Here is a 55,081-nt window from a genome sequence, read left to right as displayed (position 1 = left end):
CATGATGGAGATCGCCACGAGGATCGTCGCCACTGCCAGGATGGTGGGCGAGATCTGCTCGCGCAGGCCAGTGAACATCTGCCACGGCAGGGTTTTCTGGCCGGCCGAGCCGACAAACAGCACCACGACGACTTCGTCGAAGGAGGTGATGAAGGCAAACAAGCCGCCGGAGATCACGCCGGGCAGGATCAGCGGCATCTGCACCCGGAAGAAGGTGGTGACCGGGCCTGCCCCCATATTGGCGGCGGCGCGGGTCAGCGAGTTGTCAAAACCCACCAATGTCGCGGTCACCGTGATGATCACAAACGGAATGCCAAGTACGGCGTGCGCCAGGACAACTTTCACATAACCGACAAAGGACTTGTTCAGGCCAAGCGCGCTTTCCAACCAGTTGCCGATGTCGGAGTAGAAGAAGAACATGCCGGTGGCCGAAATGATCAGCGGCACGATCATCGGCGAGATCAGAATAGCCATGATGGCGCGGCGGAACGGCACGTGGCTTTGGCTGAGGCCAATGGCCGCCAGGGTGCCGAGGCTGACCGAGATGACTGTGGCAATCGGCGCGATAATCAGCGAGTTCTTGAAGGAACGCTGCCATTCATTGTTGTTGAAGAAGTCCTGGTAATGCTTCAGCGAGTAGCCTTCCGGGTCCAGCCGCAGCATTTCCGGCGTGAAAGTGAAGAAGTCCTGAGCATTGAAGCTGAGCGGCATCACCACCAGGATCGGAGTGATCAGGAACACGAAGATGGCACCGCAGATCACCCGGAAGCCATAGTGCCATAGCACCTGCCTTGGGGTGAGATAGGGCAGCAGCCGGGCGCGGTAGCGCCCCTCATACAGCCAGTAGATGAACCAGTGATAGAACCAGCCGGCCAGGGCGCCGACAATCGCCAGGGCGATTCCGCCGAGCAGGAAGCCGATCACTGTCATGCCGGCAATTGTGATCCACTTCGCAAGCGGCTCGTTTTTCAGGACGAAGATAAAGAAAGCTGCCAGTCCGGCGACGATTGCCGCCCCCAGCAGCACTCCGAGAGCGCCGGAGCCGTTGGCAGTGCCAATAAAGAGGCCGAAAAAGCCGCCAGCCGCTGCCGTCACGGGCATAACCATCGACATCGGCTTTCGGGAGATAGGAGTCAGTGCCGCCATGATGATTACCCCAGTTTCACGTTGTCGATGCCCACAATCTTGTCATAGGCCCAGTAAAGGATCAGGACGACCGCCAGCAGAATGGTGCCCAGCGCCGCCGCCAGCCCCCAGTTCAGCGAGCTGGAAATGTGGTAGGCAATCCGGTTCGAGATGAAGACACCCTTGGTGCCGCCGACGATTTCCGGCGTGATGTAGTAGCCGATCGCCAGGATGAAGACGAGGATCGAGCCGGCACCGATGCCCGGCACGGACAGCGGGAAGTATATGCGCCAGAAGGCGGTCCAGTCAGTGGCGCCCATGGATTTGGCAGCGCGCACATAGGTCGGCTTGATGGTCTGCATCACTGAATACATCGGCAGGATCATGAACGGCAGCAGGATGTGGGTCATTGCCACAATGGTGCCGAACTGGTTGTTGATCATCACCAGCCGGGCGTCATCGGCGACCAGACCGACCCAGACCAGCACTTCGTTAATCACCCCTTGCTGCTGCAGCATCACCTTCCAGGCCGACGTCCGCACCAGCAGCGATGTCCAGAAGGGCAGCAGCACCAGAATCATCAGGATGTTGGCAGTGCGCGCCGGCAGGTTGGCCAGGATCCAGGCCACCGGATAGCCGAGGATAATGCAGGATGCAGTGATCACCAGCGACATGAACAGGGTGCGCTGGAACAGCGTGATCAGGATTTGCTTGCTTTCGGGCTGCGCTTGTGCCCCCTCCGGGGTGCGCTGCATATCAATGGCATTCAGGAAATACCCGTTGGTGACCCGCACCGAGTGGGTTTTCAGCACCCGCCAGGTTTCCAGCTCGCCGAATTTTCTGTCGATATCAATCAGCGTTTCCTTGAACGGCGCGTCTGCCGCGGGGTCCAAACGCCTGATTTTGCGGCCGGATTTGCGGAACATCGACGACATGCCGGTCTGTTCATAGTTCAGCCGGGTGCCCAGCCTGGTGTGCTGCTTGGCTTTTATCGCCGCCACCATGTCGGTCACAAAGGCCGCATAGACCGGCTCTTCCGGCAGCTGGCCGCTGTCGGCATCCCAGGCCTGCAGCGCCGCAACGGTCAGCGGCAGCGTGTCAGCCACAATGTCATTGTCAACAGAGCGCGACAGCATCGTGCCAATCGGGATGATGAAGGACACCAATACGAAGATCAGCAGCGGCGCAATCAAGGCAAGCGCGCGCATTTTCTGGAGGCGGAGGGCCCGGGCGAGGCTTTTCTTGAGCGGCGTGCCGTCCGCTGCAAGTACTGGCCCGCCGGTGGCGGTGGTATCGGTCATATCTTCCCCGTTGGTCTTATTATTCCGGTCAATTGATCAGGCAAATGCCGGAGGAAGGGGCCGTACGGCCCCTTCCGGTTTTCAGCCGTACAGATTACTTCGCCAGCCACGCCTGGAATTTGGCGTCGATGTCATCGCGGTAATCGGCCCAGAACTCGTAGTTGTAGAGGAAGGTGTTCTGCGCGTTGTTCGGGTCGGTCGGCATGTGCGGCGCCATGTCGATGCCCAGATCCGCGTGCTGGCCAACCAGCGGTGCAGAGGACGCGCGGGCCGGACCATAGGAGATGTATTTGGCCTGGTCCGCCAGACGCTGGGTGTCGGTTGCGAACATGATGTAGTCAAGCGCGCGGGCCTGGCGTTCGGGGCTCAGCCCTGCCGGAATGATCCAGCCGTCCAGATCGAACACCTGCGCGTCCCACAGCATGGCAACCGGCTGGTTCTGTTCTTCGATCACCGAGAACAGGCGGCCGTTGTAGGTGGAGCCCATCACAACTTCGCCGTCCGCCAGCAGCTGCGGGGTGTCAGCACCGGCCGACCACCAGATCACGTTGTCCTTGATGGTGTCGAGCTTTGCCAGCGCCTGGTCCTGGCCTTCAGGCGTTTCCAGAACGTCATAGACGTCTTCCTTGGCAACGCCGTCGCAGAGCAGCGCCCATTCCATATTGTTGATCGGGCGCTTTTCGAGCGACCGCTTGCCAGGATAGGCTTCGGTATCAAAGATTGCGCAGACCGAAGTCGGAGGCGTGTCGCCAACCAAATCTGTACGGTAGCCGAATGTGGTCGAGTAGACGATCTGCGGAATGAAGCATTCGGAGACCAGCAGTTCGCCGAAGTCTTCGGAGGCCGGGGTGCCGTCAGGCGCCGCTGCCAGCATAGTGTCGGCGTCGATTTCCATGGCAAGGCCTTCGTCGCACAGACGCATGGCATCTGCTGCAACCACGTCAACCACATCCCAGGTCACGTTGCCGGCTTCGTTCATTGCGCGCAGCTTGGCCACCGCTTCGGCAGAGCTGTCATCGTTGAGAATGGTAACACCGGTATTGGCCGAATAGGGCTCGTGATAGGCCTTCAGCTGCGACTTGGAATAGGCGCCGCCCCAGGAAACGATGGTCATTTCGTTGGCCATGTCTTCCGCAAAGGCCATCGGCGCGCACAGCGCGGTGGTTGCAGCCAAGGCAGTCAGTTTGGTGAGTTTCATGAACACTCTCTCCTTGTTGAATCGATTGATATTGCAGTCGCCCCCGGTTCTTTTTCCGCCGGGGGTTCGACACGCGCCGGAACTCAGGCGTCCAGTGCGCGGCAATCTTCAGGCAGCCAGCCGATCTCGATCTGCTGGCCGGGTTCCAGACGGTCCACATCAGGCGCGTTGCGGGTCTTGATGATGAACTCATCATTGCCGGCCACCCGCAGCCGGGTGCGGAAGATGTCACCCATATAGATGAACTCCAGCACTTCTGCCTTCAGCGTATGGGCGCCTTCCTGCAGGCGCTCCTTGTTGTATTCCACCCGCTCGGGACGGATCGACACGCGGGTGCGCTCGCCGGGCTGGGAAACGTTGACCGGCTTGCAATCGATCAGCTCGCCGTCGTCCAGCTGAACCAGAGCAATGCCGTTGTTGATTTCCTTGACGGTGCCTTCCAGCGTGTTGTTCTCGCCGATGAACTGGGCAACGAAGCTGTTCTCCGGGCTTTCATAGAGCTGATCCGGCGGCGCGATCTGCTGGATGCGGCCGTCGTCAAACACAGCAACCCGGTCCGACATGGTCAGCGCCTCGGTCTGATCGTGGGTCACATAGACCACGGTGATGCCCAGGCGGTGCGCCAGATGGGTGATCTCAAACTGCATCTTCTCGCGCAGCTGCTTGTCGAGCGCGCCCAGCGGCTCGTCCATCAGCACCAGCTCGGGTTCGAACACCAGGGCGCGGGCCAGTGCGATCCGCTGCTGCTGGCCGCCCGAGAGCTGGGCCGGGCGGCGGCCGCCGAAGGCGCCCATTTCCACCATGTCCAGCGCCCGCTTGACCTTCTCCTCGCGCTGGGACTTGCCCATCTTGCGGACTTCCAGAGGGAAAGAGAGGTTTTCCGCAATCGTCATATGCGGGAACAGCGCGTAGTTCTGGAATACCATGCCAATGCCGCGCTTGTGCGGCGGGATGTTGTTGATCGAAATCCCGTCCAGGCGGATGTCGCCATGGGTTGCGGTCTCGAAACCCGCCAGCATCATCAGGCAGGTGGTCTTGCCCGATCCTGACGGGCCCAGCATGGTCAGGAATTCACCCTTGGGCATGGTGAGGTTGAGATCTTTGACAACGAGATTTTCGCCATCATAGCTCTTTTGGACGCGTTCGAATTCAACGAACGCATCAACGTTTGACGCATCAGCCAAAGCAGGCTCCCCGTAGTTTTGTCAGTCCGGCAGATTTGCTCTGCACTTTTTCGAAGTTAATCATACCAACGCTACCAAGCGCTAGGGATGAAAAAAATATTCTTTCCCTGGAGGTCCGACGAAATTCGTCCCGTGGCCGTCTCCGCATGCGAAAAAGAATATCCTTAGGGAACTGTAGGACTGATTCCGCTTGGTATACCGGACTTTTTGCGACGCAGTCCGGACGTTTTGCGCCGCGACGCGGGGTGAACTGGTTCGAAAACGACTTTTCCTGGACCCGAACCGAAGAAAAAGGCCCGGCAGAGTTGCTGCCGGGCCGGGTTGAGTTGGCGGGGAAATGCGCCTCATTGAGCGGCGCAGGGGAGAAACATCAGGCGCTGTGCAACAGGTCCTGGGATTTCAGTTCGGCGTAGCATTCATCAAGCGACTTGGTTGCGCGCTCGATCAGCACGTCGATCTGCTCCGGCGTGATCACCAGCGGCGGCGAAATGATCATCCGGTCGCCCACATGGCGCATCACCAGGTTGTTGGCAAAGCAGCGCTCGCGGCAGATGTAGCCAACGGTGCCTGCGTCCGAGGCAAAGGCGGCGCGGGCCGCCTTGTCAGGGGTCAGAGCGATGGACCCCATCATGCCGGCAATCTTGGCTTCGCCCACCAGCGGGTGATCGGCCAGCGCTTCCCATTTCTCTTTCAGGTAAGGCGCCGCCACGTCGCGCACATGGCCCAGGATGTTCTCCTCTTCCATGATGCGCAGATTCTCCAGCGCCACGGCGGCCGCCACCGGATGGCCGGAATAGGTGTAGCCGTGGTTGAATTCGTCGCTGGCAATCACCGAGGCGACCTCGTCGCTGACGATCGAGCCGCCGATCGGCGCGTAGCCGGAACTAAGGCCCTTGGCGATGGTCATGATGTCGGGGCGGATATTCAGGGTTTCGCTGCCAAACCAATTGCCGGTGCGCCCGAAACCGCAGATCACCTCGTCGGCGATCAACAGGATCTCGTATTTGTCGCAGATGCGCTGGATTTCCGGCCAGTAGCTGGCCGGCGGCACGATCACACCGCCTGCACCCTGCACCGGCTCGGCGATGAAGGCCGCAACACGGTCTTCGCCCAGTTCCAGGATCGCCTCTTCCAGTTCGCGTGCGCGTTGCAGGCCGAATTCCTCTGCCGGCATGTCGCCGCCCTCGGCCCACCAGTTGGGCTGATTGATGTGGTGAATATCCGGGATCGGCATGCCGCCCTGGGCATGCATGCCGCTCATGCCGCCCAAGCTGCCGCTGCCGACCGAGGAACCGTGATAGGCATTCTTGCGGCTGATGATCACGGACTTCGACGGTTTGCCCTTCAGCGCCCAGTAATGGCGCACCATGCGGATGTTGGTGTCGTTGGCCTCGGAGCCTGAGCCCGCAAAGAACACATTGTTCAGATCACCCGGGGCCAGCTCGGCGATTTTGGCTGCCAGCGCGATGGCCGGCACGTGGGTGGTCTGGAAGAAGGTGTTGTAATAGGGCAGCTCGCGCATTTGGCGGGCGGCAACCTCGGCCAGCTCATCCCGGCCATAGCCGATGTTGACGCACCACAGGCCTGCCATTGCATCAAGGATCTGATGCCCCTCGCTGTCGGTCAGATGCACGCCGTCCGCGCGGGTGATGATGCGCGCGCCCTTCTGCGACAGCTCGCCGTTGGCGGTGAAAGGATGCATGTGGTGGGCGGCGTCCAGCGCCTGCAGCTCGGCCGTCGGCATGTGGTTGGTGATAACGGTCATGGGACTCGCTCCTGAGAATGACTGATTGGCACCAGAATATGATCAAATTTCCAGGAGTCAATCGAATCAGTTAGCGCCTCTCAAGCCCTCGACCACGTGCTCCATCCCCTGGCAGACGTCCCGTTCCATCGCCAAAGCGGCCATTTCCGGGTCCCGCCGCCGCAGCGCATCCAGGATGTCCTTGTGGCGGTCCGGGAAGCTCTGGGTGCCGAGGCGTCCGCTGACCACCCGCAAGGACGGGCCGAAGCGCAGCCACAACCGGTCGGCAATGTCGCTGAGGATGGGCGCATCGGCATGGGCATAAAGGGCGGTGTGGAAGCTGTAGTTCTGCACCAGGTAACCCGCCACATCCCCGGTGACGATGGCCTTGTCGAGCGCGTTGTCGATGGTCACAAGCTCCTCGACATCGGCGGCCCCGATCCGCGGGGTTGCCCGCCGTGCCAATTCACACTCGATTGTTTTTCTGGCAAAAATCAGTTCTTCCAGGTCCTGCGGCCCCAGCAGCGGAACCGACACCCGGCGGTTGCCCTGGAACATCAGCGCCCCATCCGAGATCAGCCGCCGGATCGCCTCGCGCACCGGCGTCATGCCGGCGCCCAGAGTCTCGACCAGGCCTTGGATCGTCACCGCCTGCCCCGGCACCAGTTCGCCGAACAGAATTTGCGCCCTGAGCTTCTGGTAGACGATCTCATGCGCGGGCAGTTTGGCCGGGCTTTCGGGGGCCGCGGCGGGCGGTGAAGTGGTCTCGGTCACCTGGGGTTTTCCTCCTCGATTTTGGCCAGCTTGCACCAGTTTTACCCAAGTGAAAACATAAAGAGTATTGCCGAAAGCGGCAAAACTTGATCAAATCCCACCACAGCCGGACCCTGAAACCGGCACGCACAGGGAGAAATTCATGACACTGAAGACGATGACCATGACCGCCGTCGTTGCCCTTGGCACGGCCGCCGCCGCCTCTGCTGAAGAGGTGCGCGTCTATAACTGGTCCGACTATATCGACGAAAGCCTGCTGGAGAAATTCGAAGCCGAAACCGGCATCGACCTGATCTATGACGTGTTCGACAGCAACGAGGTACTGGAAACCAAGATGCTGGCCGGCGGCTCCGGCTATGACGTGGTGGTGCCGACCGGATCCTTCATGGCACGGCAAATTCAGGCGGGCGCCTTTCAGAAACTGGATCCGTCGAAACTGACCAACGCGGGCAACATGTGGGATGCGATCAAGGAACGCACCGCGCTGTATGATCCCGGCAACGAATATTCAATCAACTACATGTGGGGCACCACCGGCATCGGCGTGAATGTCGCCAAGGTGAAGGAAGCCCTGGGCGAGGATGCCCCGATCAACTCGCTGGAGCTGGTGTTCAACCCGGCCAACATGGAGAAGCTGGCCGGCTGCGGCGTGCATTTCCTGGATGCCCCGGATGAGATGATCCCGGCAGCGCTGAAATACATCGGCGAAGATCCCAACAGCATGGATGCCGATGTGGTTGCCAAGGCCGAGCCTGTGCTTCTGGGTGTGCGCCCCCATATCACCAAGTTCCACAGCTCCGAGTACATCAACGCGCTGGCCAACGGCGATATCTGCGTGGCCTTTGGCTGGTCCGGTGACATTTTGCAGGCCCGCGACCGTGCCGCAGAAGCCGGCAACGGCGTTGAAATCGAATTCAACGCCCCCAAGGAAGGCGCCCTGATGTGGTTCGACCAGATGGCGATCCCGGTTGACGCCCCGAACCCCGAAGGCGCCCATAAGTTCCTGAATTTCATCATGGATGCCAACAACATGGCGGCGGCGTCCAACTATGTCTACTATGCCAACGGCAACAAGGCCTCGCAAGAATTCCTGGAAGAGGACGTGATCGGCGATCCGGCGATCTACCCCGGCGCCGAGACGGTCAAGAACCTGTACATCAAGGAAGGCTACCCGCCGAAAGTGCAGCGCAAGGCCACCCGCATGTGGACCAAGGTCAAATCCGGCACCTGATCAGCCGCACCTGACCAGCGGGGCGCGTTTCGGCGCCCCGCGCCATCTGACGCGCCCGGGGTTTCCGCGCGCGGCCATCCGAGACATTCGCGCGACACTTCGCAGAAGGGGCCCGGCTTGACTACTTGTGCTTTCGAACCCTGGAACGATCCCGAGGCAAAGCCCTTGATCCACTTCCAGAACGTCACCAAACGCTATGGTGAATTCACCGCCATCGACAATCTGACCATCGACATCTACGAGCGGGAATTCTACGCGCTGCTGGGCCCGTCGGGTTGCGGCAAGACCACGCTGATGCGGATGCTGGCCGGATTTGAAACCCCGACCGAGGGCAAGATTTTCCTTGCCGGGCAGGACATTGCCCCGGTGCCGCCGAACAAACGCGCGGTGAACATGATGTTCCAGTCCTATGCGCTGTTCCCGCATCTGTCGATCTGGGAGAACATCGCCTTTGGCCTGAAACGCGAGGGCATGCCCAAACATGACATCAACGACCGGGTCGAAGAGATGCTGCGGCTGACCCGGCTGGAAAAATTCGCCCGCCGCAAGCCGCATCAGATCTCCGGCGGCCAGCGGCAGCGGGTGGCGCTGGCGCGGTCGCTGGCCAAGGCGCCGAAGCTGCTGCTGCTGGACGAACCGCTGGGCGCGCTCGACAAGAAACTGCGCCAGGATACCCAGTTTGAGCTGATGGACATCCAGGAAAAGACCGGCACCACCTTTGTGATCGTGACCCACGATCAGGAAGAAGCGATGACCGTGGCCTCACGCGTGGCGGTGATGGATCACGGCAAGATCATCCAAGTGGCCACGCCTGACCGGATTTACGAGACGCCGAACTCGGTATATGTGGCTGATTTCATTGGCGACGTGAACCTGATCGAGGGCACCGCCAAACCCAATGGCAGCGACGTCTACGCGATGTCCTGGCATGAAGGGCACGCGCCGCTGGCGGTGCAATCGCCGAACGGGTTCTCCGATGGGCAGAAATGCCACCTGGCGATCCGGCCCGAGAAGGTTTCGATCAGCGCCGAAAAACCGGCAGAGGCGGACAACGCGGTTCAGGGAAAGATCCTCGACATTGCGTACCTCGGCAATATCTCCACCTATCACGTGGAGCTGCCAACCGGCGCGGTGATCAAGGCGCAGGCCGCCAACACCCGTCGCATCGCCCGCCGTGCCTACACTTGGGAAGACTCTGTCTGGCTGTCCTGGACCGCCACGGCAGGCGTTCTGCTGGCCGAATGATGCGCCGTTTTGTCCTGATTGCCACCCCCTATGTCTGGCTGCTGGCGCTGTTCCTGGTGCCCTTTGCCATTGTCCTTAAAATTTCGCTGTCGGATGCGGCCATTGCCCGGCCGCCCTATTTCCCGCAGTTCGACTGGGCCGAGGGCATTGCCGCCTTCATCGCCGAGCTGGATTTCGAGAACTTCGTCTGGCTGACTGAGGATGACCTCTACTGGAAAGCCTATCTCAGCTCACTGAAGATCGCAGTCATCTCAACCTTCTTCACCCTGCTGGCGGGCTATCCGATTGCCTATGGCATGGCCCGCGCCCCGGCTGAATGGCGCCCGACGCTGATGATGCTGGTGATCCTGCCGTTCTGGACCTCCTTCCTGATCCGCGTCTACGCGTGGATGGGCATTCTGTCGAACGAGGGTTTCCTCAATCAGTTCCTGATGTGGACCGGTATAATTTCCGAACCGCTGACGATCCTCAATACCAATTCAGCGGTCTATATCGGCATCGTCTACACCTACCTGCCGTTCATGATCCTGCCGGTCTATTCGGCGCTGGAGCGGCTGGACGGTTCGCTGATCGAAGCCGCCGAAGACCTGGGCTGCTCGCGCCTGTCGGCCTTCTGGCTAGTTACGGTGCCACTGTCGAAGAACGGCATCATTGCCGGCAGCTTCCTGGTCTTCATCCCTGTCCTGGGTGAGTTCGTGATCCCCTCGCTTCTGGGCGGCTCGGACACGCTGATGATCGGCAAGGTGCTGTGGGAGGAGTTCTTCTCCAACCGCGATTGGCCGGTGGCATCCGCGGTGGCGGTGGTTCTCTTGCTGCTGCTTGTCATTCCAATCGTGCTGTTCCAGCGCAACCAGCAGAAACAGCAGGAGGCAGAGCAATGAACCGTATGAGCTGGTTTAACGCCGTTTCACTGACCCTCGGCTTTGCCTTCCTCTATATCCCGATGGTGATCCTGGTGATCTTCAGCTTCAACGAAAGCAAACTGGTCACTGTCTGGGCCGGGTTCTCGACCAAATGGTACGGGGAGTTGCTGCAGAACGAGGCGTTCCTGAATGCTGCCTGGGTGACCATCAAAGTGGCGGTGTTTTCCTCAACCATCGCCACTGTTCTGGGCACCATCGCCGCCTATGTGATGGTGCGCGGCGGGCGGTTCATGGGGCGGACCCTGTTTTCCGGGATGATCTATGCGCCGCTGGTGATGCCCGAGGTGATCACCGGCCTGTCGCTGCTGCTCTTGTTCATCGGCATCGGGCTGGACCGCGGCGTGCTGACCATCGTGCTGGCGCACACCACCTTTTCCATGTGCTATGTCTCGGTGGTGGTGTCTTCGCGGCTGGTGAGTTTTGACCGCTCGCTGGAGGAGGCGGCGCTGGATCTGGGTTGCTCGGCCTCCGAGGCCTTCCGTCTGGTCACCCTGCCGATCATTGCCCCTGCGGTGATTTCCGGCTGGCTGCTGGCCTTCACCCTGTCCTTGGACGATCTGGTGATCGCGTCTTTCACCTCCGGTCCTTCAGCCACCACACTGCCGATCAAGATCTTCTCCGCTGTGCGCCTGGGCGTTTCACCTGAGATCAACGCGCTGTCGACGATCATGATCAGCATCGTAACGGTCGGGGTCATCACCGCCTCGCTGGTGACCAAGCATCAGGTGGCAAAGCAGAAGCGAGAGGAGATGGAAGCGGTGCGCAACTGATGCGCCGAATCTTCTCCAGCTACGCCTATGGGTCCGCCCCGCGCAGCAACTGCTGGTGGGACGAGACCATCACAGCACCGGACTGGCCGGTGCTGCAGGGCGGCACGGAGGCCGATGTGGCCATCATCGGCGGCGGTTTCACCGGCATGTCGGCAGCGCTGCATCTGGCGGAGGCCGGCATTTCCGCTGCGCTGCTGGAAGCCGAGACCCCGGGCTGGGGCGCCTCGGGGCGCAATGGCGGATTTTGCTGCCTGGGCGGGTCGAAACTCTCCGGCCGCAGCATGCGCCGGTTCTTTGGCCAAGCGGCTGCCGATACCTATGACGCCAGTGAAGAAGCCGCGGTGCATCTGGTACGGGATCTGCTGGAAAAGCACGGCATTGATGCCGACACCCATTCGCAAGGCGAAACCCAGCTGGCCCACAGCGAAAAGGCAGCCGCGCGCCTGCTGGCCGAGGCAAAGGCGATGCGGCGTGAGGGCGAAGAACCCGATTTCCTGACCCGCGATCAACTGGCAGACAGCGGGTTGAACGGCAGTTTCCATGCGGCGCTGACAACACCTGTGGGATTTGCCCTGAACCCGCGCAAGTATCTGTTCGGCCTTTCCCGCGCGGCGCAGGAGGCCGGCGCAAAGCTGTTTCAGCGCAGCGCTGCACTGAGCCTGAAACAGATCCGCGGCAGCTATGAGATAGAGACTGAACAAGGGTTATTGCGGGCTTCTCAGGTCATCATCGCCACCAACGGTTATTCCTCCGAGGACCTGCCGGACTGGCTCGCCGGGCGTTACATGCCCGCGCAGTCCACGGTCATGGTCACCCGGCCGCTGTCACAGGAAGAGCTGCAAGCCCAGGGCTGGTTCTCGCATCAGATGGCCTATGACACCCGTAACCTGCTGCATTACTTCCGGCTGATGCCGGACAATCGTTTCCTGTTTGGGATGCGCGGCGGGCTGCTGGCCTGTCCCCGCGCCGAAGCCGGAATCCGGCGTAAACTGCGGCAGGATTTCGAAGCGATGTTCCCGGCCTGGCGCACTGTCAAGAGCACCCACTGCTGGTCCGGCATGGTCTGCCTGTCGCGCAACCTGGTGCCCTTCATCGGGCCGGTGCCGGATCGTCACGGCATGTTTGCGGGCCTATGCTACCATGGCAACGGCGTGGCCATGGGCAGCTATGCCGGTCGGCTGCTGAGCGATCTCGTACAGGGGCAAACACCGGATTTGCCCTACTCCGTGGTGGTGCAGAAAATGGCGCGTTTCCCCTTTGGCCGGGCACGGCGGATGCTGATGCCGCCTGCCTATGCGGTGCTGGGCCTGATGGATTGAAGCGCATTGCATTCAAGCTCGAAAGCCTGCCGGTCCTGCGCCCCGCCCTGTTCAGCCCGCCACAGGCAATAAGCTGCCATCCGCCAATGAAACCAAGGCTTTAATGCCAAAACCCGGCCGGCAATTCTGGGATCGGGATAGGCCGCAAGAAAAGCATCCTCTTCCGCTTCGGACAGTGGCGCGCCGCGGTACATCAGCTGCATTGCCGGCGAGAGGAACAGTGCCAGATCCTCCGCCGGGTCGCCGACTTGCGGGCATTGCCAATCGATCAGTGTGAGCGTGCCGTCATGCGCCAGCAGGTTGCCGGGCACCGGGTCGCCGTGAATAAGAACCGGCTGCCCAAAGGGCGGAACACGCCCCAGAGGCCGCAAGGCTGCCAGCCCTGCCGGATCACGGCAATCTGAAAGGATACCCGCAGTTTGCCGCTCCAATTCCACGCTGCCGTTCACACCGGCCGGAAGCCCGGGCGGAGGCGACACATCATGCAACCGGCCCAATAACTGCGCCACGTGGCCGGTGTCCTGCTGCCATGGATTGCCGTTGACATGGGCATAACCCAGCCATTCGCGCCCTTCGAACACACCGGTCTGTACCAACGGCGGCACCATCCCGGTGCCGGAGAGGGCGGTCAGAATTGCAACCTCCCGCGCGGGATCGTTGGCAAACAGCGGGTTCGCCTTGTCCCGGGCATAAAGCTTGATCACCAGCCCGCCGGCCCGCCAGACATGATTGGACCGCCCGCCGGCCAGGCACCGGGGGGCGGGAACATGCAATCCCGTTGCAGCCAAATGCGCAAAGAAACGGGGTTCGAATTGGTCAGGCAGCGGTTTCAGGGCGGTCTCCGGTGTTGTGCCGCCCCGTTCTTAGACAGTTTTTCCGCCTGCGCATACTGCCGGATCAGGCCTCTGGGTCACGCAGCGCGCTGACCGAGGAGGCCAGCACCACCGAACCGCCTTCAGTGATCAGGCCCACTTCACCGCCTTGCATCCGGGTTTCGTTCACCTTGAAGTAAATTTCGGCATACTCCTGCAAGATCACCTCGTCATTCTTGCTGCTTTCAATGACAAAGGCATATTCGCCGGTCTCAAGCGGATTGCCATCGCTGTCCAGGCCATTCCACTCATAGGGGTCGGCTGACACCGGCAGGCTGATGCGCTGCACTTCGGCGTTATTGGCATCTTTCACCACCAGGGTCACGGAATCCGCGGCTGCGGCAGGGTTCGGAGCGATGGTAACGCCGTTGCTGCCATCAAAATAACCCGGCGCAACAGCTCTGGCTTCCATACCAACCCAACCCGACAAGGCAGCCATATTGGCCAGGCCAAGCTGGCTCTGAAGGCCTTCCAGCAAAGTGTTGCTCTTGGTTTGCTGCTCAACCATCGAAAACTGCGCCAGCTGCGCGGCATATTCGGTCGAATCCAGCGGCTCCAGCGGGTCCTGGTTCGTTGCCTGTGCCGTTAGCATTTTGACAAACGTCTCGAAATCCGACGTGAGCCCGGTAGTTTGCTGCGACGCTTGCGGCAGGGGCTGGTTCACAGGTGCGCCCCCGGAAGTGATTGGTGTTGTCATCTGCTCAGACCCTCATATCCACGCCGGCACTGCCATGCCGGAGGTTTTGCTGAATTGCTTCTCTGTCGCCGGCGGTGTCCGCATTGGATGAGTCCCCTGTCCCGGCACTTGCTGCGCTTCCACCCGGATCCTGGCCTGGCTGACCGTTGCCGGCCTCGCCGCCGCTGAATTCGAAAGACACATCCTCATACCCCATGCGGCGGAATTCCTCTGCCAGTTCATGGATATGGCGGCGCATCAGATCGCCGATCTCCGGACGTTCCGTGTGAATGACCATGGTGATTCCCGATTCGCCTGCGATCACCCGCATTTTCACGTGCCCCAGTTCCTGCGGGTTCAAGGAAACTTCGACCTTCTGCTCACCCTTGGCAGCAAATGCCTCTGCCAGCTGAGCCGCAATCATCCGCGGCGCCTCCGGCCGGTGTGCTGCGTTGGTGCCGATCGACGCCTCCGCCAGCAGCTGCGTCAATCCGGGCACCTCGCCAGAAAAGCCGAGAGCTGCGTCCAAGCTGTCCACGGATCCGGCAAGAAGTTCCGAATCCGTCTTGCCACCCGTCACACCGCCCGCCAGCAAGGGCTGCAGGAAAGCCGCAGAGGATTGCAGTATCTGCGGCGAAGATGGCGTTGGCGCCCCCCGGACCACGGCATCCCGAAAGGTTCTGGAAATCCGCCTGTCCAGGCCGGCGGTTTCACTTTCGACAAGAGTGTCCTCAGAAGACCCCGCCAATGAAAGGGAATCACCTTGCTGGCCTGCGCCTTTCCAGCCTGCCTGGCCTGCCAGCAGCGTCTGATTGGCCCCCTGTGCAGCTGGAGAGCCTGCTGCCGCTGACCCATCCGGCGCAAAGGAAGCCTGCTGCAGGACGGGCTGTTGAGCCGCCGCAGACCCCAAGGCCGGATTGGCCTGCGGATCGCCTGTTCTTGAACCTGCCTGAAGGCTGCCGCCAGACACGCCATCGGCGCTTTTTGCTGCGATTGCCCCGGCTTGCTGACGGTCAATCCGGGACCCTTCCCCGGTTCCAGCCGCCAGTGCAACCGCATCGGACACCCTCCGGGCGGTACTGTCACCAGAACCGCCAGCGGCTGAAGCTGAGGCAGCAGTTGCAGCGGTGCTGGCCCCACTCCGGGTTTCCGGTTTCTGCCCGCGGGCCTCCGCGCTGCCAGCTGCCTCAACCACGGAACTGCCTGGCGCCTGCGGAACTGTTTTAGCCGCGTCCGGGGCAGCCGCCGCTGACACAGGCACCTGCCCCGGCACCGATTCCACCGCACGGCCCGGGACTTGACCGGAGGCTCCAGCGGCTGTCTTCGCTTGGGCTTCCCCCGTTTCACCTGTCAGGAGCCGGGGCCCAGTGCCAGTTTCCAGCCCAGAACCGCGCGTCAGGCCAGCGCCATCAGATTTGCCTGCGGTTTTGGAGAGAAACGTTTCCTCTGCAGCGGCGGCTTCGCCGTCAGCTTCAGCAGCATCCGCGTTCACAGCGCCGGAAACCGGGGCGCCGTCCGGCTCATCCCCGGAAAGGCTGCCATCCGCCAGCAAGCCTGTACCGCGGGGGGCGGGTTCCAGTTCCGCATCGCCAGCACGAACGTTTGTCTCCGTGGCGTGCCGTTCCGCCGCTGTTCCGCGTCCATCCTGCTCGGTATCTGCATCAGAAGGCTGCACTTCGGGGCTGCCGCTTGCGGCCCCCTGGCCGGATGCGCTGGCGTCAGCCTGAACGTGGCCGCCCGCAGCGTCCTTGCCCGCTTTCATCTCGGAAGCAACAAATTCGCCGTCACTCGTTTGCGTTTCGGCTGCCGGCTTTCCGCCCTTCGGCTGAGCCGATACGAAATCCGAGAAATTACTGAAATTGGATGGTTTTTTTGATGTTTCCATGGACGCTGACAGCGATTTGCCAACAGCGCCGGCGTCATGCGCAATGATCGTGTTCGGTATCATGATCGTCTTCCGGATATTCTATCTCGACCCGGACAGACTTACCCCAAAGCGGTTACGGCAATTTTAACCGGTTTCGGTGCAGTCTTCGAAAAATCGATGCAATTCGCATTTTCAAACCGGAGAACCGGACATGCCAGATCTTTTGCCGACCCCGATTCAAACTCCGTCTGCAATAACCCCGGTACGGCCTGCTGCCAGCGATCCGCTGCGCGAAGCCGCGATCGAGCTTGAAGCCTCTTTTCTTGCACAGATGCTGAAATCCGCCGGCCTTGGCGAATCCCGCGAAGGGTTTGGCGGCGGCGCCGGCGAGGATCAGTTCTCCAGCTTTCTGGTCCGCGAGCAGGCAACGCAAATCGCCCGCTCCGGCGGCATCGGTTTGGCAGAATCACTTTATCACGCATTGAAGGAGACCCAAGGTGAGTGACCCGAAACCCCAGCAGCTGATTGACGAACTTGATCTGATCCTCGACCGCGAGCGCAAAGCGCTGATGGCGGGGGATTTGGGAAAGCTGGAAGATCTTCTGGCCAAGAAGGAAAAGATCATCGGCAAGCTGAATGCGGTGTCAGAGATCGAACGCGAGTCGCTGTCCCAGGTTCAAACCAAAGTTTCGCGCAACCAGCAGCTTTTGGACAGCGCCATGGACGGCATCCGGGCTGTGGCCGCCCGGATGGCTGAATTGCGCCGCATTCGCAAAGGCTTGGACGTCTATGACCAGGCCGGGCGCCGGACCCGTTTTGGCACCCGCGGCGCTTCCCGGCTGGAAAAAAGAGCCTGATCGCAATTTTGGGAAAATTCTAGAAATACCAGCTTCCGGCATTAGCACTCCTTTAGCAACTGATGCGCCAATGTCGCCTTGCACCTCACAAGGGGTGGCGCGGAAGCCGGACGGCGGAACGCACTGTCAGAAAGACGTCAAACAACGCCCCTAGGGGCACCAAGGATTGGGGCCAAAGCGCCCCCTAGCTAAAGGAAAAAGCTATGACCAGCATTCTGACCAACAACGGCGCCATGGTTGCACTGCAAACTCTGAAGTCGGTGAACAACAACCTGGAAGAAACTCAGAACCAGATCTCGACCGGCAAAGAAGTCGGCATGGCGAAAGACAACTCTGCTGTCTGGGCGATCTCCAAGTCGATGGAATCCGAAATCCAGGCGTTTGAAGCAGTTGCTGACGCTCTGGACTTTGGTGAAGCCACCGTCGCTGTTGCCTCCTCCGGTATGGAGCAGATCGTTGAAACGCTGAAAGACATGCGCGAACTGGCAGTTGCCGGCGTTTCCGAAAACGTTGATCACGCAAAGATCGAGGCTGACCTTGCCAAGAAGAAAGAGCAGATTGAATCGATCATCGACTCTGCCTCCTTCAACGGTGCAAACCTGCTTGATACCGCCACCGCTACACAGCTGCATGTGCTGGGCGGCATCAGCGCAACCGGGGATGTGATCACTGTCAACCACATCGATACGGCTGCGTCGCTGGATACCTCCACTATCACTGCGCTGAACGCAACCAATGCAGCCACCGTTCTGACCCAGATCGAAGGCCTGCTGACCTTTGCGATCGACAGCGCGGCCCAGCTGGGTGCGGACAGCAACCGTCTGAGCAGCCAGAACGAGTTCGTCTCGAAACTGACTGACTCGCTGAAGTCCGGTGTCAGCACCATCAGCGACACCAACATGGAAGAGGCGTCGGCCCGTCTGAAAGCCCTGCAAACCCAGCAGCAGCTGGCCGTGCAGTCGCTCTCGATTGCCAACCAGGCGCCGTCGACCTTGCAGCAGCTGTTCCGTTAACAGCCCTCACCGGGGCGCTGACAGCGCCCCGGTCTTCCCCTCTCAGAGAACCTGAAGAATAATACGTTAGGAAAACACGTGAATGCCCTTCTGAAGGCGAAGAGTGCCTATTCGGCGGCAAAGGCCCCGACCCGGACAGCAAAGAATTTTGAGTATGAAGTGGTCGCCCGCGTCACCCGCCGGCTGATCACGGCGGCGCAAAACGGCCGCGAGGAATTCAATGACCTTGCGCAGGCATTGAACGACAACCGCAAGCTCTGGTCAATTTTCACTGCGGACATCGCTTCAAAAGGCAACCCCCTGCCGGATGACTTGAAGCAAAACCTCTTCGAACTGGCGGAATTCACGAGACAGCACACCAGCAAAGTGCTTCAGCGCAAGGCCAATGTCCGGCCGCTGGTGGAAATCAATACGGCCATCATGCGTGGCCTCCGCAGCGGAGCTTCCTGAATATGAGCGGACTAGTCCTGAAACTTGCCCCCAAGGAGCGTGTCCTTGTGAATGGCGCGGTGATTGAAAACGGCGACCGCCGCAGCCGCCTGTCGATTGTAACCCCGGATGCCAATATCCTGCGCCTGCGCGATGCGATCCATCCGGAAGAGGCCAATACCCCGGTACGCCGGGTATGCTATGCCGCACAGCTGATCCTGTCCGGCGATGCCGACCCTGAAGAAGAGCGCCTGCCGATGCTGCGCCGGATCGAAGAACTGAGCCAGGTCTTTACCGACCCGGACAGCCGGGCCTCCATTGCCGAAGCAACTGACGCCTTGATTGGCAACAACCACTACCGGTGCCTGAAGGCACTGCGAACCTTGTTGCCGCGGGAGGACCGCCTGTTTGCCGTCAGGCCCTCGTGACAACAACATTCCAGCCAATCCGCTGCCCATCGGCAGTCCTGGCTGGAATCGACTTATGACCGCCAAATGGAAGTCTTCGTCACGGAAGCAACGCATCAGCGGGTATCCGGTCACTTCCAGGAAAGCACCTGCAACGATACGTCTGCAGAGGAACTGGTCAGCGAATACCGTTTGCTGACCTGTGCTCCAAACCCTTACGGGTTGGGCAGCGGCATCACCAACAAAGGCTCTTACATCAAATTTTCCAGGTGGGTGAGCTACCCCCTGAATTTCGGACACTGACGTAAGCTACGATTTGTTGTCTGCTGCTCTTCGACGAAGAGGAGATCAGTGGTGTCGAAACGGAAGACCCGTTCGTCTGAGTTCAAGGCCAAAGTTGCGCTTGAGGCATTGAAGGGCGAGCGGATGGTTGCTGAGTTGGCAAGCCAGTTTGGCGTTCCCCCGACGATGATCCACAGCTGGAAGCGGGCGCTGCTTGAAGGCGCGTCTGGCGTGTTCGAGCGTGGCGGCAAGAAAGCCCCTGAGATTGATGAAGAACAGGTCAAAGAGCTCCACGCCAAGATCGGGGAGCTGGCCGTGCCCAACGATTTTTGTCACGAGGGCTCAAACCGTGGATCGGCAAGTGAGGCGGGAAATGATCAAGCCTGCCAAGCCAATCTGCCTATTGGCAAGTAATGCAAGCTGCTGTCGATCTTGCGGTCATCATTCTACTATCAACCCAAGAGCGAGATAACTCTGAATCTGATGTTGATGCGGAGGATCGACGAGCAGTTTCTGGAAACGCCGTTCTTCGGTGTGCGGCGGATGATCTGGCATCTTCGCAACGAAGGCCATCCCCTGCCTGGCAGGGCATTGCGCATCAATGACCCGAGAGGGGGGCAAGGCGGCGAAAGGACACAAGACGTGTCCATATCTGCTGCGTGGTTTGCGGGTGGATCGACCCAATCAGGTCTGGGCCGCAGACATCACCTATCTGCCCATGCGGCGCGGGTTCCTATATCTGGTGGCGGTTATGGACTGGCGCATCTCGAACACGCTGGAGGCCGGCTTTTGCGCCGACGCGCTGAACGAGGCCATCCACTGCTTCGGCCCGCCTGAGATCATGAACACTGACCAGGGCAGCCAGTTCGCATCATTTGTCTGGACAGACCGTCTGCGCCGGTCCGGCGTGCGGATCTCAATGAGTGGCAAGCGCCGGTTCCTTGATAAAATCTGCGTTGAACGGCTCTGGCGGAGCCTGAAATACGAATGCGTCTGCCTGCACGCCTGGGAGACCGGATCAGAGGTAAAAGCGGGCGTCAGAAAATGGATCGGGTTCTACAACCGCAAACGCCCCGTTCCGCACTTGGCGGCAGACCGCCAGCCGTGCTCTATTGGCTGAAAACAACGAAACCCAAACCAGTCAGCAAAGGCAGAGTGAAGCTTAAGTTGCGCCGAATGCTGTCCAACGATTGGGGAGTAGCTCAGGGTAACGAAATGGATGGTGCCTTAGCCAACCGCCTGCGCAGCGACTTCCAGATACGGTCCAGCAATGTGTTTTGAATTGGTCCCGGGCAGCCAGTGATGCCCGGAAACAGCGCAACAATTCAAGTCATTGTGGAGGCATGTGACAGATAGCCCCTTGAAGCCGCCGTTCGGAGCAAGGCGCGCCGTGCGGATAGCTCTGCGCGCACTGGCGGTACCGGCGGCAAGTGGCACCGCGGAGGATGCAAGGCGGTTGGCTCTCAAGGCACGGCCCGCGCTGCGGGACATGCTCGAACTTGCTTGGCACCTGCCATCAAGCCAGGGCCAATCCAGCAGCTTTCTGTGTTCAAGGGCAGCCTCGGCGAGATACTTGAAACCGAAGATGGATCCGGTTCCTGATCAGGAATTTCTTGGAAAGCTCACTAGCAGCCGCCTGGCGGCGTCTGATTTCTCCGCTTTCAAGGCCAGTTCTTCCTCCGGGCGGATCGCACTGGCACTGTTTTGCGGGCCAATCAGCCTCCGCCGCCGACGAGTGAGGGCGCTCCAAAGCCACAAATAAAAGCACCCGTTTATTAAGGGTGCAGGAAGCTTTACCGTCCGGCCTTGGAGCGGCGCAGCAGCAGCAGCAGGCGATTGAAACTGCTGGTAATGCCTTCAGGATCCTCGCGGCCGAAAAACGCGTCCAGTTCCGGCCACAGCTTGACAGCCTGATCCAACACCGCGTCGTTACCCTCGGCATAAAGACCGGCGCGGATCATCACTTCCGACTGCTCATAGGCTCCAAGGAACTTACGGACATCCTGAATTGCGGCATTTTCGTCGGCCGTTGCCGCAGCTGGCAGGCTTCGCGACACCGAGCGGGAAACATCAATTGCCGGAAAGCGCCCGCGTTCGGCGATTTCCCGGTTCAGCACAATATGACCGTCCAGCACACCGCGCAGGATATCGGCAATCGGCTCATCCATATCGGAGCCCGCCACCAGAACGCTGAACACCGCGGTGATATCCCCCTGCCCGTCGCCGCCCGGTCCGGCCCGTTCGCACAGGCCCGTGATCAGCGGTGTCACCGATGGCGGATAGCCCCGCAAAGCCGGAGCCTCACCGGAGGCCGCGGAGATTTCCCGGTGCGCTTCAGCAAACCGGGTGACCGAGTCGGCCAAGAACAAAACGTTCTTACCCTGGTCGCGGAAATGCTCTGCCACAGTCATTGCGGACCAGGCGCAGCGGCGCCGGACCAGAGCCGATTGATCGGAAGTCGCTGCAACAACAACGGCGCGGCTCATACCTTCCGGCCCCAGGACCTGCTCGACAAAGTGATTCACCTCGCGGCCGCGCTCGCCGATCAGCGCCATCACCACCACATCGGCGTCCATGCTTTGCGCCAGCTTTGCCAGCAGCGACGATTTCCCGACCCCTGAGCCTGCAAAAAGGCCTACCCTTTGGCCGCGCACGATCGGGAGAATCGTATTGAGCACCGCCTGACCGGTGGCCAGCCGCTCGCCCATCGCCCTCCGGCCGGCCGCTTTTGGCGGAGCCGCCATCAGATCGCGCGGTTCCGGTCCGGACAGCAGAGGCCGTCCGTCCAGCGGTTCGCCAAAGGGATCAATCACCCGGCCGATCCAATGGTCACTTGGGGAGAATTCCGGCGAAGGGTGCAGCAGAACAGCGTCACCAATGGCGGCACCATCCGGCGCCCGGTCCGGTAACATACTGATATTGCTTCCACTGATCTTCAACACTTCGCCGTGCAGCTCATCCTGCGGGCCGCGGCGCAGAACCAGCCTGTCACCAATTCTTGCCACAGCCGCCAGTCCGCTGACGTCGATCTCCCCGCCGGAAATTCCGGTGACCCTGCCCATCTGCGTGGCCAGGCGTTTGCCGGCAATTTGACGGGTCAGTGCTTGCAGCTCTGCTTTCATCGCAGCGGCCTCCATTGATGTCCTGAAAACAATTTCTAAAGGAATCGGGGTTAAGCCTTGATTGAAATCGATCAAGGGAGAAGCCCTGGTGTTCACAGAATTGAACGTCTTCAAAATTGCCTATTCCATGGCGACCCATGCCGGCAAACGCCAGGCATTGGTGTCCCAGAATATCGCCAATGCCGATACGCCGGGTTACCACGCCAAGGACATCAAACCCTTTACCGAAGTTTTTGCGGCAGGCGCCCGCCCCAGCAGCATGGTTGCCACCCGCGCCAGCCATCTGAACGGCAACGCAGGCAGCGGCATGGACTGGGCGGTTACCTCCAGCGATGCCGGCAGCGACCCCAATGACAACTCGGTCTCTGTCGAGACTGAACTGCTGAAGGGGGTTGAAACCAAACGGCAGCACGACCGTGCCATGTCGATTTACAAGTCCTCCATGAATGTCCTGCGCGCTAGCCTCGGCAAGAATTGAGGAGGGTTGAGACATGAGTGAGTTTTCCAGAGCCCTTTCCGTTACCTCCAGCGGCCTCAAGGCGCAGGCGGCGCGGCTGCGCCACGTGTCCGAGAACATCTCCAACGCTGACACCCCGGGTTACCGCCGCAAGACCGTTCCCTTCGAAGCCGTTCGCGAGCTGCAGACGGATGTGGAACACGTACGCACCGGCCGGGTCACGCTGGACCGCCGCGACCTGGAGGAGATCTACGATCCCTCGCATCCGCTGGCTGATGAGAGCGGGCATTACAAAGGCTCCAATGTCGACCTGATGATCGAGATTGCCGACGCCCGCGAAGCTCAGCGCAGCTATGAGGCCAATTTGAAGATGTTCGAGCAGACCCGCTCGATGTCCACCGCGCTGATGGACCTTTTGAGACGTTAACTATCTAAAAACATTGGAGATCCAGAATGGATATTCGCAGTCTTTCCGCTACCAGCGGCTATGCCGCCGCCCGGCCGGCCACCAAAGCTGACCCCAATCATGCCGCAAATGCAGGTGCAAGCGCGCGCCTCAAGGAGAGCTTTGAGGATTTTGCCGCGACCCTGCAGAAGAGCGAGCAGGTTTCGGTTCAGGCAATGACCTCCCAGGCCGACCCGCATGCGCTGGTGCAGGCGCTGGCACAGACCGAACTGGCGGTGGAAACCGCGGTGACCGTGCGCAACAAGGTCGTCGAAGCCTACCAGGAAATCCTGAGAATGCCGGTCTGAGCCATGATGAGCGAAAGCCTGTTCTATGACACGCTGCGCCAGGCGCTTTGGGCGGCCGTCACCATGGCGACGCCGATTCTGGTTGTCGCCCTGGTGGTTGGCTTGGCCGTCGGCCTGTTTCAGGCCCTGACTTCGGTGCAGGAAATGACGCTGACCTTCGTGCCCAAATTGGCCGCGATTCTGGTCGTGTTCTGGATGACCATGGGCTTCATGACACAAACTCTGGTGGCCTTTTTCAACGGCCACGTTGTCCCGATGATTGCCGGAGGCTCGTAATGGAAACCACAGGCTACGCCACTCTTTCACGCCAGTCCGGCCTGATGCGGGAAATGCGGATTATCGCGAACAATATCGCCAACTCCGCCACCACCGGCTACCGGCAAGAGGGGCTGATCTTCTCGGAATTCGTGCAATCAACGCCGGGCCAGCAGTCGCTGTCGATGTCGCGCGCGAATATCTTCAATACCTCCATGGAGCAGGGCCAGCTGACCAAGACCGGCGGCACTTTCGACTTTGCGATCGAAGGCGATGCCTTCTTCATGGTCGAGACACCGCAGGGCGAACGCCTGACACGCTCCGGTGCGTTCTCCCCGAATGCCGAAGGCGATCTGGTGACCATGGACGGTTTCCGGGTGCTGGATGCCGGCCGGGCCCCGGTGTTTGTGCCGCCGGATGCCGGTAAGATCGAAGTGGGCGCTGACGGCTCGCTGAGCGCAAACGGCCGGCTTCTGGGGCAGCTCGGCCTGTTCAAACCGATGGAGCAGCACACGCTGGTGCGCGAAGACGGGGTGATGTTCCGCGTCGACGGGGAGATTGAGGAGACCTTTGATTCGAAGGTTCTGCAAGGTTTCCTGGAAGGCTCAAACGTGAACGCGATTTCCGAAGTGACCCGGATGATCGAAGTCCAGCGCGCCTATGAAATGGGCCAAAGCTTTTTGCAGGCGGAAGACGAACGCATCCGCAATGCCATTAAAAACCTGATCAAGATCTAGGAGAATCCAGATGCGTGCCCTGAAGATCGCAGCCACCGGTATGAGCGCCCAGCAACTGCGGGTGGAGACCATCTCCAACAACCTCGCCAACATGAACACCACCGCCTACAACGCGCGGCGCGCCGAGTTCGCCGATTTGCACTATCAGCAGATCTCGCGGGCCGGGACCGTCAATGCATCGGACGGCACCGTTCTGCCGACCGGGGTTCAGGTGGGCCTGGGGGTGCGTCCGGCCGCCATTTCGGTGCATCTGGCCCAAGGTGCGCTGCAGCAGACCAACAACGACCTGGATATTGCCATCGACGGTAAAGGCTACTTGGAGGTGACGCTGCCCTCAGGCGAGACCGCCTATACCCGCGACGGCGCCCTGAAACGCTCGGCCGAAGGGCTGATCGTAACTTCGGACGGATTTCCGGTTTCACCGGAAGTCACCATTCCCGATGATGCCACCAGCATCTCGATCAACGCCGAAGGCGAGGTTTACGGCTATTTCGACGGCACCACCGCTGGCCAGTTACTGGGCCAGTTCACCCTGGCGGGTTTCACCAACCCCAAGGGGCTTGAGGCGATCGGCAGCAACCTGTTCACCGAGACAGAGGCCTCGGGTGCAGCCACCGTTTCCACGGCCGGCGAAGACGGTCTCGGCACCTTCCGCCAGGGTTATCTGGAAGGCAGCTCGGTGGATGCGGTGCGCGAGGTCACCGAACTGATCGAAGCCCAGCGCGGCTATGAAATGAATGCCAAGGTCATCTCGGCTGTCGACCAGATGATGGGTGCGACCACACAGGTGCGCTGATGAAACTTGCCCTCGCCTGCCTGACCGCCGCTGCTTTTGCTGCCCCTCCTGTTTGGGCGGATTATCTGATCCCGCTGCGCACGATCCGCGCCAAGGATATCGTGAATGCCGAGGATCTGGCGCTCAAGAAGGGCGAAATTCCCGGTGCGCTGTCAGACCCGGCCGAGGTGATCGGCCTGGAAGCGCGCGTGGCGCTTTACGCCGGACGGCCGCTGCGGGCCGACGATATCGGCCCCCCGGCCATTATTGAACGCAATGACTTGGTTACCCTGTTTTTCCGCCAGGGCGGCCTGACCATCGCCGCCGAAGGCCGCTCCTTGGGACGCGGCGCCGCCGGTGACGCTGTCCGGGTCATGAATCTCTCTTCCCGCACCACCGTTACCGGACGCATCGCGGAAGACGGCTCCGTTGAGGTAAACTGATGACTTTAAAACTCTCCCCCGTGAAACCACTGCTGATGGGTCTGGTCCTGCTGGGGGCCTGCGCCCGGATGGATCACCTGGGCAAGGCACCCTCTTTCACGCCCGCCAATGAATCGCCTGAACATGTCGCGATGCTGTACCAGGGGCTGCCGGCGCAGACCCAGACCCGCCGCACTGTCGACGGCGCCTCGCTGTGGAGCGGCTCGCAGCAATCGCTGCTGGGCGACCGCCGCGCCATGAAACGCGGCGACATCCTGACGGTGGTGATCGAAATCGACGAGGAAGCGCAGATCTCCAACGACACTGCGCGGTCCCGCTCCAGTTCGGAAAGCCTGAACATGCCGCAACTGCTTGGCCTGCCGCAGAGGCTGGACAAAAACCTGCCAGAGGGCGCCACCTCGGCCGATGCGGTGGACCTGGGCAGCTCCAGTGCCTCCGGCGGTTCGGGCAGCGTCAAACGCAGCGAAAAGCTGGAGCTCAGGGTTGCCGCCACCGTGGTCGATGTGCTGCCCAACGGGGTGCTGGCGATCAGCGGCACCCAGGAGTTGCGGGTGAATTTCGAACTGCGCGAGCTGCTGGTCACCGGTTATGTCCGGCCCCAGGACATCAGCCGCCAGAACCAGATCACCTATGACAAGATCGCCCAGGCCCGTGTCTCCTATGGCGGCCGCGGTCAGATCACCGATGTTCAGCAGCCGCGCTACGGCCAGCAGCTGCTTGACGTAATCCTGCCGTTCTGAGGGTCGCCATGCTGTCGAAACTCCTGCCCGTTATCCTGCTGATCATCGGAACCGGAGGCGGTATCGGCGCCGGCATCATGCTGGCGCCTGCGCCCGAGGAACCGGCTGCCGCGAGCAGCGAAGCCGCCAAGCCGGCTGAAGAGGCCGAAGAAGAGATCGCTGAGGAAAGCGAAGAAAACCAGCGCGAGTACATCAAGATCAACAACCAGTTCGTGGTGCCGGTTGTCGAACGTGACGAACTCACCTCTCTTGTGGTCATCTCGCTGAGCCTGGAAGCCAAGAAAGGCACAACTGAAAAAGTGCATATGCTGGAGCCCAAGCTGCGTGATGTCTTTCTGCAGGTCCTGTTCGATCACGCCAATATGGGTGGCTTCCGCGGTGCCTTTACCCGCTCGGATGTTCTGGAGCCACTGCGCACGGCCCTGCGCGAGGCAGCGCAGAAATACATCGGCAAGGGCGTCTACGACGTGCTGATCATGGAGATCTCCCGTCAGGACGTCTGACGGAAACATGCAACCGTTAAAGAAAAGGCCGGTCCCAGCGGACCGGCCTTTTTTGGTGCCGTAGTGCAATCCTGCCTTAGCCTTCCAGCAGCCGGTTCATCAGAGCCTTGGCCTGTTCAGCCTTATGCCGCTTGCGCTCGGCTGCGGCCATGGTTTCAACCGCGTGCTTGCGCCCGAAGGCCTTGCGCAGCTGATCCATCATCCGCAGCTTCTTAGCCGTGGCCTGGGCCAGTTCCAGGTTCAGCTGGCGCCGGGTGCGCGTATGCCAGCCCTGCCACAAGAGATCAGCCCCCAGCGCCTTCATTGCATGGTCTCCGTCCGCCTGTTCACGCGCGGTCTGGACCTGCTCGTTCAGCTTCGCCAGCTGGCCGCGCAGCTGCGCTTCCTGCGCCAGCACCGGCTGCACCTTGGCATGCTCCTGCATGTATTGCGCAGCTGTCACTGCCGCCATCTGATCCAGCATCTTCTGCTTCATGTCACCTTTCCTTTGGCGCGCTTGCGCATCTCTTCGGCAAAGCGGATGGCAGCTGCCACCGGCGCGTAATGCTCTTCGAGAATTTCATCGCCGATCTCGATTGCGGCGTGCAGCGCCCGCGCCGTCGGCGGATCGCTGTGGATCGGAACCCCGTTTTCATTGGCCACCCGGCGGATCGCGGCTGCCACCTCATCCACGCCCTTGGCAACACAGACCGGCGCGCTGCCCGGCTCGCGGGCCCACTGGAGGGCGACCGCATAGTGAGTCGGGTTGACGATCACCACATCTGCCTTCGGCACATCGGCCAGCATCTGGCCCATCGCGATCTGCTGGCCACGCTGACGCCGCTGGTTTTTCATGTGCGGATCACCTTCGGAATCCTTGATCTCGTCCTGGATCTCCTTGCGCGACATCATGTTCTTGCGGCGGTGCTCGGCATGCTGAAACGCCGCATCCACGACACCGATGGCCAGCGCAATGATCAAAGCCAGGAACAGGAACTCCATCGACAGCTGCGCCAGCATAAGAACCACGGACTGCGGGCCAGTCCCCGAAGAGGCGATCATTTCCGGCAACCGGTACGTGAGATAGACACTCAGGCAGACCGAATAGAGCAGCAGCTTCAGGAAGCTTTTGAAAAACTCGAACAATCCGGCCCGGCCGAATTTGTTCTTGGCATTTGAGATTATCGAGATGCGCGACAGTTTCGGCTCCAGCTTGCTGGGAGCAAAAACCAGCGCCCGCTGGCCGACGATAGACAGCAGCACCAGGGCAAACGGCACCAGGAACCACGGCAGAACCGGCCGGAACGCGCTGCCGATGAACCCTCCCGTCGGCGCGGCGGCGGAACCTTCAAAAAACAGCGGCGCCAGCCGGTCGGGCTGATCGAGGAACGCCATCAGCGCCGTTCCGATGCCTTCAACGCTGCTGCTGCCGGCGGTATAAAACGCAATGATCAGGCCAAGATAGGCTGCGGCAACCGACAGGTCGGTGGACTTGGCAACTTCGCCTTTTTCCCGGGCCTTACGGAGTTTCTGTTCCGTCGGCTCAAATGACTTGTCTAAGTCGTCGTCCTGACCGCTCATGGCATGCCGCCTCCAGGGTCTGCAAAAAAGGTCATCAGAGAGCGCGTCCAGACATCCAGAATCATCGGGCTGCCGACCATCAGGATGAACAAGCCAAAGAAGGTGATCACTGGTGCACCGACCATGGCCACCATCAGCTGCGGCATCGCCCGGTTAATCACCCCCAGCGCCAAATTGTAGATCACCGCCGTGACCACAAATGGAGCCGCCAGGGTAAAGGCCAGCGAAAAGCTATGTGAGACCCGGTACACGCCCCATTCGGCCAGCCCCGCTGCGGCCGGAAACTGCCCTGCGGGAAACATCTGGTAGGACCGGATCATCAGCTCGACCACCCGCACATGCAGCCCCATCATGGCAGCAAGGGCGACGCCCGAGATCATCAGGACGGCACCAAGCGCCGGCATCGGCTCGGCCCCGATACCGCCCAGAACCTGCGACAGCGAGGTGCTTTGCGCCGCCATGGTGCCGGCTGTCTGCAGCGTCAGCACAAAGATCCGCACGCCAATGCCCAAGGCCAGGCCGATGATGGCTTCGGTCACTGCAAACCGGGCATACTCCATAGCCCCGTCCGGTTCGGGAAAGGCTGGAAGCGCCGGTGCCACCACAAAGGTGAAGGCAGCGGCAACCGCGAGTTTGACCCGGGTCGGCACATAAAGTTCGCCCATGGCAGGCAGAACCGCGACCATAGCGGAAACCCGCAGGAACACGATGGCGGCGTGCCAGAATCCTGCCCCCAGCAGCGCAACCAGCTCCGGCGGCAGAAAGTTCAGGCTCATGCCTGCACCATTCCAACGAGGGCCGGGCGCGCCTCCAGCCCGATTTCCTCGAACGACAAGACCGGGTTGGAGATCCCGCGCGATTTCAGAATGGTCTTGAGATAGCGGCGGCGGCGGGTGGAGGTCACCACCGCAGCAAAGACACCCTGATCAGTGGTTGCCGACAGTTTGTCGGTCATCCCATCAGCCAGGCGGTTGAACAGATCCGGCGGCAGAGCGATGTCCAGCCCGGCGCCCTGCCCGTCGACTTGGTAGGTGGAAAACTTGTCTTCCCACTCCGGTGCCAGCTGGATCAGCGGGATGGTGCCGTCGTCGCGCTTCATCTCGGCCACCAGCTGGAAGCCGAGACGCTGGCGCACATGCTCGCAGATCAGCTCAGGCTGGTTGGTGTGCAGCCGGGCCTCGGCAATTGATTCCAGGATCAGCGGCATGTTGCGGATCGAGACCCGTTCCTCCAGCAGCAGCCGCAGCACCGCATGCAGCGTATCCATAGGCACTTTCTCCGGCACCAGTGCATCCAGCAGCTTGCGGTTCGCCTCAGAGCGGAAACTGTCCGACAACTGCGTCATCTCATCCAGCAGGCGGCGCAGCGATTTCAGCGTCAGCAGCCGGGCAAAGTTCTGCTTGATGATCTCCAGAAGATGGGTTGCCAGGATTTCCGGCGGGCTGACCACCGTAGCACCGGCCAGGGCCGCCTGTTCCTGTGCCTTGGCTGAAATCCAGCGGGCCGGAGCGCCATAGACCGGCTCCGTCACGTCAGTGCCGGGCGGCAGCGCATCATGATTGTCCGGCATCAGTGCCAGCACCATGTCGGGGTTGAGAATGCCGCGCACCTGTTCAACCCCCTGGACCTTGATGACATATGTGCCCTTTTCCAGCTCATGCTGGTCAGTCAGCCGGATCTCCGGCAGGATCAGGCCGAAGGTGGTCGCGATATGCGACCGCATATTGGCAATCCGGGCATCCAGCCCGGTGCCCGCATCCAGAACCATGCTCACCAGGTCAGGTGCAAACTCCAGATGCAGGTCATCCAGATCCAGGATGTCACCCAGCGGGCGCGAAGCAGCCGGGTCCGAGGCTTCTTCGATCTTCTCTTCGATCTCGGCTTCGGCATCATCTTTCTTTTTCTTGGCCATCCGGTATGCCGTGAACCCGAGCACCCCGCCGCCAATCACAAACGGCAGGAAGGGAAGGCCAGGCACCAGCGCGAACATTATCATCAGTACCGACACGGTGGTCAGAGCTGCCGGATGGCGGCCGAACTGGTCGAAGAGGGCGGTATCGGTGGCGCCGGTGGTGCCGCCGCGTGCCAGCAGAAGCGCTGCCGCGATCGAGATGATCACAGAAGGGATCTGCGAAACCAGGCCGTCGCCAACCGTCAGGATGGCATAGGTCTCAAACGCATTTCCAACCGGCATGCCATGGACCAGCACGCCCATGATCAACCCCATGACAAGGTTCAGGAGCGTGATCAGCAGCCCCGCGATGGCATCGCCTTTGACGAATTTCGAGGCACCATCGAGCGAGCCGAAGAACGTGGTCTCCTGCTGCTCCCGCTCGCGGCGCTCCTTGGCGGTCTGGTGGTCAATAGCACCAGCCGACATGTCGGCGTCGATTGCCAGCTGTTTGCCCGGCATTCCGTCCAGGGCAAAGCGGGCACCCACTTCGGCCATCCGGGCCGCACCCTTGGTGATCACCATGAAGTTGACGATCAGCAGCACCCCAAAGACCACGAGGCCAAGGAACACGCTGCCCCCCATGACAAACTGGGCAAAGCCTTCGATCACATTGCCGGCCGCGTCGGTGCCGGAATGGCCCTGACCGATGATCAGCTTGGTCGAGGACACGTTCAGCGACAGCCGCAGCATCAGCGAGGCCAGCAGAACCGTCGGGAAAGACGAGAAATCCAATGGCCTTTCGATGAACAAGGTGATCGTGAAGATCAGGATGGCCAGCGCAAAGGAGGCCGCAAGGCCCACATCCAGTACCCAGGCCGGCATCGGCAGGATCATCATCACAATGATCGCCATCAGCGCCAGCGCCAGAAGGACGGTCGGGCTGAAGAGTTGTTCCGTCGTCAGCTTAGGCACAGTTCAGGCCCCATGTATTGCAAGAATTTGAATAGGAATCCGTAGCCAGACACGGCGGAGCAAAGCACTTTCCGACGCTCGCGGAACGGGCTGCCGCTGCCGCCCTCTGCTGGATCAGGCAGCCAGGTTCAGGCGGGCCTCCGGCCGACGCATGAGACCTGTTGGCGATTGAAAGAAGGAGTTTCAGAACCACGGCGGCCCGCGCCACGGCTCCATGTTCCGCGCCTGAAGCGCGCAGAATCAGCCCTTGCAGGCATAGTATTGAATAGTTTTCCGGCATTCTGCCCGTTCCAAATCAGGATTCACCCGGTCTTCACGTTACCGGCAGCCGGTTGACAAAGTGTTATCAGCATATGCAAAGGCCGCCCCGGACAGGGCGGCCAGAACACAGAAACGCCGATGTCAGATCACTGATTTTCTTCAGAATTGCTCAAGCCCGTGCCGACCTGGTTCAGCAGATCAGTGATGCCGCCTCTGGTTCCCTCGCTGCTTTCAACCAGCGCCCGTGCATGGGCCAGCGGTGTCAGGCCTTCCGGATCCCGGGCGGTCTCGCCGATTTGCGTAGTGACTGAGGCAACGGCTCCGAATTGAGCGTCTTCGCCGTCATCCATGGCCTCGATGGCGCCGAGGTTTTCGGAATGCCAGAACCCGCGGGCGGCCGCGTTTGCCTCGTCCTCTGCCAGAAGATACTCGCCCGCTCGGTCAAATTCGCCGTTGCGCCACAGCGCCTCGGCCCGCAGGCGGTTGGCTTCAGAGTTGTCCAGCCCCATAAGCTCCACCAGCGCCCGGTGCGGTTTGTCCATCAGCAGGGCAGCCTCGGCCATCATCAGGCGGCGGGTCTCGTTTTCCGGTTCAAGCGAGAGCTTGTTGAGCAACTCCTCAGCCTGCTCCGCAAACCCAAGATCCAGCAGCCGCCGGGCGACCGGCACTGCGACCGGTGCGGCCTCGGCCGACGTCGCCTGTCCGGAAAACACCAGAGAATACTGCAGGAAGGTCACATCATCTGCCCGTTCGGACAAAAGCAGCATCAGCGGCTCCATTGCTACGGTGCGCGCCTTCGGCCCGTCCTGCTCGGACAGGTCCTTCAGTTCCTCAAAGGCATCATGGAACTGCCCCATCAGCGCCAGCGAGGAGACCTGCGCCTGGCGCAATTGCTCACCCAGTTCCGTTTCACGGTTTTCCAGTTCGTAGGAGGCGATCAGGTCCGGCACATCCGGCGACAGCGCCTTGCGTTCCTTGACGCTGAGGGCAACCAGATCAATCAGAGCAGCAGGCGCATTTCCGGTGCGTTCGGCGACCTCGCTGGTCAGCTCTTCCGCGACCTTCTCGCTGTCGCCAGCCAGCTCGGCGATCGCTGCTTCGGCCAAGTTGATTTCCGGTACGTCCTCAACGCCGGTCCGGTCCACCGCCCGCAAAACGGCCTCAGCCGCGTGGTGATCTCCGGATTCGGCAAACATCTTGCTGACCCGCGGCCCCAAATGCACCCGCAGATGCTTCGGCATCTTGGCAAAGGCCTGCTGAATGGCGTCTGCATTGGCGCTCTTCTTAACCGAGCCATCCGCCAAGGCCCCCCAGAACGCGCTGTGGCCTTCACAGCCTTGCTGGCCGGAAAACGGATGGTTGACCGGCAGCGCCGCACCATCCATCAACATCGCCATTGCCTCTAGCAAGGCCACTTCCGGTTTGACTTTTTCTTCGGGCGGCAGGATCGTCAGGATCAAGCGGGCCTCGGCACCAAATCCGAAGAACAAATAACTCCGTGCAAGCGCATAGACGCTGGCCGGGTTCACGTCGTCAAATTCCCGGACCAGAGCGCCGCGCAGCGGGCCCAGCTGATCTGCAAAGGGGCTTTCATTACCCCAATTGTGAATCGCCACATCCCTGTCGGGCAGGCAATGCGCAGGTTTGTCACCGCCATCCGTCAGGGCGGCCATCAGCCCGGTCTCGCGGTCGATGGCGGAGGTAACGGCAATATGGTCGAGCGGGTTGAGCGGACGGTCCGACCGGCCCAGCGGGTCCAGCCCGGGGGCCTCTTCCGCGCCGGGAATCCCGTTTGCCGCTACGCTCAGCAACCCCTGGTTTGCGGCGCGGCCAATCTGTTGCAGCAGCCGCTGCTCCGATTCTTTCACCACCGCCGCCCGTTCGGTCTCTTCCATGTTCAGCAGCATGCCGGTTTCAGGAATCCCTTGCGCCGCGTCCCTGGCAGCGGTTTCCGCCTCCGTCGGGAAGCTGCTGCCATCCAAAGGCAGCGACAGGTCTTCTTCCGGCTGCTCGTCCTCTGGTGCGGGACCGGATTCGGTTCCCGGCACGGCATTGCTGTCCTGCGGCAGAAGGGTTTGCGCTGGGGCCGCCTGCCCGGCGACAGCAGCGGCCAGTTCCAGCGCCATCCGGGCATCCGCCGCGGCTGACTGAGAGAAGCTGAAGCGGTATCCGGTACGCTCCGCCGGCGGAGTCAGCGGCAGAACGCTGCCAGCTGCCGAAAATTGCGGCTGCGGTTCCGGCAGCCCGCCATCGCGGATATCCACCACCAGATAGCCATCCTCCTGCACATAGGAGGTGACCGTGCATTCGCAGCCCAGCTGCAGCCGCAACGGCTGGCCCGGCCCGTTCTGTGCAAGGGATTGCAACCGTGTGCGGGGAATGAGATTGAAAACCCGGGAGGTATCGAACACCACCTCCGGCGCGTCGATATTGACCGTTGCCGACTTGCCGCTTTGGGTCATTGACCAGTCCGCGCCGCCGGGCAGGCGCATAACCAGGCGGGTAAAGCCGCTGTGCTCGCCCGAGCGGGTTACGACCGTCTGCGCCGAAGCGGCGCCTGCCGTCACAAGGGCAGCGGCAATGGCAAGTGCGCGCCAAATCATGCTGCGTCCTGTTTCACCGATTTGAGGGCCTCTTCCAGCTCCGAGAAGCCGGGACGGAAATGGGACGGGGTATTCTGGCGGCCGACTTCGATGCAGATCGCCGCCGCGTGGTTATGCAGGTTGGCCACCAGGACCTCGCGGATCAGCTGGTAGAAATGCGCGTCCTCTTCGATCACCGCTTTCACCTTGCCGGCGAAGGGGGCGACCAGGCCATAGGCCAGGAACACGCCGAGAAAAGTCCCAACCAAGGCGCCGCCGATCATCTTGCCCAGCACTTCCGGCGGCTGGTCGATCGAGGCCATGGTCTTGATCACACCAAGCACCGCCGCAACAATTCCAAGCGCCGGAAGGCCGTCCGCCATGGTCTGCAGCGCGTGGCTGGAATGCAGCGCGTGATGCAGGTTGGCCTCCATCCGCTTCTCCAGAACTTCCTCCACCTGATGCGGGTCGTCATAGTTCATCGATGCTGAACGCATGGTGTCGCAGATCAGATTCACGGCTTCCTTGTCCCCCAGAATCTTGGGGTACTTGTTGAAAACAGAGGAATTTTCCGGGTCTTCAATATGCTGTTCCACCTCGACCGGGTTGGCCCGGGCGATCCGGATCAGCGCAAACAGCAGGCACAGAAGATCGCGGTAGTCATCCGGCTTCCATTTCGGGCCTTTGAAGACCTTGCCGACGTCCTTGACCGTGTGTTTGACACCGCCCATGTCGTTGCCAAGCAAGAAGGCCCCGACTGCGGCACCGCCAATCATCATCATCTCAAACGGCAGCGACTTTAGAATGATCCCCATCTTGCCGCCGGCCAGAAGATATCCGCCGAACACCATGGCAAAGATCACCGCGATGCCTACAATCCCGATCATAGGTCCACTCCGAATTCCATTGGTTTTTATAAGATTAGGCGAGTCTTCCTAAGGAAAGACTAAGCCCGCGCGCCCAAGTCATTCCTTGGGCACGGATCCGTTGCGGCCGGCCAGGACAACGCTGATGGTATAGGCGGCTTCCGGGCTCAGCCCCGCCATGATTCCCGCGGCGGCCTCCGGCTGCATCCGGGCCAGGAACCCTGCGGCAAAGCCGGGGTCCATTTCCTCGAACAACGCGGCGGCTTCCTTGGGCTTCATCTGCTCATAGACCGTTGTCAGCCTGGTCACATCCGCCTCTGTTGCGCCATCCGCCAAGGCCAGGGTCGCCCGCAGCTTCTCCTCGGCCTCCCGCAGAGCCGCAAGTTTCTTGTCGATCGCCTGATCCGCAATCTCCAGCGCCTTCATCCTGTCCTGGATTTCCGCCTCACGTGCCGCCAGCGCCTGTTCCCGCTCCTGGAAGGCAGCCAGCATCGTCTGCAGCTCGGCAGAAGACGGCATGGCATTCTTTGGCGCCTCGCCCTTGTGCGCCATCGCGTCGCCGCCCGGCTCCTGCAGGCTTGCCACTTCGCGGGCAATTGCCGGACCCGCTTCAAGCCCCAGCCGCACGGCCGCAGAGCCCATCAGCAGGACGGCCAGCATCATCAAAGTGCCGCCGCGCCGCAACCGCTTGGATTTCTTTTCTTTCTTAGCCATTACGCAACCCGGTTGTGACTGCGGTTATGGCGCACGAACATCAGGCCGGACGGTTTGGCGTCCTCCGCCTCTTCCGCGGCCGGGTGCGATTCGGCTTCATAAGCCGCCGCCATCGCCTCATCTTCACCATCAGGCTTGACCGCCGCGGCCGCACTCCCGGCCTCCGGGATGTCATGCATGGAGGCCATCATCAGCTCCAGCCTCTGCGCCACCGATTCGGCGCGTCCAGTCAGCTGCTGCAGCGCTTTGCTGGAACCGTCAGACACCTGTTGCGCCGACTGCAGCGACTTGTTGAGGTCATCCACCTGGGCGGACAGAACGGCAACCGCACCGCCCACCCCCTTTTCCAGGTCATTGAACCGCTTCAGCCGGCGCGACAGCACCAGGCAATAGAATCCGGCGCCCAGCGCTCCGGCTGCAAGCAGGATATCAGCAATAATGTCCATCCTGTCCTCCTAGTTCAGTACGAAATCCATGATCAGCAGATCGCGCACCCGGCCTTGGCCGGTAGCAATATTGATCCGCCGCAGCATCTGCGCTCTCAGTTTCGGCAGCGCCATCGGATCGGTCAGATCCTCAAGCTCCAGTGCTCTCAGATAGCTGTTCAGGACATCGATAACCCGCGGGAGGATTTTCTCGACCTCTGCCTGATGGGCAAGATCGACCTCAAGTTGCGCGCGGAACCGCAAGTGCTTGATACCGCTGGCTTTGCGCAGGGTAATCACAATCGGGTCCATTTCGATAAAGGCAAGATTGGCGATATCCTCCGCCGTCTCACCATTGTCCACGCCTTCTGGCGCCGCTTCGGCCGCTGGCGCCATTTCCGGCGCCGCTTTCTGACCAAAGGGAAGAAGGCCTGACTGAACGGCAAAGAATCCGCCGCCGCCGCCTGCCAATGCCAGCACCACCCCGATAATCAAGGGCAGTTTGCTTTTCTTGGCCGGGGCTTCTGCTTCTGTATCTACTGCAGCGTCTGTCATGGCTATCCCTAAAACGTCGTGCTCCTCTTCATAACCTGTGAGGGACTAACCGAATGTTAAGGCCGATCCGTCAAAAAGGTTGCACGCCGGACAGAACGCCGGTGCGACGGAGGTTAATGTGCAGCAGATCAAGAATGTCTGGGCAGAAATGGACATGCGGAAGCGACTGATTGCCGTGGGCGCCACGGTAATCATGATTCTCAGCGTCATCGCGATGTCCCATGTGGCAAGCAAGCCAACAATGACTCTGCTTTATGCCGGGCTGGAAAGCGGCTCGGCCGGAGATGTGGTGCGGGCGCTGGAACAGCGCGGCACACAATATGAAGTGCGCGGCGGCTCGATTTACGTGCCGTCAGTGCAGCGGGATGAACTTCGGATGACTTTGGCCAGCGAGGGCCTGCCTGCCAATGGCGGCAAGGGCTATGAGCTGCTCGATTCGCTGAGCGGCTTCGGCACGACATCACAGATGTTCGATGCCGCCTACTGGCGGGCAAAAGAGGGCGAACTGGCCCGCACCATCGTCGCCAGCCCGCATGTCAGCCAGGCCCGGGTGCATATCGCCAACACCGGCTCGAATCCCTTCCAGCGCACGGTTGAGCCCACCGCATCGGTCTCGATTGTGCCGATGGGATCGCCGATTACACCCGCACAAGCCAACGCGATTCGTTTCCTGGTCTCATCCGCCGTGACAGCCCTGGCGGTGGAGAATGTCGCCGTGATCGATGCCAATGGCGCGCTGATCGGCTCGTCCGATGCCACTGCCGCAGCCGGCGCCGGAACCGACGACCGTTCCCAGATGATCCGCGAACGGGTGATGCGTCTGGTCGAAGCGCGGGTCGGCCAGGGCAATGCCGTGGTCGAGGTGAGCGTCGAAACCGTCACCGACACCGAATCGATCCGGGAAAAACGGGTCGACCCGAAAAGCCGCGTCGCCGTCAGCACCGATGTCGAAGAACGCGCCGACTCCTCAAGCAACCAGTCGGGCGAAGTCACTGTTGCCTCCAACATCCCTGATGGCGATGCCGCCTCAGGCCAGGGCTCAAAGGCCAACACCAGCGCAACCCGGGAACGGATCAACTATGAGATTTCTGAGACCGAAAAGGAAATCGTCCGCGGTCCCGGCGCCATCAAACGCCTGACTGTCGCGGTTCTGGTCAACGGCTCCGCTGTTACCAACGACGCCGGTGAGACTGTGTTCGAACCGCGCCCCGAAGAAGAACTCGCCGCAATGCGGGAGCTGATTTCCGCCGCCGTCGGCTTTGACGCGGACCGCGGCGATGTCATTACCCTCAAGTCGATGGAGCTTCCGGCGATCGAACCGCAGGGGTCTGTGGCCACCTCGTCGTTCCTCGACAACCTCTACTTTGACGCGATGTCGCTGATCCAGATTGCGGCGCTGGCCATTGTCAGCCTGATCCTGGGCCTGTTTGTGGTGCGCCCGATCCTGTCGAACCAGGCGGCTCCGGTGGCCGCACTGCCCAGTCCGGATGAAGGCGGACTGCCTGGCCTTCCAGGCGTCGGCGGAGATGGCTTCATGACCGCGCCGGATCTGGGTGCAGGTCTCGCGCTTGATGGCGAAATCGATAATGGGTCCGGCCAATTCGAGCCGATGGGCGGTCTGCCAACCATGGATGCCGGCGACATGATGGGCGCCGCGGGCCTGTCGGCACTTGGCGGCAGCATGGATGACCCGGTGGACCGCCTGCGCAGCCTGATCGGCGAGCGGCAGGAGGAAACCGTCCAGATCCTGCGCGGCTGGCTGGAAGAGAACAAGGAGCAGGCCTGATGACAATTGCGCATTTGCTGGAAGACTTCGGCTTCAACATCCCGGCAGCACCGCCGGTGCCCGAAGTGTCCGAGGAGGTCATGGAAGAACAGCGCCTGGCATCCTTTGAAAAGGGCTACAGCGCCGGCTGGGATGACGCGGTGACCGCCAAGGACCAGGAAACCATCCGGATTTCCACCGAACTGGCCAACTCACTGGAAGATCTCAGCTTCACTTACCACGAAGCGCAAAGCCAGCTGCTCGATTCGCTGGATCCGATGTTCAAGGTTCTGACCAGCGCCATTCTGCCCGATGCGATGGCTGCCTCCTTCGGGCACCACATCGTCGATCAGCTCGCCGGGATGGCCAAGGGGCAGACCGATCAGCCGATGCAGATCGTGGTTGCCCCGGGCGAAGGCACGGCGGTGCGGAGCCTGCTGCCAGAGAATTTCTCGGTGCCGGTCACGGTTCAGGAAGACAGCACTCTGACCTCCGGCCAGGCCTATCTGCGCATCGGCAGTTCCGAGTGCGAAATCAACTGCGACGCCCTGCTCGAATCGATCCAGGACTCGATTGAAGCCTTTACCTATCACGCCAAAGAGGACAGCCAGTATGGATGATGCTGCCGATCTGAACATGAAATCCGCCGACGCAGGCAACCCCTTCGTCTCGGTTCCCGTCGAAGTGGTCGTCTCGGTTGGCAAGGCCCGGCCGCTGATCCGCGATCTGGTCAGCCTTGGCGAGAATGCGATCCTGACCCTGGACAAGCGGGTCGAAGACCCGGTGGACCTTTATGTCGGCGACCGGCTGGTTGCCCGCGGCCAGCTGGAAGAGCTGGAGGGAGAACAGGCCGGCCAGCTGGCGGTGCGGCTGACGGAAATTGCCGATCTGCAAAGCGGTTTGGGATGACACATAAGACCTTTGTGCGGGCGGCTTTGGTTTCAGCCCTGCTGCTGGCCCTGCCGCACACCGCCCTGGCTCAAGAATTGAGCCTGTCACTGGCAGACGGCGAATCGATTTCGGCCCGTTCGATCCAGCTGATCCTTTTGATTACCGTACTCAGCCTGGCTCCCGGCCTGCTGATCATGATCACCTGCTTTCCTTTCCTGGTGACGGTTCTGTCGATCCTGCGGCAAGGTATCGGTCTGCAGCAGGCACCGCCCAACATGCTGATCATCAGCCTGGCGCTGTTCCTGACTTATTTCGTGATGGAGCCTGTTTTCTCCGAAGCCTGGGCAACCGGAATCAACCCGTTGCTGGAAGAGCAGCTGGAGCCAGGTGAAGCGATTTCGCGCAGCCTGCAACCGTTCCGCACCTTCATGGCCAACCGGCTCGATCCGGATACCTTTTATGCAATCGCCGATCTCAGGCCGGAAACCCAAGGGATGGATCCGGTGCCCGAAGCACCGCTCTCAGCACTGGTGCCCAGCTTTCTGCTGTCGGAAATCTCCCGCGCTTTCCAGATCGGCTTCCTGATCTTCCTGCCCTTCCTGGTGATCGACCTTGTGGTCGCAGCCATCCTGATGTCGATGGGTATGATGATGGTCCCGCCGGCCATTGTGTCGCTGCCGTTCAAGCTGGCGTTTTTCGTTGTCGCCGATGGCTGGAGCCTGATCGCAACCGCCTTGGTGCGCAGCTACTACCCCTGAAAACCCGCACCACCGCAAAATGCCTGGGCCCTTTGTCTTGGCGCATTCCGGAATTTGGGACATAGAGTCCGGGTAACAGCTTGTTTCCCGGACTCCATCATTCGAGGCATGTTTTTTTCCGGCCAGCCGTCCGCAACCTTCGGCAGCTGCCAGTTCGGCAATATCCTCACCAGAACGGGCTATGATCGCGGAACGATAGAGATTATCCTCCACCTTGAGCTCTTTCCAAATGCTGCGCCAAGCGCGGACGGCAGCCAAGCGCAAAAGGAAATGCAGCAGCGGGTCTCGAAGCGGCCGTTGGCTGTTTGCGCAGAGTGATGTCGTAATCTGCTTTGACAGGCTGCCATCAAATCAACTTGTTTGATTGCCGGCTTCCCTTCTGCGTTGCTGAAGGAATTCAAGAAACTGTGGGGCCTTGGTGAAAGGTCACTTCAAATCCGCACGATTGTACGCTCGTTAACTCTGGCTTTTGCGTCTTCCCTCGGCCTGTCGCAGAACGACACCCCCATCCTTTTTCACCAAAGTTAACGTCTTTGACGGCGTCAATGAAATGCTGACCGAAAACGCCAATGTGGTGGTGAACGGCAATTCGATTACCGAAATTTCCACTGAACTGCTTTCGGAGCTGGCGAACATGTCCTCGATGGCGGCGGACGCACCATGATCACTGGCCTGATCGACGCGCATTGGCAAACTTCCTATTGCTGCACCGCTCAAAGCACGGTGGTCCTTGGCAATACTCTGGAAGTGATCATCCGCGGCGCACTCGGTTCTGAGGCAACGTTGAGGAAAGGCTTCACAACCGTGCACGACGATGACAGCAACCCGTTCACAACGTGGAAAATGTTTGATGCGGGCGAAATTTCCGGCCCACGGATATTGCCATCCGGGCCGCCGGTTGGCCAAACCGCCGGGCATTTCGACGACCGCCCCTATCAGTCAGTTCTAACGAACCCGGCAGTTTCTCAGTCGTACTGGTACAGTGTCAGTTTGATGGCAATAGCAGATGGCGTGGATGAGGTCGTCAAGCGCACCCGGGAAGCCATGCGGACGGGTGCCACACAGGTCAAGATTTCTGGCGGGGGCGGGATTCCTCAGTCTATGATCCGCCCGATGGGCACCAGTACACCATGGGAGAGATGAAAGCCTTTGTCGAAGTGGCGGACACATACAACACCAATGCCGCATCGCATATTTTCACTGACAAGGCTACTCAGCTGGTCATCAAAGCCGGTGTCACGTTCATGGAACACGGTTTCCTGACGACCTAAGAAACCCGTCAGATGATGAATGAGCACAAAGTCTGGCTCAGCATTTAGCCGCTGCTGGACGGCGAGGAAGGATTTTTCTTCGGCGATCCGGGCAGCCTGCAGGAATGGATCACCGTGACTGACGGCACGGACGCGATCTACACCAAGGCCATGGAGCCAGTGGAAAGATTGCATCCGGCACCGACATTCTGATTGATTCAGCACTGGCTGAACGGCATGGACCCTTCTGGCAAAACGACAGCCCTGGCTCACACCTTTTGAGGTGATGAAGTTGGCTACCTCGGTCAACGCTGAGCTGCTTAAGCGTTCCAGCCCCCGGCACCGCTATCAAGCTGGCGCGCTTGGGGTGATTAAAAAAGTCGCCTATACAGACCTGATCATGAAGGTCGGCAAGATTTTCAAGAACAGCATGGAGTGACAGGCTTTTCTAAATTTTCGCTGACGAGTTAAAATCTGACGCCAAAGCGACCCTTCCCAGGCCACAACAGGACGGGTCGTTTTCGCATCAGGATACTTTGTGCAGATATCTTCAAATGAACTGGAAGGCGTCATTTTCTGCGACGGCGAGAATGTCCGCAACCACACCGTACCACCGGCATTTAGGTAATGGCGCCGCGGTGTTTCGGAGCCTATTGCATCGACCGGTCCTCGAACTTCCTCCATATTGGCGTGCCGTGGCAGTGTCAGGGCCAGTAGGGAATGGGCCTCGGGTCGGGCGCCTTCCGTGGCAGTCAGTTCGGCTTTTCGGCATCTCACCCAAGACGCGCCGCGGGCGTGAACATCACTGGTGCCGCCACCACGAATTAAGGAACTTCGAATATATCCTTTCTACCTGGAATTCAGATCGCAGAAATCCCTGCAGGAACGGGAGGTTAACCGCCAACGGTTGCTCCGGGCCTTTGTTATTGCCACGCCTCGAACTCGTTTCAATAAACTCGGAGAATGTTGAAAAACGCCATCAGGACGGCTGGCTTGAAGACCGCCCCGTTGATGTACGCTGGACCGTTCCGCACTCTCTTACAACCCGACCGTTTCGTTGGGCTCGTCCGCTGCCGCAAGGAGCTCATGGAGGCCGATACCGGCAGCACCGTGGCACTCAATGCCCGCCTTGCCGGCGCAGCACGCAAATCACGTTCTTGAACCTCCTGATCTCAGGAGAGCTTCTTGAGAGGTTCGCTATACTTCTTCCGAAGGAAGAGAAAAGCCGGCGGCCTTCTGCGTCTTGCCAAAGTGCTGGGCCGGGGATCCAATCCAGATCTGCGGTAACTGGCGGGACCGAAAGTTCGCAATCGAATAGGGGGTTCTCACCCCGTTTCACGCTTCCAAGAATGCCGTTGTCATACATTCGGCACAGAACAGCTCCAGGAAGTCGCGATCCGAGGTTTCGTTGCCGAGCGACGCGCGGACGTTCTCTCTGTAATCCTCCAGCAACGCCCTGAACCGGGCCATACACTCATTGCTTTTCGGCGCGGAGACCTCCTCGTCGAAAGACTTAACAAAACACTCATGCATGTTGTCCTTGATCATGTCCCTGAATACGTGAAGCACAACGCTGAGAACGGCGGTGAGAAAGTCGACCACGGTAGCGGCGGGATGCCCCTGCTGCGGGCGGCGTAAAAGTCGTCCACCTTTGCCCTTCTTTTAACGGAGGGAGGGCGGGAGGATCTTCACCGTGGATTTATATCGCAAGGTTCGTCTGGCGTCCGCACTCTTCCGTAAGCCATCGGAATACGCTCGGAGAACACCCGCCAGTGCCCTGCCGCGCTGGCGAAGAGCATGGCCTCATCCAACCACGCACCCAGGCGCTGGAAATGCTATTTGGGGCTATGTAGGTGATGCCGGATTTCTAGGTATGGCGCTACCGCAGATTCTCCGGTTCGCCGGTGTTGTCCAGATAGCGCACCTCGGCGAACTCTACGGGGTCGGCATCCGGGTCGAAGTTCGCATCGATCTGAGAAACATACCCGCTCCGAATGTCGGCAGAGACTGAAAACTGAAAGGGCGTGGCCCCATACCGTATCAACCTTGGAATGTACCGGGCGCGTGGAGCTTAACCGCCCCGGAGCCCGGCCTTGCATAGAAAAACCCAGCCTTGCACGCAAAGCCGGGTAGATGTTCAGGATCAGCCGTGGCGGTCAGCGGACAACGAACTCCGCATGCAGAGCTCCGGCGGCCTTCAGGCTTTTCAGGATGTCGATCATGTCCCGCGGCGACACACCCAGAGCATTCAGGCCTGCCACGACCTCGGAAAGAGAGGTCGTCTCCGGAACTTCAGCCAGCTGGATCCCCTCCTCTTCCTCGATGGCGGCACCGGTGCGCGGGACCGCAACCGTCTGACCGTTGGCAAACGGGTTCGGCTGCACCACCAGCGGCGTCTCTTCGATCCGCAGGGTCAGGTTGCCCTGGGCCACTGCCACGCGGGAAATTCGCACATCACTGCCCATCACAATGGTGCCGGAACGCTGATCTACCACAACCCGCGCTTTGCGCTGGGGTTCGACCAGAATGTTCTCGATCCGGCCGACCGCATGCGCTGTGGAGCGGGTCCGCGTACGGCCGATATCGACTTCCACAGTTCCGGAGTCCCGCATCAGGGCGACATTGCGGCCGAATTCATCGTTGATCGCCCTCTCAATCCGGCCGGCTGTTGTGAAATCCGGCTCGCGCAGCGCCAGCCGCATCGAAGTCAGCGAGGCCAGATCGAAATCGATCTCCCGCTCGACACGGGCGCCCGAGGGAATCACCCCCGCGGTTGGCACACCCTGGGTAACCTGGGCAGCCTCGCCCTCGGCCACGGCGCCGCCTGCAAGGATCGTGCCCTGCGCAACCGCATAGATCTGGCCGTCAGCAGCATTGAGCGGCGTCATGATCAGCGTGCCGCCCAACAGGCTCTTGGAGTCCCCGATGGCCGATACTGTCACGTCAATAGTGCTGCCAACCCGGGCAAACGGCGGCAGCGTCGCAGTCACAAAGACCGCGGCAACGTTTTTGGGCCGGAACTGCTCACCAGTCACGTTGACACCAAGCCGCTCCAGGATGTTGGACATGATTTCTTCGGTAAACGGTGAATTGCGCAGACCGTCACCGGTCCCGTCCAGGCCGACAACCAGGCCATAGCCGACCAGGTCATTGCCACGGACACCGTCGAATTCAACCAGGTCCTTGAGACGGATGGCGTTCGCCTGCGCCACCGCGGGCAGCAGGAACAGGCAAGTGAGGAGAAGGCGGAAAAATACCAGCATCAGAGGTAATTCATCAGTGAAAGACGCGAGCTGCGCGACGTGATCGTATACAGGCCTTCCAGCTGGGTCTGCGCTTCCTCCAACCGGGTGTAGGTCTCATAAGGATCGGCGGAGACCAGGTTGTTCCTGACAATACTCAGGCTGGTTTTCGAGGCCTCGTTGCGGGTATTGATCGCTTCCAGCTGCCCCTCGGTGAACCCGATATCCGCCTGCAGATCAATCAGCCTGCTTTCGCTCTCCGAAAGCTCGCTGCTGGCCTTGATCACTAGATCAACCTGCACGTCTTCGGTCAAACCCAGGCTCGGCTCGTCCGCGAGCGCTGTGATGACATAGCTTTGCAGTGTATGCTTGAGATTATCGTCATCAGCACGGACCCCAAGCGAAATCTGCTCGCCTTCGCCAACCGTGACCGGCTGCAGAGAGGTTGCCGACCCCTGGTACATGACGGTGTCGTAACCAGTTGGATCATCGAACCAGTCCTTGACCGCCTGAATGATGTCATCAGCTGTTGTCAGGCCGCCCACTTCGGCAAGAATGGCCGTCATCAGCGTATTGGCATCATTGAGCGGCTTGGTATCGGTTGCCGTGCCGGCAAATACCGTCCGGCCTCCAACAGAAGTGTTAAACAGGCTGATCGCGCTGGAAATCCTCTGATTGGCCTGGCTGCCGAATTGCTCGGCGCTGGCCTCATCCATGGCCGGCGAAATGGTCAGAATGTCATTGCGCATCGCCTGAACCTGGCTTTGCACCTTCTCCAGGCTGCCCTGCGTGGCGGTGGCAAACAGCTGCAGCTCACCGTTGGCAACCATGTAGCTGTCCAGGCGTTTCAGAGTGCTTTCAAGGTCTGCAAGATAGGTAAAATCACCGCCCAGCCGCTCGGTCAGATCAGCCGTTTTACCTGTGGCAAATTCTTCCGAGAGCGTGGTGATATTCTGTTGCAGCTCGGTATTGCGGCTGCGGAGGAAGAGGTGCTGCGCCATATCGCCGTAAGAATTGATTATCATGCGTCAGATCCTCAGAAGTGTGTCCATAAGTTCATCAATGACCGTAATCATCCGTGCATTGGCGGCATAAAACTTCTCCACCAGCATCAGGTTCTGCAGCTCGGCATCAGTATCGACGCCCAGCGCCAGTTCCGCCTGGCTCAGCTCGTTGAAACTGGTGGCGGCAAAGGTTGAGGCGCGCGATGCGGTCTCATTGTCCTGGGCAAAGCGCGACAACAGGTTTGCGCTGAGCGTTGACGCTGTCATATCCGCAGTGCCAAGCCCGACAGACGAGATCGTCCGGGTGGTGTTCAATGCGTCGGAATAGGCCTGGATCAGGCTGGAATTGCCCGGATCGCCCGGTGCCGCAGCGTAAAGCCCGTCACGGAACCGCCAAGTCTCTCCGGCGCCGTTCAAATCCACCAGGTCGTTCAGCTCAATCCGGTTGGAGATACCGGTGAAGTTTGCCGGATCATAAAACCCGCCATCATCGGTGAAAATGCCGGCATCCGTGACACCGATCGTGGCATCCAGCGCAGGGTCCTGGAAGCGCTCGATCAAGTCGGCAGCCATCGTGTCCAGATCTTCCTGGGCTTCAACCGTGGTGACATCGCGCACTTCGAATTGAGCAGTTAGCGTACCGCCGCGCAGCGGGCCGTCAGCGCTTGTGTCAATTGCCTTGCCATTGACCTCCAGCCCGGACAGCAAGCCGTTGCCCAGCGTCATATGCGGCATGATATCCCGGGCCGGCGTAAAGCTCAGCTCCGATGCCGTGTGGTCCAGCAGCATCACTCCGCCAGCGGAGTACAATGTTACCTGCCCGTTATCGCGGCGGATAACATTGACGGGGATAATTTCGTTCACCTGGTCGATCAACTGATCCCGCTGATCCTGCATCGAGACAGCATCCATACCGCCTGCTTCCACAACCATGATGCGGGCATTGAGTTTTTCGATCTCCTGAAGCGCCTGGTTGACAGTGTCGACCTGAGCGCCAATCGCATTGTCGGCAATGACTCTCAGATCGCGCAACCCTTCAGCAGTCCGGGAAATCGAGTCCGCCAGGGAACCCGCCTTTACCGCCAGATCATTCAGCCTCGGCTGTGAATCCGGCCGCGAAACCGCCTCGATCAGCGTTGATTCGAAATCCGACAGCTGCGAGGCCAGCGACATCTCGTCATCAACCGTGCCCACCAGATCGGACATCCGGTCAAAGAAATCGGATTGCACCTTGGCTGCCCCGTAATCCGCCTCGGCGACCCGGCGGTTGGAAATCAGCACCGGATCATTGAGGCGCTGAACAGACCCGACTTGGACGCCGGAGACACCGGCGCCTGGAGAGTTCAGGTCCAGAACCCGGCGCGTGTAGCCCGGGGTCAGCGCATTTGCGAGGTTCTCGGAGACCACCTGCGAGGAGCGGCTGGCCGCGGACAGCCCGCTCATTGCGCTGTTCAGCGCGGAATAGATAGACATGTTCAGCCTGCTTTCGTGAAGCCAATGTCAGAGGGCATCAAGCGCGTTAGCGCTTGATGTTGGTGGTTTCCTGCAGCATTTCGTCCACGGTCTGAATGACCTTGGCGTTGGACGAATAGGCACGCTGGGTCTGGATCATGTCCGTCAGCTCGGTCGCGACATCCACGGCCGATTCTTCCTGGGCATACCCCAGGATCTCCCCTGTCGGCCCGTCACCGGCATCCCACAGATAGAAATCGCCGGATTCGTCGGTCGGCATATAGGTTTGCGAATTGAGGGCCCGCATGCCGTTGATGTTGGACACATCCGCCAGCGGCACCTTGTAGATCACCTTGCTGTCGCCGGAGTTGTATTCGGCGATGACTTCGCCGGCTTCGTTGATCTCAACCGAGACAAAGGAACCGACCGCATTGCCGTCTTTCACCGTTGTGCCAGGCACAAACTCGTCGCCAAGCTGGCTCAGGCCGGTGTTGCCGCCGATCGTGCCGATGTTGATTTCGACCGGGCCTCCGGCGACGTTGATGGTCACAGAACCAGCCGTCGCGTCATAGGCCCCGCCGGTAACGGTGGCCACGCTGGCCAGGGATCCGCCTGTGGTGCTGCTGTCATCAAAGGTCAGCGTATACTCGCCAATGACGGCCGCACCTGTCGCGGAATCCACGATCTCCACAGTCCATTCATTGTCCGCGGCACCGGTCGGAGTATAGGTGATGGTCAGCTCTTCCGACCGGCCCATGTTATCAAAATACTGAACCACCTGCTCCTCTGCGGCGCCGGGTGCGGCAGCCAATGCGCTATCGGCGGGGAGGTTTGCTGCAAGGCTGATTTCGGTTGTCGGCTCGGCAGACAGGCGGTTGAGGTCGATGTGGATGGGCTCCAGGGCATCGTCAGTGTCGCGCGCCGCATCCGGCACGGTACCGTCCGCCAGTGCCGGCCAGCCCATCAGCACCAGGCCGGATTCCGTCGTCAGATACCCATTGGAATCGGTCCGGAAGGATCCAGTGGTGGTCAGCATCATCGTCGGATCGCCGCCGGACTCCACTTCAGTGATCGAAGCCACGGGCAGCATGCCGCGGCCGCGAACCGCAAGGTCGGTTGCATTGTTGGTTGAGACCAGCGGGCCGCGCTCGTCAATCAGGCGCACATTGGTCGCGCGCACACCGCCCGCAGAATAAGTGCCGCCAGAACCCGATAGCACCATGGAATGGAAATCGGTTTGCACCCGCTTGTACCCGCGGGTCGAGGAGTTGGCGATGTTGTCGGAAATGGAAGCCAACCGGCTGGCGTTGGCGCTCAATCCTGAAACGCCCGCGTTCAGCGACGAAGAAATGGTCATAGCACGCCTTTCTGCTGCATCTAATCATTCTGGATGCAACAGCTAGCGCAGGAGCGATTAACGGGCGGCTAACAGATAAAAATCAACCTATCTGCCAGCCGCCTCCGTCAGTGATTTCAGCGGGTTATTCGCGCAAGAGAATGATTTCGATCCGGTTGTTGCGGGCTGCCATCGGATTTGCGACCGCCAGCTTGCGGTCCGCATGGCCGGTCACCCGGTGAATCCGCTGCGCCCCCAGACCACCCGATTCGAGCAGAGTGCGGGTCTTGTCCGCCCGTGCGTGGGACAATTCCCAGACCGGGTTGTTGGCAAGCACAACCGGATGCGAGCGGATATGGCCGCCTATCGCGACGTTGCTGCCAACCCCTTCGGAGACGCGGGCAATCATTCTCACCAGATCCCGGAACAACGCGGTCGGTTCCGCCTGGCCGTCTTCGAACAGCGGCCCGTCGTCGGTGGCGAACAGCTCAATGATCAGCCCCTCGTCCGTAACCCGGGTCACGATGTGACGGGCCATCGCAGTGGAGACCATGCTTTCGCCGCCGCGTCCAGAGAGCTGCTCCGCGATCGCGCGAAGCTCGGCATCTTCCTTTTCGCGCTTTTCATCAGCCTCAACCCCGGTATCGCCCTGCGCCTGCTGCGCATCCACCGGGTTGATATCGGTTGCCCCGGTGCCGGACTGCGGCTTGATTTCCTCGGTGAACATGCTGTCCCCCTGGAAGGCGCCGTTGCCGCCGCCGGAGACCCGGCTCAGCGGAATGGACGGCGAAAAGTAATCCGCCAGGCCCTTGCGTTGTTTTTCCGTTGTCGCGTTCAGCAGCCACATCAGCAAAAAGAAAGCCATCATCGCGGTCACAAAGTCGGCATAGGCCACTTTCCACGCGCCACCGTGGTGGCCATCGCCACCGCTGACTTTTTTCTTTTTGATGATAATGGGCGCCACATTGCCTTGTGCGCTCATGTTCACCACCACTATTTCACCCATCCCCGGCATAGCAGGCGGCGCGTTAAATGGGCCTTAACAATTAAACTTGCCGGCAGTTCACCTCGGCGGCTGCCCGGGTTTCAGCGGCAGAAGCAATCCCGGCACCATGTAAACACGCCGGGGGTTGAACTTGTGCAAATGGGAACTGGAACACAATTCAGGCGGTTTGCCGGCCTCAATTGCGGAGGCGCAGAGCAAGCGGTGTGCGCACGCGCCCGCAGAGGCCCGGCCCCGGTTGTTGTCTGCCGGTGCCAATGTCCGATTATAGCGCCGTGCTGGGTCAGTGCCGCCGCCGCTGCGCGTTAGCGCAGCGCCCGGCCCAACCGCGGCGGTGCATTCCATGAATGCACCCAAGCGGGCGGGAGCCTCCGGTCTGTCAGGAGGCCCGGCTGTAGCGGACCCCTTCCGGCATATGCGCGTCAAAACCGCTTGCAATGATCCGGGTCAGCGGCCTGCCGCCGGGCAGGATCTCCAGTGCCTCATCCGTCAGGCGGACAAGCGCACCGAACCGGTCTGCAATCCGGCTCAGATCCGCCTCAAGCACATCGGTCAAGGTGCCGAAGCGCTGCTGCAGTTCTTCCCGGCCGATCCGGAATTCGCACATCAGCATCTCGATGGCGCGGCCGCGCAGCAAATCCTCTTCACTCATCACATGGCCCCGCGCCCCGCCCAGCCGGCCCGCCTCGATACGCTGCACATAGGCAGGTGTTGCCGCAGCATTCTGGACAAACCCGCCAGCGAAGCGGGAAATCGAAGAGGCGCCAAATCCGATCAGCGTAGGGCAGGTGTCATCCGTATATCCCTGGAAATTGCGCCGCAGATGGCCGCTGCCGGCCGCCGCTTCCAAACCATCGCCGGGTTTGGCGAAGTGGTCGATTCCGATCGGCGCATAGCCTGCCGCAGCAAATGCTGCCGACGCCTGCTCTGCCAGGTGGAACCGCGCGAAATCATCCGGCAGCGTCTCTTCCTTGATCAACTGCTGCCGCTTGGCGACCCAAGGCACGTGGGCATAGCCAAACAGCGCCAGCCGGTCGGGATCAAGGCTCAGGACCTTCTCCACCGTGTCCGCCATCCGTGCCGGCGTCTGGTGCGGCAGCCCATAAACCAGGTCCGCGTTGAGCGACCGGATCCCTGCCGCACGCAGCTCCTCCACACAATCCCGGGTCACGTCATAAGGCTGCTGCCGCCCAATCGCCTGCTGCACCAGCGGATCAAAATCCTGAATGCCGATACTTGCCCGGTTCATTCCTTCCGCCGCCAGCGCGGCGATCTTTTCTGCATCCACCAGCGCCGGGTCGATCTCAACCGAAAACTCCCATTCCTCCGTTTGCGGGAACACGGCCTTTACGGCCCGCGCCAGGCGGTGGATCAAGGCGGGCGGCAAAATGGTCGGAGTGCCGCCGCCCCAATGCATCCGCCCCATCCGCACGCCCTCAGGCAGCAGCGGCGCCACCAGTTTCAACTCCTGTTCCAGCGTGCCGATGTAGCTTTCCACCGGGCTCAGCGACTGGGTGCCTTGGGTGCGGCAGGCGCAGAACCAGCACAGGCGCTCGCAAAATGGAATGTGAAGATAGACCGAGACCGGCACTTCAGGATCCAGATTTTGCAGTTCGCGAACCTGATCCGCGGCACCTACGGCAGCAGAAAAGACCGGCGCGGTCGGATAAGAGGTATAGCGGGGCACCCGGCTGTCAAACAGCCCGAGGGCTTGGAGGCGGTCAATCTGTTTCATGACTGTCCTATGCCTCTTTTTCGAATCCCGCACTTTGCGCAGGATCAAACCGCGCACCGGTACGAAGTTTCTCCCTGCGGTCAGGCCGGCCGCGTCAAACCTCTGCAGACGTTCGGAAAATTCCTGCCCTCAAAGGAAATTGGAAAAAATCCCAGCACTGCGTTTTTCCGTTTGACCTCCTGTCCGACTCCACTTATACGCCCTGCTCACGACACCGGCCCAGGTGGCGGAATTGGTAGACGCGCTAGCTTCAGGTGCTAGTGTCCGTATGGACGTGGAGGTTCGAGTCCTCTCCTGGGCACCATTTTCCCGCAGCATTCACCCCTTTCGGCTCGCAACCGGAATTCCGGGCTATCGCGCCGCCTCCCGCACCAGCTGGATGAACGATTTCACCACCAGGTTCGGCTCCTCGCCGCGCTTTCGCACCAGTTTGATTTCGGACTTAAGGTCGAACATTCCGTCGCCGACTGACCGCACCCGGCCTTCACGCACCCAGATATCGGCAAAGCTCTCCGGCAAGTAGCCGATGTAGCGGCCGGTCAGCACCATCATCGCGATACCTTCGATCTGATGCGCGCTGGCGTTGGATGGCAGCCCCCGGGAGACCGGCGCCACCAGGTCCTCATTCAGATAGGCACGCTTGCAGAAATTCGCCTGCGGCAGCAGCTCCTCCACCCTTTCCGGCGTGTCTGCCGTGAACAGGGGATGGCCGCGGCTGCAATAAAGGCCGATCCGCTCGAATCCCAATGTCTCATAGATCAGCCCCGGTTTGTGCTTGTGAAACACTCCGACCCCTAGCGCGATCTGTGCATCCTGCACCGCCATCTCAATGTCATCCGGCGCCAGAGAATGCATTTCGACCTCGACCTGAGGCGCAATCCGGGTGAATTCGGCCAAGGCGCCCATGATCGGCGCCTCGTTGTTGAACACCCAGTTGTCAATCGCCGCCACCGAAAGCCGCCCCACCAGCTTGCCGCGGGTGCCGTCCACCGTCTCACCGAACTGATCCAGCGCCGCAAACAGCTTGTGCGAGGCAGCATAGACGATTTCGCCCTTGTCGGTCAGCCGGAACCCCTTGCGGCCGCGCTGGCACAGGCGCATGCCCAGCCGGGTCTCCAGATCGGCAATCTGCCGCGATATGGTGGACGCCGAGACGTTCAAAGTGATCTGCGCCGCCGAAAACCCGCGCGCCTCCACCACCGTGCAGAACACGTAGAGCAGGTGCAAATCGGCTTTGGACAGGGCGGGGGGCAGCATGGTCTCACCATACTTGTATAAGTGTAAAAGTTAAGTCTCTTAGTTTGTAATTTAATAAAAGAGAAACCCAGTCAATCCTGTCTCCCAAGCATGTAAATACTGGGAGATTGAGCAGCATGGATGCGAGCACGACAACAGCCAAACGCTGGGGGATCAACAACGACTATGCCAAGCTGACGGATGTTCTGCTGGGCAGGCCGGAGTATTTTAAATGGGTCGAAGCTGGCCCGCTGATCGGCCGTACCCTGGCCAATGCGCATAAGACAGGCGTGCAATTCGACTTGCAGCTGGCAATGAAACAGCACTCCGAAATGGTCTCGATCTACGAGGAGGCCGGCGTCACCTGCCACTATCTGGACAGCGACGAAGTTTTACACCGCAATTTCTTTGCCCGCGACAGCTCGGCGATGACCCCCTGGGGCGCGCTGATCTGCCATATGCAGCTTAAATGCCGCCGTGCCGATTACGCTACCGCGATCAAGTTCTATCAGGAAAACGATATTCCGATCTGGAAGTTCGCCACTGCGGGCCACTTCGAAGGCGGCGACTTCAACATTATCGAGCCTGGCCGGGTGCTGATTGGCTATTGCGGCGAGCGGTCCGAGAAAGAAGGCTCCGAACAGGTCGCCGAATTTGTCCGCGCCGAAGGATGGGAGGCCGTGGTGGCCCCGATCAGCCGCGAGTTTGTGCATATGGACGGGCTTATCGTGCCGCTGGCCGAGAAGCTGGCGGTGGCCTGCATCGACGCGATGGAGCCCTGGCTGGTGGATATCGTCAAAGGCTGGGGCATTGAGATCGTCGATGTTTCCTATGCCGAAGCCAAGAACCTCGGCGTGAACCTGGTGGCGCTGGGGGACGGCAAGGTACTGTCGATGGCCGGCGCCAAGGACCTCAACGCTAAAATGCGCGCCCTGGGGTTCGAGGTCTATGACCCCGACATGTCGATGTTCACCCTCGGCGGCGGCGGTGTGCATTGCCTGAGCCAGGCGCTCTGCCGCGAGGACGCATGAGCAGCAACCACCGCATAAACGGCGCCCGGCTGTGGCAGAGCATCATGGAGATGGCCAAGATTGATGCCTTGCCGGGCGGCGGCTGCGGGCGGCTCACGCTCACCGATGGCGACCTTGAAGCCCGCGAATTGTTCACCCGCTGGTGCGAGGATGCGGGGTGCACGGTTACCTTTGACCGGCTGGGTAACATGTTTGCCCGCCGCGAGGGCCGCGATCCCGACGCGCTGCCGATTGCCATCGGCAGCCACCTGGACACCCAGCCGAACGGCGGCAAGTTCGATGGTGTCTATGGCGTGCTTGCGGGCCTCGAGGTGGTGCGCACACTGAACGATCTGGGGCTGGAAACCGATGCCCCGATCGAGGTGGTCAACTGGACCAACGAGGAAGGCGCGCGCTTTGCCCCGGCGATGCTGTGCTCCGGCGTCTATGCCGGGCTGTTCGATCTGGAGTTTGCCCTCAGCCGCGAAGATGCCGACGGCCTGCGGTTCAGCGATGAGCTGGAACGTATCGCCTACGCCGGATCGGAACCCTGTGGCGCGCACCAGTTCGGCGCCTTTTTGGAAGCCCATATCGAGCAGGGTCCGGTGCTGGAGGCCAATAACGAGGTGATCGGCGTGGTCACCGGCGGCCAGGGCCAGCGCTGGTATGATGTCACAGTGTCCGGGCGCGACGCCCATTCCGGCTCCACCCCGATGCCCGGGCGCAGCGACGCGCTGGTGGCCGTGGCCAGGCTCATCCAAGAGGTGCAGCGGATCGCCCTGGCCTATGGCCCCGACGGCGTTGGCACCGTCGGCGAGCTGCATGTCAGCCCGAATTCCCGCAACACCATCCCCGGCGAGGTCCGCTTTACCATCGACTTCCGCCACCCCGACGACGCGGTGCTGAGCGGCATGGACAACGCAATCCGCCGCGCCGCCGCCGAGGAGCAGGAGGCAGACGTCGCGCTGGACATGATCTGGCACAATCCACCGGTGAAGTTCGATGCCGCTTGCATCACTGCCATCGAATCCGCGGCCAAGAACAGCGGTTTGCCCTGGCGCAGGATGGTGTCGGGCGCAGGCCACGACGCCTGCCAGGTGGCGCGCAAAGTGCCCACCGCGATGGTCTTTGTGCCCTGCCGCGGCGGCCTCAGCCACAACGAGGCCGAATGGGCCGAACCGGACCACCTGGAGGCCGGGTGCAATGTTCTGCTGCAGGCCGCCCTCACACTCTCAAAACAAATGGCCCCGGCAACGTGATCACGCGCCGGGTGCTCAAACAAAAACAAAGTGATCATCCAACAAGGGAGAAGAAACATGAAAACAGCAAAGACACCGGTCAAGACACTGGCCGCCGCCGCATTGGCGGCCGCCCTCGGCAGCACCGCTATGGCGCAGGACGTGGTGATCGGGGTGCCGAACTGGGCCTCTGTCCGCGGCACCGCGCATATCCTGAAAGTGGCGCTGGAAGATAACCTCGGCCTGTCAGTCGAGCTGCAGAACGGCACCAACCCGATCATCTTCGAGGCGATGGATTCCGGCGCCATGCATGTCCACCCGGAGGTCTGG

At 60.7% G+C, this 55,081-nt stretch carries 59 protein-coding genes, 1 tRNA gene and 1 pseudogene (2 of these 61 only partly in view); 34 read left to right on the top strand and 27 right to left on the bottom strand.

The window, feature by feature from the left end; genetic code table 11:
* The 6 genes from ACXAEH_RS15510 to ACXAEH_RS15485 form a co-directional block, all read right to left on the bottom strand.
* Window positions 1-1,146, bottom strand: the 5' portion of a protein-coding gene (locus ACXAEH_RS15510; RefSeq protein ID WP_475034023.1) for an ABC transporter permease. It extends 66 nt beyond the left edge of the window; only the first 1,146 of its 1,212 coding nucleotides appear in the window; its start codon is at window positions 1,144-1,146; the stop codon falls past the left edge of the window.
* A gap of 5 nt (window positions 1,147-1,151) precedes the next feature.
* Window positions 1,152-2,426: an ABC transporter permease gene (locus ACXAEH_RS15505; protein ID WP_475034022.1), complete on the bottom strand. Its 1,275-nt coding sequence runs from the start codon at window positions 2,424-2,426 to the stop codon at window positions 1,152-1,154.
* Window positions 2,427-2,520: 94 nt separating this feature from the next.
* On the bottom strand, window positions 2,521-3,624 hold the full coding sequence (locus ACXAEH_RS15500; protein ID WP_475034020.1) for an extracellular solute-binding protein: 1,104 nt from the start codon (window positions 3,622-3,624) through the stop codon (window positions 2,521-2,523).
* Between the two features lie 83 nt (window positions 3,625-3,707).
* Complete coding sequence (locus ACXAEH_RS15495) at window positions 3,708-4,808, bottom strand: ABC transporter ATP-binding protein (RefSeq protein WP_475034018.1); 1,101 nt, start codon at window positions 4,806-4,808, stop codon at window positions 3,708-3,710.
* Between the two features lie 370 nt (window positions 4,809-5,178).
* Window positions 5,179-6,573: an aspartate aminotransferase family protein gene (locus ACXAEH_RS15490; RefSeq protein WP_475034016.1), complete on the bottom strand. Its 1,395-nt coding sequence runs from the start codon at window positions 6,571-6,573 to the stop codon at window positions 5,179-5,181.
* A gap of 66 nt (window positions 6,574-6,639) precedes the next feature.
* The gene (locus ACXAEH_RS15485) at window positions 6,640-7,326 is read right to left on the bottom strand and encodes a GntR family transcriptional regulator (protein WP_475034014.1); all 687 of its coding nucleotides are present in this window, start codon (window positions 7,324-7,326) and stop codon (window positions 6,640-6,642) included.
* 142 nt (window positions 7,327-7,468) lie between these two features.
* On the opposite strand from ACXAEH_RS15485, the gene ACXAEH_RS15480 reads away from it, so the two are divergent.
* From ACXAEH_RS15480 to ACXAEH_RS15460, 5 genes are all read left to right on the top strand, one after another.
* Window positions 7,469-8,557, top strand: coding sequence for a polyamine ABC transporter substrate-binding protein (locus tag ACXAEH_RS15480; protein WP_475034012.1), 1,089 nt, complete (start codon window positions 7,469-7,471; stop codon window positions 8,555-8,557).
* Between the two features lie 117 nt (window positions 8,558-8,674).
* Entirely contained in the window at window positions 8,675-9,802 is a 1,128-nt protein-coding gene (locus ACXAEH_RS15475; RefSeq protein ID WP_475034010.1) for an ABC transporter ATP-binding protein, read from the top strand.
* Complete coding sequence (locus ACXAEH_RS15470) at window positions 9,802-10,683, top strand: ABC transporter permease subunit (protein ID WP_475034009.1); 882 nt, start codon at window positions 9,802-9,804, stop codon at window positions 10,681-10,683. Before ACXAEH_RS15475 ends, ACXAEH_RS15470 begins: the two co-directional genes overlap by 1 nt.
* Window positions 10,680-11,495 carry an ABC transporter permease gene (locus tag ACXAEH_RS15465; RefSeq protein ID WP_475034007.1) on the top strand — a complete coding sequence of 272 codons (816 nt, stop codon included), beginning with the start codon at window positions 10,680-10,682 and terminating at the stop codon, window positions 11,493-11,495. Before ACXAEH_RS15470 ends, ACXAEH_RS15465 begins: the two co-directional genes overlap by 4 nt.
* A complete protein-coding gene (locus ACXAEH_RS15460; protein ID WP_475034005.1) occupies window positions 11,495-12,814 on the top strand; it encodes an NAD(P)/FAD-dependent oxidoreductase in 1,320 nt (439 codons plus the stop codon). Before ACXAEH_RS15465 ends, ACXAEH_RS15460 begins: the two co-directional genes overlap by 1 nt.
* Here ACXAEH_RS15460 and ACXAEH_RS15455 read toward each other — a convergent pair.
* The 3 genes from ACXAEH_RS15455 to fliK form a co-directional block, all read right to left on the bottom strand.
* Window positions 12,787-13,563: a phosphotransferase family protein gene (locus tag ACXAEH_RS15455; RefSeq protein ID WP_475035595.1), complete on the bottom strand. Its 777-nt coding sequence runs from the start codon at window positions 13,561-13,563 to the stop codon at window positions 12,787-12,789. The two genes, ACXAEH_RS15460 and ACXAEH_RS15455, sit on opposite strands and share 28 nt — an antisense overlap.
* Before the next feature lie 148 nt (window positions 13,564-13,711).
* Window positions 13,712-14,383, bottom strand: a complete 672-nt coding sequence (locus tag ACXAEH_RS15450; RefSeq protein ID WP_475034004.1) for a flagellar hook capping FlgD N-terminal domain-containing protein — start codon at window positions 14,381-14,383, stop codon at window positions 13,712-13,714.
* A 4-nt stretch (window positions 14,384-14,387) separates the two neighbouring features.
* Window positions 14,388-14,900 carry a flagellar hook-length control protein FliK gene (fliK, locus tag ACXAEH_RS15445; protein ID WP_475034002.1) on the bottom strand — a complete coding sequence of 171 codons (513 nt, stop codon included), beginning with the start codon at window positions 14,898-14,900 and terminating at the stop codon, window positions 14,388-14,390.
* Between the two features lie 789 nt (window positions 14,901-15,689).
* Here fliK and ACXAEH_RS15440 point away from each other — a divergent pair.
* The 8 genes and pseudogenes from ACXAEH_RS15440 to ACXAEH_RS15405 all read left to right on the top strand — a co-directional run.
* Window positions 15,690-16,238 (top strand): hypothetical protein, encoded by a 549-nt coding sequence (locus ACXAEH_RS15440; RefSeq protein WP_475034001.1) that lies wholly within the window; start codon window positions 15,690-15,692, stop codon window positions 16,236-16,238.
* A gap of 202 nt (window positions 16,239-16,440) precedes the next feature.
* Window positions 16,441-16,734 carry a rod-binding protein gene (locus ACXAEH_RS15435; RefSeq protein ID WP_475033999.1) on the top strand — a complete coding sequence of 98 codons (294 nt, stop codon included), beginning with the start codon at window positions 16,441-16,443 and terminating at the stop codon, window positions 16,732-16,734.
* A complete protein-coding gene (locus ACXAEH_RS15430) occupies window positions 16,727-17,086 on the top strand; it encodes a flagellar biosynthesis protein FlgN (RefSeq protein WP_475033998.1) in 360 nt (119 codons plus the stop codon). The genes ACXAEH_RS15435 and ACXAEH_RS15430 overlap by 8 nt, the downstream gene beginning before the upstream one ends.
* A 203-nt stretch (window positions 17,087-17,289) precedes the next feature.
* Window positions 17,290-18,099 (top strand): flagellin N-terminal helical domain-containing protein, encoded by an 810-nt coding sequence (locus tag ACXAEH_RS15425; RefSeq protein WP_475033997.1) that lies wholly within the window; start codon window positions 17,290-17,292, stop codon window positions 18,097-18,099.
* Window positions 18,100-18,177: 78 nt separating this feature from the next.
* Entirely contained in the window at window positions 18,178-18,549 is a 372-nt protein-coding gene (flaF, locus tag ACXAEH_RS15420) for a flagellar biosynthesis regulator FlaF (RefSeq protein ID WP_475033995.1), read from the top strand.
* 2 nt (window positions 18,550-18,551) lie between these two features.
* Window positions 18,552-18,956 carry a flagellar biosynthesis repressor FlbT gene (flbT, locus tag ACXAEH_RS15415; RefSeq protein ID WP_039126788.1) on the top strand — a complete coding sequence of 135 codons (405 nt, stop codon included), beginning with the start codon at window positions 18,552-18,554 and terminating at the stop codon, window positions 18,954-18,956.
* 66 nt (window positions 18,957-19,022) lie between these two features.
* Entirely contained in the window at window positions 19,023-19,238 is a 216-nt protein-coding gene (locus ACXAEH_RS15410; protein ID WP_475033994.1) for a hypothetical protein, read from the top strand.
* A 48-nt stretch (window positions 19,239-19,286) separates the two neighbouring features.
* Window positions 19,287-20,330 (top strand): annotated as a pseudogene (locus tag ACXAEH_RS15405) (IS3 family transposase); the annotation flags it as partial.
* A 680-nt stretch (window positions 20,331-21,010) separates the two neighbouring features.
* Here the strand turns inward: ACXAEH_RS15405 and ACXAEH_RS15400 are convergent.
* Window positions 21,011-22,339, bottom strand: coding sequence for a FliI/YscN family ATPase (locus ACXAEH_RS15400; RefSeq protein ID WP_475033993.1), 1,329 nt, complete (start codon window positions 22,337-22,339; stop codon window positions 21,011-21,013).
* Window positions 22,340-22,427: 88 nt separating this feature from the next.
* On the opposite strand from ACXAEH_RS15400, the gene ACXAEH_RS15395 reads away from it, so the two are divergent.
* The 9 genes from ACXAEH_RS15395 to ACXAEH_RS15355 are packed head-to-tail and all read left to right on the top strand — an operon-like array spanning window position 22,428 to window position 27,002.
* Complete coding sequence (locus ACXAEH_RS15395; RefSeq protein ID WP_475033992.1) at window positions 22,428-22,817, top strand: FlgB family protein; 390 nt, start codon at window positions 22,428-22,430, stop codon at window positions 22,815-22,817.
* A 13-nt stretch (window positions 22,818-22,830) separates the two neighbouring features.
* Complete coding sequence (gene flgC, locus ACXAEH_RS15390; RefSeq protein ID WP_039126780.1) at window positions 22,831-23,223, top strand: flagellar basal body rod protein FlgC; 393 nt, start codon at window positions 22,831-22,833, stop codon at window positions 23,221-23,223.
* Window positions 23,224-23,249: 26 nt separating this feature from the next.
* Window positions 23,250-23,549: a flagellar hook-basal body complex protein FliE gene (gene fliE, locus ACXAEH_RS15385; RefSeq protein ID WP_475033990.1), complete on the top strand. Its 300-nt coding sequence runs from the start codon at window positions 23,250-23,252 to the stop codon at window positions 23,547-23,549.
* Window positions 23,550-23,552: 3 nt separating this feature from the next.
* Window positions 23,553-23,825, top strand: a complete 273-nt coding sequence (locus ACXAEH_RS15380) for a flagellar biosynthetic protein FliQ (protein WP_475033989.1) — start codon at window positions 23,553-23,555, stop codon at window positions 23,823-23,825.
* Window positions 23,825-24,541, top strand: a complete 717-nt coding sequence (locus ACXAEH_RS15375) for a flagellar hook-basal body complex protein (protein ID WP_475033988.1) — start codon at window positions 23,825-23,827, stop codon at window positions 24,539-24,541. The genes ACXAEH_RS15380 and ACXAEH_RS15375 overlap by 1 nt, the downstream gene beginning before the upstream one ends.
* 10 nt (window positions 24,542-24,551) lie before the next feature.
* A complete protein-coding gene (gene flgG / locus ACXAEH_RS15370; protein WP_475033986.1) occupies window positions 24,552-25,337 on the top strand; it encodes a flagellar basal-body rod protein FlgG in 786 nt (261 codons plus the stop codon).
* Window positions 25,337-25,759 (top strand): flagellar basal body P-ring formation chaperone FlgA, encoded by a 423-nt coding sequence (gene flgA / locus ACXAEH_RS15365; protein WP_475033985.1) that lies wholly within the window; start codon window positions 25,337-25,339, stop codon window positions 25,757-25,759. The genes flgG and flgA overlap by 1 nt, the downstream gene beginning before the upstream one ends.
* Window positions 25,759-26,499: a flagellar basal body L-ring protein FlgH gene (flgH, locus tag ACXAEH_RS15360; RefSeq protein WP_475033984.1), complete on the top strand. Its 741-nt coding sequence runs from the start codon at window positions 25,759-25,761 to the stop codon at window positions 26,497-26,499. Before flgA ends, flgH begins: the two co-directional genes overlap by 1 nt.
* 8 nt (window positions 26,500-26,507) lie before the next feature.
* Entirely contained in the window at window positions 26,508-27,002 is a 495-nt protein-coding gene (locus tag ACXAEH_RS15355) for a flagellar basal body-associated FliL family protein (RefSeq protein ID WP_475033983.1), read from the top strand.
* Window positions 27,003-27,078: 76 nt separating this feature from the next.
* On the opposite strand, the gene ACXAEH_RS15350 is transcribed toward ACXAEH_RS15355, so the two are convergent.
* From ACXAEH_RS15350 to ACXAEH_RS15310, 9 genes are all read right to left on the bottom strand, one after another.
* The gene (locus tag ACXAEH_RS15350; protein WP_475033981.1) at window positions 27,079-27,477 is read right to left on the bottom strand and encodes a hypothetical protein; all 399 of its coding nucleotides are present in this window, start codon (window positions 27,475-27,477) and stop codon (window positions 27,079-27,081) included.
* Window positions 27,474-28,562, bottom strand: coding sequence for a flagellar type III secretion system protein FlhB (gene flhB / locus ACXAEH_RS15345; RefSeq protein ID WP_475033980.1), 1,089 nt, complete (start codon window positions 28,560-28,562; stop codon window positions 27,474-27,476). The genes ACXAEH_RS15350 and flhB overlap by 4 nt, the downstream gene beginning before the upstream one ends.
* Window positions 28,559-29,338: a flagellar biosynthetic protein FliR gene (locus ACXAEH_RS15340; RefSeq protein WP_475033979.1), complete on the bottom strand. Its 780-nt coding sequence runs from the start codon at window positions 29,336-29,338 to the stop codon at window positions 28,559-28,561. The genes flhB and ACXAEH_RS15340 overlap by 4 nt, the downstream gene beginning before the upstream one ends.
* A complete protein-coding gene (flhA, locus tag ACXAEH_RS15335) occupies window positions 29,335-31,428 on the bottom strand; it encodes a flagellar biosynthesis protein FlhA (protein WP_475033977.1) in 2,094 nt (697 codons plus the stop codon). Before flhA ends, ACXAEH_RS15340 begins: the two co-directional genes overlap by 4 nt.
* Before the next feature lie 407 nt (window positions 31,429-31,835).
* Window positions 31,836-34,292 carry a hypothetical protein gene (locus ACXAEH_RS15330; protein WP_475033976.1) on the bottom strand — a complete coding sequence of 819 codons (2,457 nt, stop codon included), beginning with the start codon at window positions 34,290-34,292 and terminating at the stop codon, window positions 31,836-31,838.
* A complete protein-coding gene (motA, locus tag ACXAEH_RS15325) occupies window positions 34,289-35,158 on the bottom strand; it encodes a flagellar motor stator protein MotA (protein ID WP_475033974.1) in 870 nt (289 codons plus the stop codon). Before motA ends, ACXAEH_RS15330 begins: the two co-directional genes overlap by 4 nt.
* A 78-nt stretch (window positions 35,159-35,236) precedes the next feature.
* Entirely contained in the window at window positions 35,237-35,851 is a 615-nt protein-coding gene (locus tag ACXAEH_RS15320; RefSeq protein WP_475033973.1) for a MotE family protein, read from the bottom strand.
* Window positions 35,851-36,297, bottom strand: a complete 447-nt coding sequence (locus ACXAEH_RS15315) for a hypothetical protein (protein WP_475033972.1) — start codon at window positions 36,295-36,297, stop codon at window positions 35,851-35,853. The genes ACXAEH_RS15320 and ACXAEH_RS15315 overlap by 1 nt, the downstream gene beginning before the upstream one ends.
* Before the next feature lie 9 nt (window positions 36,298-36,306).
* Window positions 36,307-36,831, bottom strand: coding sequence for a flagellar basal body-associated FliL family protein (locus tag ACXAEH_RS15310; protein ID WP_475033971.1), 525 nt, complete (start codon window positions 36,829-36,831; stop codon window positions 36,307-36,309).
* A 118-nt stretch (window positions 36,832-36,949) separates the two neighbouring features.
* Between ACXAEH_RS15310 and fliF the strand changes: the two genes are divergently transcribed.
* The 8 genes from fliF to ACXAEH_RS15270 all read left to right on the top strand — a co-directional run bounded on the left by fliF (window position 36,950) and on the right by ACXAEH_RS15270 (window position 41,934).
* On the top strand, window positions 36,950-38,617 hold the full coding sequence (fliF, locus tag ACXAEH_RS15305) for a flagellar basal-body MS-ring/collar protein FliF (RefSeq protein WP_475033969.1): 1,668 nt from the start codon (window positions 36,950-36,952) through the stop codon (window positions 38,615-38,617).
* Complete coding sequence (locus ACXAEH_RS15300) at window positions 38,617-39,216, top strand: FliH/SctL family protein (protein WP_475033968.1); 600 nt, start codon at window positions 38,617-38,619, stop codon at window positions 39,214-39,216. Before fliF ends, ACXAEH_RS15300 begins: the two co-directional genes overlap by 1 nt.
* Entirely contained in the window at window positions 39,209-39,505 is a 297-nt protein-coding gene (locus ACXAEH_RS15295; protein WP_475033966.1) for a FliM/FliN family flagellar motor switch protein, read from the top strand. Before ACXAEH_RS15300 ends, ACXAEH_RS15295 begins: the two co-directional genes overlap by 8 nt.
* The gene (fliP, locus tag ACXAEH_RS15290) at window positions 39,502-40,245 is read left to right on the top strand and encodes a flagellar type III secretion system pore protein FliP (RefSeq protein ID WP_475033964.1); all 744 of its coding nucleotides are present in this window, start codon (window positions 39,502-39,504) and stop codon (window positions 40,243-40,245) included. The genes ACXAEH_RS15295 and fliP overlap by 4 nt, the downstream gene beginning before the upstream one ends.
* Before the next feature lie 108 nt (window positions 40,246-40,353).
* A complete protein-coding gene (locus tag ACXAEH_RS15285; RefSeq protein WP_475033963.1) occupies window positions 40,354-40,563 on the top strand; it encodes a hypothetical protein in 210 nt (69 codons plus the stop codon).
* Window positions 40,564-40,905: 342 nt separating this feature from the next.
* The gene (locus ACXAEH_RS15280) at window positions 40,906-41,388 is read left to right on the top strand and encodes an amidohydrolase family protein (protein ID WP_475033961.1); all 483 of its coding nucleotides are present in this window, start codon (window positions 40,906-40,908) and stop codon (window positions 41,386-41,388) included.
* Window positions 41,376-41,516, top strand: a complete 141-nt coding sequence (locus tag ACXAEH_RS15275) for a hypothetical protein (RefSeq protein ID WP_475033959.1) — start codon at window positions 41,376-41,378, stop codon at window positions 41,514-41,516. The genes ACXAEH_RS15280 and ACXAEH_RS15275 overlap by 13 nt, the downstream gene beginning before the upstream one ends.
* Window positions 41,517-41,778: 262 nt before the next feature.
* Window positions 41,779-41,934: a hypothetical protein gene (locus ACXAEH_RS15270; protein WP_475033958.1), complete on the top strand. Its 156-nt coding sequence runs from the start codon at window positions 41,779-41,781 to the stop codon at window positions 41,932-41,934.
* 896 nt (window positions 41,935-42,830) lie between these two features.
* Here ACXAEH_RS15270 and ACXAEH_RS15265 read toward each other — a convergent pair.
* From ACXAEH_RS15265 to hemN, 7 genes are all read right to left on the bottom strand, one after another.
* On the bottom strand, window positions 42,831-43,043 hold the full coding sequence (locus ACXAEH_RS15265) for a hypothetical protein (RefSeq protein ID WP_475033957.1): 213 nt from the start codon (window positions 43,041-43,043) through the stop codon (window positions 42,831-42,833).
* Window positions 43,044-43,651: 608 nt separating this feature from the next.
* Window positions 43,652-44,758 carry a flagellar basal body P-ring protein FlgI gene (locus tag ACXAEH_RS15260; RefSeq protein WP_475033955.1) on the bottom strand — a complete coding sequence of 369 codons (1,107 nt, stop codon included), beginning with the start codon at window positions 44,756-44,758 and terminating at the stop codon, window positions 43,652-43,654.
* A complete protein-coding gene (locus tag ACXAEH_RS15255) occupies window positions 44,758-45,762 on the bottom strand; it encodes a flagellin (protein ID WP_475033954.1) in 1,005 nt (334 codons plus the stop codon). Before ACXAEH_RS15255 ends, ACXAEH_RS15260 begins: the two co-directional genes overlap by 1 nt.
* A gap of 3 nt (window positions 45,763-45,765) precedes the next feature.
* Entirely contained in the window at window positions 45,766-47,214 is a 1,449-nt protein-coding gene (gene flgK / locus ACXAEH_RS15250; protein ID WP_475033952.1) for a flagellar hook-associated protein FlgK, read from the bottom strand.
* 46 nt (window positions 47,215-47,260) lie between these two features.
* Window positions 47,261-48,550 carry a flagellar hook protein FlgE gene (locus ACXAEH_RS15245; RefSeq protein WP_475033951.1) on the bottom strand — a complete coding sequence of 430 codons (1,290 nt, stop codon included), beginning with the start codon at window positions 48,548-48,550 and terminating at the stop codon, window positions 47,261-47,263.
* Window positions 48,551-48,674: 124 nt separating this feature from the next.
* Entirely contained in the window at window positions 48,675-49,511 is an 837-nt protein-coding gene (locus tag ACXAEH_RS15240; protein ID WP_475035593.1) for a flagellar motor protein MotB, read from the bottom strand.
* A gap of 400 nt (window positions 49,512-49,911) precedes the next feature.
* Window positions 49,912-51,267, bottom strand: coding sequence for an oxygen-independent coproporphyrinogen III oxidase (gene hemN / locus ACXAEH_RS15235; RefSeq protein ID WP_475033949.1), 1,356 nt, complete (start codon window positions 51,265-51,267; stop codon window positions 49,912-49,914).
* Window positions 51,268-51,484: 217 nt separating this feature from the next.
* Between hemN and ACXAEH_RS15230 the strand changes: the two genes are divergently transcribed.
* A tRNA-Leu gene (locus tag ACXAEH_RS15230) sits at window positions 51,485-51,571 on the top strand.
* A 47-nt stretch (window positions 51,572-51,618) separates the two neighbouring features.
* Here ACXAEH_RS15230 and ACXAEH_RS15225 read toward each other — a convergent pair.
* Window positions 51,619-52,524: a LysR family transcriptional regulator gene (locus ACXAEH_RS15225; RefSeq protein ID WP_475033947.1), complete on the bottom strand. Its 906-nt coding sequence runs from the start codon at window positions 52,522-52,524 to the stop codon at window positions 51,619-51,621.
* 116 nt (window positions 52,525-52,640) lie between these two features.
* Here ACXAEH_RS15225 and ACXAEH_RS15220 point away from each other — a divergent pair, with 116 nt between their 5' ends.
* The 3 genes from ACXAEH_RS15220 to ACXAEH_RS15210 form a co-directional block, all read left to right on the top strand.
* A complete protein-coding gene (locus ACXAEH_RS15220) occupies window positions 52,641-53,534 on the top strand; it encodes a dimethylarginine dimethylaminohydrolase family protein (protein ID WP_475033945.1) in 894 nt (297 codons plus the stop codon).
* Window positions 53,531-54,772 carry a Zn-dependent hydrolase gene (locus ACXAEH_RS15215; protein WP_475033944.1) on the top strand — a complete coding sequence of 414 codons (1,242 nt, stop codon included), beginning with the start codon at window positions 53,531-53,533 and terminating at the stop codon, window positions 54,770-54,772. The genes ACXAEH_RS15220 and ACXAEH_RS15215 overlap by 4 nt, the downstream gene beginning before the upstream one ends.
* A gap of 129 nt (window positions 54,773-54,901) precedes the next feature.
* Window positions 54,902-55,081: the 5' portion of an ABC transporter substrate-binding protein gene (locus tag ACXAEH_RS15210; RefSeq protein ID WP_475035591.1), read on the top strand. Its footprint extends 711 nt past the window's final position; only the first 180 of its 891 coding nucleotides appear in the window; it begins with the start codon at window positions 54,902-54,904; its stop codon lies beyond the right edge, outside the window.

It is taken from the genome of Leisingera sp. ABM4_060, assembly GCF_056158765.1.
Note: the sequence above shows the minus strand (reverse complement) of the source record. Positions and strands in the feature narration are given on the sequence as shown.

What these genes read in the sequence shown, in the direction of transcription:
- ACXAEH_RS15505 (WP_475034022.1), bottom strand. Translation starts at nt 2,426, where the DNA reads ATGACCGATACCACCGCCACCGGCGGGCCAGTACTTGCAGCGGACGGC.
- ACXAEH_RS15500 (WP_475034020.1), bottom strand. Translation starts at nt 3,624, where the DNA reads ATGAAACTCACCAAACTGACTGCCTTGGCTGCAACCACCGCGCTGTGC.
- ACXAEH_RS15490 (WP_475034016.1), bottom strand. Translation starts at nt 6,573, where the DNA reads ATGACCGTTATCACCAACCACATGCCGACGGCCGAGCTGCAGGCGCTG.
- ACXAEH_RS15480 (WP_475034012.1), top strand. Translation starts at nt 7,469, where the DNA reads ATGACACTGAAGACGATGACCATGACCGCCGTCGTTGCCCTTGGCACG.
- ACXAEH_RS15470 (WP_475034009.1), top strand. Translation starts at nt 9,802, where the DNA reads ATGCGCCGTTTTGTCCTGATTGCCACCCCCTATGTCTGGCTGCTGGCG.
- ACXAEH_RS15465 (WP_475034007.1), top strand. Translation starts at nt 10,680, where the DNA reads ATGAACCGTATGAGCTGGTTTAACGCCGTTTCACTGACCCTCGGCTTT.
- ACXAEH_RS15460 (WP_475034005.1), top strand. Translation starts at nt 11,495, where the DNA reads ATGCGCCGAATCTTCTCCAGCTACGCCTATGGGTCCGCCCCGCGCAGC.
- ACXAEH_RS15450 (WP_475034004.1), bottom strand. Translation starts at nt 14,383, where the DNA reads ATGACAACACCAATCACTTCCGGGGGCGCACCTGTGAACCAGCCCCTG.
- ACXAEH_RS15435 (WP_475033999.1), top strand. Translation starts at nt 16,441, where the DNA reads ATGCCAGATCTTTTGCCGACCCCGATTCAAACTCCGTCTGCAATAACC.
- ACXAEH_RS15425 (WP_475033997.1), top strand. Translation starts at nt 17,290, where the DNA reads ATGACCAGCATTCTGACCAACAACGGCGCCATGGTTGCACTGCAAACT.
- flbT (WP_039126788.1), top strand. Translation starts at nt 18,552, where the DNA reads ATGAGCGGACTAGTCCTGAAACTTGCCCCCAAGGAGCGTGTCCTTGTG.
- ACXAEH_RS15410 (WP_475033994.1), top strand. Translation starts at nt 19,023, where the DNA reads ATGGAAGTCTTCGTCACGGAAGCAACGCATCAGCGGGTATCCGGTCAC.
- ACXAEH_RS15400 (WP_475033993.1), bottom strand. Translation starts at nt 22,339, where the DNA reads ATGAAAGCAGAGCTGCAAGCACTGACCCGTCAAATTGCCGGCAAACGC.
- flgC (WP_039126780.1), top strand. Translation starts at nt 22,831, where the DNA reads ATGAGTGAGTTTTCCAGAGCCCTTTCCGTTACCTCCAGCGGCCTCAAG.
- fliE (WP_475033990.1), top strand. Translation starts at nt 23,250, where the DNA reads ATGGATATTCGCAGTCTTTCCGCTACCAGCGGCTATGCCGCCGCCCGG.
- ACXAEH_RS15380 (WP_475033989.1), top strand. Translation starts at nt 23,553, where the DNA reads ATGATGAGCGAAAGCCTGTTCTATGACACGCTGCGCCAGGCGCTTTGG.
- ACXAEH_RS15375 (WP_475033988.1), top strand. Translation starts at nt 23,825, where the DNA reads ATGGAAACCACAGGCTACGCCACTCTTTCACGCCAGTCCGGCCTGATG.
- flgG (WP_475033986.1), top strand. Translation starts at nt 24,552, where the DNA reads ATGCGTGCCCTGAAGATCGCAGCCACCGGTATGAGCGCCCAGCAACTG.
- flgA (WP_475033985.1), top strand. Translation starts at nt 25,337, where the DNA reads ATGAAACTTGCCCTCGCCTGCCTGACCGCCGCTGCTTTTGCTGCCCCT.
- flgH (WP_475033984.1), top strand. Translation starts at nt 25,759, where the DNA reads ATGACTTTAAAACTCTCCCCCGTGAAACCACTGCTGATGGGTCTGGTC.
- ACXAEH_RS15355 (WP_475033983.1), top strand. Translation starts at nt 26,508, where the DNA reads ATGCTGTCGAAACTCCTGCCCGTTATCCTGCTGATCATCGGAACCGGA.
- ACXAEH_RS15350 (WP_475033981.1), bottom strand. Translation starts at nt 27,477, where the DNA reads ATGAAGCAGAAGATGCTGGATCAGATGGCGGCAGTGACAGCTGCGCAA.
- flhB (WP_475033980.1), bottom strand. Translation starts at nt 28,562, where the DNA reads ATGAGCGGTCAGGACGACGACTTAGACAAGTCATTTGAGCCGACGGAA.
- ACXAEH_RS15340 (WP_475033979.1), bottom strand. Translation starts at nt 29,338, where the DNA reads ATGAGCCTGAACTTTCTGCCGCCGGAGCTGGTTGCGCTGCTGGGGGCA.
- ACXAEH_RS15330 (WP_475033976.1), bottom strand. Translation starts at nt 34,292, where the DNA reads ATGATTTGGCGCGCACTTGCCATTGCCGCTGCCCTTGTGACGGCAGGC.
- motA (WP_475033974.1), bottom strand. Translation starts at nt 35,158, where the DNA reads ATGATCGGGATTGTAGGCATCGCGGTGATCTTTGCCATGGTGTTCGGC.
- ACXAEH_RS15320 (WP_475033973.1), bottom strand. Translation starts at nt 35,851, where the DNA reads ATGGCTAAGAAAGAAAAGAAATCCAAGCGGTTGCGGCGCGGCGGCACT.
- ACXAEH_RS15315 (WP_475033972.1), bottom strand. Translation starts at nt 36,297, where the DNA reads ATGGACATTATTGCTGATATCCTGCTTGCAGCCGGAGCGCTGGGCGCC.
- ACXAEH_RS15310 (WP_475033971.1), bottom strand. Translation starts at nt 36,831, where the DNA reads ATGACAGACGCTGCAGTAGATACAGAAGCAGAAGCCCCGGCCAAGAAA.
- ACXAEH_RS15300 (WP_475033968.1), top strand. Translation starts at nt 38,617, where the DNA reads ATGACAATTGCGCATTTGCTGGAAGACTTCGGCTTCAACATCCCGGCA.
- ACXAEH_RS15295 (WP_475033966.1), top strand. Translation starts at nt 39,209, where the DNA reads ATGGATGATGCTGCCGATCTGAACATGAAATCCGCCGACGCAGGCAAC.
- fliP (WP_475033964.1), top strand. Translation starts at nt 39,502, where the DNA reads ATGACACATAAGACCTTTGTGCGGGCGGCTTTGGTTTCAGCCCTGCTG.
- ACXAEH_RS15285 (WP_475033963.1), top strand. Translation starts at nt 40,354, where the DNA reads ATGTTTTTTTCCGGCCAGCCGTCCGCAACCTTCGGCAGCTGCCAGTTC.
- ACXAEH_RS15280 (WP_475033961.1), top strand. Translation starts at nt 40,906, where the DNA reads ATGATCACTGGCCTGATCGACGCGCATTGGCAAACTTCCTATTGCTGC.
- ACXAEH_RS15275 (WP_475033959.1), top strand. Translation starts at nt 41,376, where the DNA reads ATGGGAGAGATGAAAGCCTTTGTCGAAGTGGCGGACACATACAACACC.
- ACXAEH_RS15265 (WP_475033957.1), bottom strand. Translation starts at nt 43,043, where the DNA reads ATGATCAAGGACAACATGCATGAGTGTTTTGTTAAGTCTTTCGACGAG.
- ACXAEH_RS15260 (WP_475033955.1), bottom strand. Translation starts at nt 44,758, where the DNA reads ATGCTGGTATTTTTCCGCCTTCTCCTCACTTGCCTGTTCCTGCTGCCC.
- ACXAEH_RS15255 (WP_475033954.1), bottom strand. Translation starts at nt 45,762, where the DNA reads ATGATAATCAATTCTTACGGCGATATGGCGCAGCACCTCTTCCTCCGC.
- flgK (WP_475033952.1), bottom strand. Translation starts at nt 47,214, where the DNA reads ATGTCTATCTATTCCGCGCTGAACAGCGCAATGAGCGGGCTGTCCGCG.
- ACXAEH_RS15245 (WP_475033951.1), bottom strand. Translation starts at nt 48,550, where the DNA reads ATGACCATTTCTTCGTCGCTGAACGCGGGCGTTTCAGGATTGAGCGCC.
- ACXAEH_RS15240 (WP_475035593.1), bottom strand. Translation starts at nt 49,511, where the DNA reads ATGAGCGCACAAGGCAATGTGGCGCCCATTATCATCAAAAAGAAAAAA.
- hemN (WP_475033949.1), bottom strand. Translation starts at nt 51,267, where the DNA reads ATGAAACAGATTGACCGCCTCCAAGCCCTCGGGCTGTTTGACAGCCGG.
- ACXAEH_RS15225 (WP_475033947.1), bottom strand. Translation starts at nt 52,524, where the DNA reads ATGCTGCCCCCCGCCCTGTCCAAAGCCGATTTGCACCTGCTCTACGTG.
- ACXAEH_RS15220 (WP_475033945.1), top strand. Translation starts at nt 52,641, where the DNA reads ATGGATGCGAGCACGACAACAGCCAAACGCTGGGGGATCAACAACGAC.
- ACXAEH_RS15215 (WP_475033944.1), top strand. Translation starts at nt 53,531, where the DNA reads ATGAGCAGCAACCACCGCATAAACGGCGCCCGGCTGTGGCAGAGCATC.